Genomic DNA, 57,671 nt, shown 5'->3' on the forward strand with positions numbered 1-57,671 from the left:
CCTTTAACTTTCACTATCAGAGCAATGGTTATCATCCACTTGTCTGTTATGATGGAATGACCGGGGATCTGATAAAGATCCAGCTGCGTGATGGAACAAAGTATTCCTGCACCGGAGTAGTTGATTTTTTTGCAGCCGGTACTGGATGAATATCTGCATGACTATCCGGAAATCCCTATTCTGCTTCGTGGTGATAGTGGTTTTTCTACGCCTGATCTTTATAAGCAGTGCGAGGAAAACGGCACAAGCTATGTGATCCGGCTGAAGGAGAATGGCATTCTACGTGGAAAAGCATCCTATCTTGTGGATGAGCTTGATGAAATCACCAGGAATAACAAAGTGGATTATGCGGTAATTTATGGTGAATTCATGTACAAAGCAAAGTCATGGCCTTACGAACGACGTGTGGTATGCAAGGTTGAAAAGCCGGAAAACCAGATGGTTTACATGTACACCTTTGTTGTCACAAACATGGATTCCTCACCAGAGTATCTTATCAAATTTTACTGCAAGCGAGGGCTGATGGAAAACTTCATCAAAGAAAGCAAATCCGGTTTTGATTTTGATTCCGTAAGCAGTCATACCAGAATCGTAAATGCAAACAGGCTTCAGGTACACGCTCTTGCTTATAACATATTTAATTGGTTTAGACGATTGGCGTTATCAGCAAACATGCGCAAACAACGCATTGATACCGTCCGTTTAAAACTGATTACAGGCAAAAATATAATTTTTCCCTTTTTGTAATTGTGGGTAATCTACAATATGTATCTTTCTTGTTGTTCCGAGTTTGAGAAAAATGTGCCAGCTTTTATTTATTATTTTCCAAAACGCAATCCAGCTTTAGAAGTAAAATGCTCCACATCCGCATATTCATATTTCTTTAAGCCTGTTCTTTTCATATTTCCTCATTGTCTACTTTTTGTTTGTCTCACCAGTTTCTTTGCATACTACAAAGCCACTGCAATATCTAAGGTGTTTCAAAAAGTCTACAATTTGGAAGAATTTTCCTTATTTTTCTCTCCTTCTTTTAGATCCATACACCTTCGATAAAAAGTAGAATAACTCATCTGTAAGTCTGCCGCTGCTTTGCGTAAAGATATCTTGTCCTCACACCACAGTTGATCATACTTTTCAAAATTCTCCGGCACATTCTTTTTCTTACAACCGAACTGGATTCCTCTCCTTTGAGCCGCTGCGATCCCCTCTGCCTGTCTCTGTCTGATAAATGCCCTTTCCGTTTCTGCCACATATGCTAAGATCTGGAGCACCAGATCTGCAATGAATACCCCTGTCAGATCTTCATGCGCTGTGTTCGTATTCAACAGGGGCATATCTATCACCTGAATATCCGCTCCGATTTCTTTCGTGATTTTCCGCCATTGTTCCAGGATTTCTTCGTAGTTTCTCCCCAACCGGTCCATGCTTTTGATAATGACGATGTCACCTTTCTTTAACCGTTTCAATAGTTGCAAATACTGTGGCCGCACAAAACTTTTTACTGAAATTTTATCCAGATAAATATTCTTTTTCTTAATATGTTGTTCCTGCATTGCAAGAAATTGCCTTTCCGGATTCTGATCTTTTGCAGATACTCTGATATACCCATAACGTTCCATTTTGTCTGCCTCCTTATAATTGTGTTTCTCATTATAGATTGCAGACACATAAACACCCATCAAATTATATGTACTTAAAACAAGTCCACTTTTTGACATTATATCACATTCAGAACTTAAAATGTACTTATATTAAGTTCTGATAGGAGTCTTATTTTCTATGGAAAAAGAAAAACATTTAGGATTAAGAATTGATTTTGAAACGCATGAAGAATTAAAGAGCCTTGCAGAATATGAAGGTCGATCCATTAACGGAGAAGTCCTGTATTTAATCCGACAGGCTATTGCACAACACGAGCAGCAAAAAGGGGCTTTAAAATAATACATCACATGCTCTATTTTATCGTCCAAAGCAATCTCCTTATCAACCGTTCTGCATTGTTACTACCGTATGTAGAGGAGTCTGTGGCAGATTTTCTGGAAGGTATTACGAGCCTGTGAGGAAATCCCTTTCCAAGATAAAGAAAATGCGATTATTTGGGGTCATCGTTCTCCAGGATATGGGCTATTTCAGCAGCTTCCTTACGGATATCATGCAGATCATTCTGAATGGCCTGCTCTTCCTGCTTCAGTTCAGGGTGTTCGTCAATCTCTTCCCTGATGAACATCAGAGAGAAGCTTACAAGAAGTAGAAGACAGGATACCCAGATTGTCTTCATGCCAAATAACAGGATAAAGCGGCTGCCAAGTCCTGCGCCAAGGGCGAATAGAAGGATCACACCGAAATAGTGGAAGGATTTGAACAGGGTCTTCCTGTTATGAGTCTTATGATAGGCGCACAGGGATTCCATACCGCTGCGGATATTTCCGATACACATAGTGCTGGCAAAGGCATAGCTGTTGACCTTACGAAAAGCCTGTACCTGCATAGCGCAGGCAAAGGATACCATAGCATTTGCAATGAGGTTCCATGCCTCAGGCAGGAATCCCACAAGAAACAGAAGAAGGATCTCTATGATCAAAACCAGCTGCCGCCAGTGGATACGTCTGACAAGCTGGTATTTCTGGCGGATCAGCTCTGCAGCTGCAACGCCAAGGGCAAAGAACACAAGAGGAACCAGGTAGTGCATAACAGAGCGGAAATCCCCGTCACAGATATGCTGGCTTAGCAGGACGATATTGCCTGTCTGGGCATTGGCAAATACCTTTCCGCGTGAAATATAGGTATAGGCATCCTGAAGACCGCCGGATACAGAAAGAAAGGCAGCGGTCACAAGGGATTCGGACATTTGTCTGCGCGATGTATAATGATTTGAGAGTACAGGCATGATATTACCTCCAGATGGAAATTTCCTGATTGCATTTTACTACATTTTTTAGTTTTTGTGGAGGATTTGGATGAAATGTTGCAAAAATACAGGCAGCATGATAGTATAGATACCAGTTTCATAGGAAAGGTAATTGGTGCCGGCGTGAATATCATATGGATCTGATGCATGACTGCAGAAGGATCCGGTTCACGAGGGTTAAAAGGGAAACAGGTGTAAGTCCTGTGCGATCTCGTCACTGTGAGAAGGGAGTGCGGTCATCGAGAAAGATTGCCACTGATGTGAAAAGCATTGGGAAGGTGATGGCCGGATGAGGATCTTTGAGCCAGGAAACCTGCCAGTTATTGGTACAGGAAGAAATTCCGGATCACGAGGTATTGGTCGTACTGTCAGATGCTGTCTGTATTGTCAGAAGACAACTGCAGATGGATTTATTTGCGTACAATGACTCCGTCAGGATTTCCTGACGGATTTTTTATCCCATTATTTTCTATGAAAATAAAAATCATACAGGAGGAGAAAGAGTATGAAAAAGAAGACATTAGCCCTGCTTCTGGCAGGGGCAATGTGCATTTCTCTTTTTGCCGGATGCGGAAGCAGCAGCGAAACAGCAGAAGGTGCACAGGCAGAGGAGGCGGCAGCGACAGAAGAGCCTGCAGCAGAAGAAGCGGACGTGGCAGAGGAAGTAGATGATCAGGCAGCAGCAGATGCGGTAGCCGCACTGATCGATGCGATCTATGTCCAGGAGAGAACCGATGAAACAGATGCACAGTGTGAGGCAGCAAAGGCTGGCTGGGATGCACTGACAGATGCGCAGAAGGAGCTGGTAGAGGGTGAAAATGCAGATCCTGATTATTTCGGAAGGGATACCGGAGATGCATCCAAGGACGATCCACTGAATGAAGATGGCATCGGAGAGAATGAGCTTCTTGTTGTAAGCTTTGGTACTTCCTTTAATGACAGCAGAGCAGCTGATATTGGTGGTGTAGAAAAGGCATTGCAGGCAGCTTATCCTGACTGGTCAGTCAGAAGAGCATTTACAGCACAGATCATTATCAACCATGTACAGGCAAGAGATGGTGAGAAGATTGATAATATGGAGCAGGCACTTGAGCGTGCAGTAGACAATGGTGTTAAGAATCTGGTGATCCAGCCCACTCACTTAATGCATGGTGCTGAATATGATGAACTGACAGAAGCTGCAGAGAATTACAAAGACAAGTTTGAAAATCTTGTGATCGCAGAGCCTCTTCTTGGTGAGGTTGGAAGTGATGCATCTGTAGTAAATGAAGACAAGGCAAAGGTTGCTGAGGCCATTACGGCAGAAGCAGTTAAGACAGCAGGCTTTGATTCTCTGGAAGCAGCAAAGGAAGATGGAACAGCCTTTGTATTCATGGGACATGGTACTTCTCATACTGCAAAGGTAAGCTACAGCCAGATGGCTGCTCAGATGGCAGATCTTGGCTATGATAATGTATTTGTCGGAACCGTAGAAGGTGAACCGGAAGAGACAGCATGCGAAGCTGTCATTGAGAGTGTAAAGAATGCCGGATATACCAAGGTGGTATTAAGACCTCTTATGGTAGTTGCCGGTGACCATGCCAATAATGATATGGCAGGCGATGATGATGATTCTTGGAAGAGCATGTTTGAGGCTTCCGGAGCATTCGAAAAGATCGATACACAGATCGCAGGTCTTGGTGAGATTGAAGCAATTCAGCAGATCTATGTAGAGCATACCAAAGCAGCAATTGATTCACTTGGTGATGTAGTTACAGCAGAGGCTAAGGCCTCTGCTGCCTCTGTATCCGATGGCGACTATATGGCTGAGTTCAATACAGACAGCAGTATGTTCCATGCAAATGAAGCATATGACGGAAGAGGCCTTCTTACTGTAGAGAATGGAGAAATGACACTTCACGTCAGCATGCCATCCAAGAATATCGTAAATCTTTTTGTAGGCAAGGCAGAGGATGCAAAGAAGAGCGGAGCAAAGCTTCTTGAGCCTACGACAGATACTGTTACCTACAGTGATGGAACCACAGAAGAGGTTTACGGATTTGATGTACCGGTAACAAGTCTGGATAAGGAATTTGATCTGGCGCTGATCGGGAAAAAGGGTGTATGGTACGATCACAGGGTAAGCGTATCTGATCCGCAGCCGCTGGAGGATTAAGGAAGATATAGGTGAAAACCGACGGTATTTGCCGAAACAAATACAAAACGTGCCATATAATATACTATACCAGATCGAAAGAAAGGATAGTATATTATATGGCACGTTTTACGAATCAGGCGCAGATCCGTTATGGAGATGCAGTCAGCAATTCCAATATTGCAGTAGGAGAAATTCTGGAGGTACTGTCAGTGACCAAAACTGCAGTAAGGAATACCTATGGACAAAATGACAGTATGACATATATTGTCAGTATAGTAAATGCCGGCACGGTGCCCTTTACGGGGATTACTGTAACAGACAATCTGGGAGCATATACCTTTGGAGGGAATACACTGGTGCCTCTTACCTATATCGCCGGGACAGCCAAGTACTATGTGAATGGCGTGGTACAGGCAACACCTGCTGTTACGGCAGGACCTCCGCTTGTGGTAGCAGGTCTTACCATTCCGGCCAATGGAAATATCACTCTGATCTATGAAGCAGCTGTCAATCGCTATGCGCCGCTTTCTGTAGAGTCTTCCGTTGTGAATACCGTTACGGTTTCAGGAAATGGTATTACTGCTGTTCAGGCGGAGGAAACGATTCAGGCAGAAAGTGCTCCTGTATTGATGATCACCAAATCAGTGAGCCCGGTTCCGGTGACAGAGAACGGAACGCTGACCTATACCTTCCTGATCCAGAATATAGGTAATGTTGCGGCAGAAGAGGCAACCGGTGTGATTGTAACGGATCAGTTTGATCCGATTCTCAGTAATCTTGCTGTTTCCTTTAACGGAACAGCCTTCAGCAGTCCGGCAGGCTATACCTATAACGAAGCAACAGGAGCCTTTGCAACTGTAGCCGGTCAGGTTACTGTACCTGCGGCATCTTTTGTACAGGATGCAGAAACGGGAGTATGGAGTATCAGTCCGGGTGTATCTACACTGGTCATTACAGGAACAATTTAAGTATAAATTTCACAAAAAATACCGGAGAAAAAGAATTTCAGAAAGAAATAAGAGAACAAGAAGCGCAGGGGTTACAGACTCCTGCGTTTCAGATTTTCGGCGATCTGACAGTAAAATTCCCTTACATCAAAGCCGGAAATATTTTCCCGGTAAAGATCGATCATGTCTCCGTGGGAAACACCCCGTCTGCCGGCAGGCTCGATCAGAGTGAAATGACTGCCCCATCTGGCAGAATCTACAGAAACCAGACCGTCGTTAATTCCATCAAAATGTTTTACCAGCGGATAGCTCATATTTAAGGGGAACTTTCCGCTTTTTGCCTTTTTGCAATAAGACATGACACTTTCATAAAGAACATCCGGCATATCTGGTGTTTTCCGGTTAAAGGCTTCACAGGCAGAGGCAGTCAGGTCTGTTACGGCACACAGAAAATCGGGATCATGGTCGCCGAGCTTTTTCAGTGTGCTGTTGTAAGTTCTGGCTACCGTATTTCTTGTCTTTTCCGGAATACGGGAAAGAAGATAGTCTGCAAACAGACAGCCTCTGTGTGGTGTATTGATCGTCGTCAGTGAAGCGACATAAGGGGCTGCCCCAAAGTGTGTGATGGCACTGCGGCTGTCAAGACCGCCCTTGGAATGGGCGATAATATTTATCTTTTCACAGCCAGTTTCCTTGCAGACCTGCTGGATCCGTTCTGCAAGCTCACGGCCACATTCCTCCACAGAAGCAGCAGACTGCTGGTTGCCGAAATAAACACAGGCACCGTTCCGGATCAGTTCCGGAGCGATCCTGCCCCAGTAGTTCAGATACCGGAAATCCCGGAAGAAAACACCGTGTACCATAAGAATGGGATATTTGGTTTCACAGACTCTGCTTTCTTTTCTGGCCTGGTTCAGTTCCCATTTTTCTGTCTCCTGCTCAGCCTCCAGTGAAGTAATGTGTATCATTTTCGTCAGGTAGTAAATGTTCAGACCAGGGATCCAGGCACAGATCACAGACAGAATCCGCCGTTTGATGCCAAGCTGGGTCGAGGAAACAAAAATGCGGATCATGCCATTCCAGAAGAGGATTGTTTCTGCCAGAATGATATGGATCAGACTGATGATTCCCAATATGGCAGTGGTTTTGATATCTCTGGCAGACTGGTTTGCCCTGTACAGCCCGGGGAAAATACACAGGGTAAGAACAAGGGATGTACACAGGGAAGTCAGAAACAGGACAAGCTGGTGGCTGCCGCTGTACAGAAGATAAATGGTCTTCGTTGGGGTCTTCTTTGTTTTGATCCAGATATTAGCCAGCAGAAAGACTGCAAGCAGCAGGTTAAAAAGAAGACTGAAATCAAAGAGGACCATGCCGGATACGGCACCGGTACCCCGGACATGATAAAAAATCTCCAGATAAAGGGAGATGAAGTTGACGTACAGGATGATCAGAAAATTTAAAAGGATAAATGGTAGTTTTTTCATAGCTTCTATTTATTAAAAATGATTTTGCGTTTTATGTTGACAAAATACCGATAAATTGAAATAATAGATGACAGGAAAAGGTATTACACGATACGGCTGGCGGTTGCTCTCCAATCGAGAGAAAGGAGGGATGCGCTATGGTTACATATGATACGTTGATTCAGTTTGGATTACTTATTGTTGCGATCATAGGTCTTGTTTACAAGATAGCAAAAAAATAAACCGCCCTTCTCCCAAGTTGCGGTTTATTTTTTACCAACACAAGGGCAACCGTTACCGGTAATGCCTTTTCTATTATCAGAATATCCTAATTGAATCAGGAAATCAACGTTTTTTTTAGAAAAATACAGGAAATATATAAGCCATGCTCATTCATAGATGCTTCGCATCTATGAATGGACGGTTGTCGCCGTATAAAATGTAAAAAATAAACGTCCTTGCAAGTAAACTTGCAGGACGTTATTTTTGCATTTTGCATGGCTTACAGCTTAGCCAAAGTATCTCTTAAGAAGACCCTCAAATGCTTTTCCATGTCTTGCCTCGTCACGAGCCATCTCATGAACGGTATCATGGATAGCGTCAAGGTTCAGGGCTTTTGCACGCTTGGCAAGATCGAACTTACCAGCGGTAGCACCGTTCTCAGCCTCTACTCTCATTTCGAGATTCTTCTTGGTGGAATCGGTAACAACTTCTCCAAGGAGCTCAGCAAACTTAGATGCATGCTCAGCTTCCTCAAAAGCTGCCTTCTCCCAGTAAAGACCGATTTCAGGATAGCCTTCCCTGTGAGCTACTCTTGCCATGGCGAGATACATTCCAACTTCGGAGCACTCACCTTCAAAGTTAGCACGGAGATCCTTGATGATGTCTTCAGGGGCACCCTTGGCAACACCTACCACATGTTCTGCAGCCCATGTCTTCTCGTTTTCATTCACTACAGTAAACTTGGAAGCGGGAGCCTTACAGATCGGACATACCTCCGGAGCTGCTTCACCTTCATAAACATAACCACATACCTGACATACAAATTTCATAATTCTTTCTCCTTTTCTTGTATAAAATATTTGTTTGATAACTAACCATTTGCCTGTGCTTCACAACAGGCTCCGCATTTACCGTAAAAGTAAATGGTGTGTCCCTCGATCTGACCATCAAAGTGGGCAGAGGCTGCTTCATCTACAGAAGACAGGGGGGACAGTGTAAGATCTATGACAGCACCACATTCTTTACAGACGAAGTGATGATGGGGAGAAGTGTCTGCATCAAAATGATCTACACCGTCTCCTACACGGATCTTGGCAATCTGACCGATATCAGATAAGAGTGTAAGGTTCCGGTAAACGGTTCCAAGACTGATATTCGGAAAAGATTTGCGGACATTCATGTATACCACATCTGCTGTCGGATGATCTTTTCTTGTTTTCAGAAATTCCAGAATAGAATCTCTCTGACTACTGTGTTTCAGGGTCATATTTAGCTCTCTTTCTAAAAACAATAACTGTTACTGGTATTAATATATCACATTTTGAAAGAAAGTCAATAGATTTTTATAAATATTTTAGAGAATATCTTTATCTTTAATGATCATTTTTATGTATCTTATGATATACTTTTTACAGAATATTGGGAGAATGGCAATGAAATTTAAAACAAGACTTCTGATTACCTTTTTAACCATTATATTATTACCGATCATTCTTGCATTGACAGCATTTCTGATCATTGGGGGATATCTTTCCAAAGGGCAGGAGGATCTGGGACTGCGGGTAAATAATTATAATGTGTGGATCGATCCTGCCGAAACCTCGAGGCATCTGTCTGATGAGATATTTGTAGAGATCCGTGAGGGGCTTAAGCAGGATCCGCACCTCCTTGAAAAGACCGATATCCTTGATGCCATTAATGATGACATTGCAGATAAATCCTCCTATTTGATCGTACGGAAGGGGAACGAACTGTATTATACTGGTAATCAGCTCGCATCCGCACAGATCTTTGACAAGCTTCCAGAATTTAATGAGGAGGATATAGATTCTGAAACTGCACAGAGTATTTATTATGATGATATGAATAAGCTGGTGCGGCAGATGGATTTTTATTTTACTGATGGAAGTGAAGGAAGTCTGTTTGTCATTATGAAAGCTAATTCTACCATGTCAAGGAAGCTTTTTATAGACATGGCAGTGGCAATCACGTTGATTCTGGTGCTTACAAGTCTGTTCCTGACCAGGTGGATCAGCAGAAGTGTATTTGAACCGATCAATGAACTGAATGTGGCCATGCAGAATATTGCCGAGGGCAATCTGGAATATATACTGCCACATAAGGATGATGGCGAGATCGGGGATCTGTACCGGAATTATGAGGATATGAGGCTGCGGCTGAAGGAGTCTGCCGATGAGAAGATCCTGACGGAGAAACAGAATAAGGAGCTTGTCAGCAATATTTCCCATGACCTGAAAACACCGATCACTGCGATCAAGGGTTACGTGGAAGGAATCATGGATGGAGTGGCTGATACGCCGGAAAAGGTGAATAAGTATATTAAAACTATTTATAATAAAGCCTGTGACATGGACCGGCTGATCAATGAACTGACAGTTTATTCCGGTATTGATTCGAACCGGATCCCCTATCATTTCCACCGGATCAATGTGGCAGAGTATTTTGGTGACTGTGTGGAGGAAGTGGGTCTGGATCTGGAATCCAAGAATATTGAGCTGAATTATTCCAATCTGGTAGCGCCTGATACGCTGATCATAGCAGATCCGGAGCAGATGAAGCGTGTGATCAATAATATTATCGGAAACAGTATAAAATATATGGGTTCCAGGAAGGGTGAGATCGATATCCGTATCCTGGATGAAGTAGATTCTATCCGGGTAGAGATCGAGGATAACGGAAAAGGAATTCCATCCAAGGATCTCCCTAATATTTTTGAAAGATTTTTCCGTTCTGATGTTTCGAGGAACAGTGCACAGGGAGGAAGTGGCATCGGTCTTTCTATTGTGAAGAAGATCATAGAGGATCATGGAGGTTATATCTGGGCCACAAGCAAAGAGGGAGAAGGAACCTGTATGCATTTTGTGCTTCGGAAATATCAGGAAGCAAAGGAATAGAAGAATACCTAACATAGAACAGAAGAGCAGGAGGATATTTTAATGAGCAGGATCTTGATTATTGAAGATGAGGAAGCAATTGCTGATCTCGAGAAAGATTATCTGGAGCTGAGTGGATTTGAGGTAATTATTAAGAATACGGGAGATGAAGGGTTAAAGACAGCCCTGGAAGAAAATTTTGATCTGATCGTGCTGGATCTGATGCTGCCTGGTATTGACGGGTTTGAAATCTGTAAGAAGATCCGAGAAGTGAAAAATATACCGATCATCATGGTATCAGCCAAGAAGGATGATATTGATAAGATCAGAGGACTTGGACTTGGGGCAGATGATTATATGACAAAACCCTTCAGTCCCAGTGAACTGGTAGCCAGAGTTAAGGCACACATGGCAAGGTATGAGAGACTGGTCGGATCAGGACAGAAGCAGAATGATATCATTGAGATCCGGGGACTTCGGATCGACAAGACAGCAAGAAGAGTTACTGTAGATGGTGTGGAGAAGGCATTTACCGGTAAGGAATTTGATCTGCTCACATTCCTGGCAGAGCATCCGAATCATGTTTATACCAAAGAAGAACTGTTCCGTGAAATCTGGGATATGGATTCCATCGGAGATATTGCTACCGTTACAGTCCACATCAAGAAGATCCGTGAAAAGATTGAATATGATTCAGCAAAGCCCCAGTATATTGAGACGATCTGGGGAGTTGGATACCGCTTTAAAGTATAAAAATGAAAATAATATCCTAGGGCACAACACATATGAAAAAATATATTGTTTATGAGGACAGGGATATCCTGGTTGCTTACAAGCCTGCGGGGATTGCCACCCAGACAGCAAGGCTCGGGCAGCAGGATATGGTCAGTGAATTAAAGAATTATCTTTCCGGTCAGCCACAGTACAGGGGAAAGGGAGAGCCATACCTTGGCCTGGTACACAGACTGGATCAGCCGGTGGCGGGGATTCTTGTATTCGGTAAGACAAAAGAGGCAGCTGCTTCCTTAAGCCGGCAGATCGCAGAAGGAAAGCTGCATAAATATTATTATGCCGTGATTTACGGTAGACCGGAGAAGGAAAAGGGAACTCTCTGTGATTATCTGTACAAGGATGGAAAGACGAATATGTCCCGTATTGTGGCAGAGGATTTTCCACAGGCAAAAAAGGCAAGACTTTCCTATCGCTGTGTGAACACGCTGATGGCACTGGAGATGCAGGAAGAGATTTCGCTCATGGAGATCGAACTGTTTACCGGCAGGCATCATCAGATACGGGTACAGATGGCTCATGCCGGGATGCCGCTTCTTGGTGACAGCAAATATGGAAGCGAAGAAGATAAGGAGTTCAGCCGGCAGATCGGGGTGAAGAATGTTGCACTCTGTGCATTCCGTCTGCAGTTTATCCACCCTGCAACAGGAAAAAATATGAAATTTGAGCGAATGCCGGAGGAAGAGATTTTTCTTCCCTTTTTTGGAAGTGGAATTTAAATAATCATCTCATATTTTCATGGAAAACATCCACACTATCTGTAGAGAAAAAGAAAGTGTGGGTGTTTTTTGAAAAAGACGGATTTTACAGCGAAGCAGAAAAATTATATAATTTTTGTACTGATCACAGCAGGGGTTTATCTTTTTATGAGGTTTATCAGTCCTTTATTTTCTCCATTTCTGGCAGCCTTCTGTATTTCAGCTTTGATGCACAGGCTGGCAGGGAAACTGCCTTTCCGTATGAAGAAAAATATTCTGGCATCCTTTCTTCTGCTGGTTCTGATAGGCATCTTATTTCTGGTATTAATGGGGATCGGTTATTCTGTACTGGAATGCTGCTGTCGTTTCAGGGAGAACTTTACAGAGTTTGAGGATGAATACAGTAGGATTTTGCAGAATTGTTGTGTATATCTTGAAGAAAATCTTGAAAGATCATTGCCCTGGGTAAAGGGCGCTGCAGGGGTGGCCTCTTTTCTGGTAATTACCATGATCGCAGTCTTCTTGATTCTGAAGGATTATGAGCAGATGGTGGAGGGCTTAAGTAAGGTCAATGAATTGAAAGGACTTTTTACAGTAGCTGGAAAGGTGATCCGTTATCTGAAAACCTATGTAAGGGCACAGCTGATCATACTGCTTCTGATCGGCACTCTGTGTGTGGCAGTATTATCTGCAGTCGGTATGAAGAGCAGTATTTTTTATGGTGTACTGACAGGCTTTATGGATATGCTTCCTTTCATAGGAACAGGAATTATGCTGGTTCCGCTGGCAGTTATCCGTATCCTGCACGAAGAATATGTAAGTGCAGGGATCATTTTACTGCTGTATGCGGCTTGTGCGCTGCTCAGGGAATTCCTGGAACCCAGGCTGATCGGTGATAAGGTTGGAATCTGGCCGGTAGGGATTTTGTTTTCCGTATTTGCAGGGGTGAAATTATTCGGCGTATTTGGTATGATAAAGGGGCCAATAGGGCTTGTCATACTGTGCGAAAGCTGGAAGTACCTATTTGGAGAAAAGGACGGGGGAATTCCTGATGAAACAACAGGTGATGAAGGCAGGTAATCTGCTGGCGACAGCATATATGCTGATCATGTTTGTGCTGTATCCATTTTATATGAAAAATGGGTATGCAGATCTGGGAGAAGCCAAGTATCATTTTTTCTTTTACGTAACAACAGCAGCCGTGATCCTTTTGCTGGTTCTGGCAGGTGTCACACTGCTGATATGGATCAGGGAAAAGAAAAGTGGGGAACGGAGTTATCTTTTTTCATTTGAAAAGGTTTCAGGCGTTGACCTCCTGGTTCTGCTGTATCTTTCAGAAGCATTTGTATCATTTGCATTTTCAGACTACCGGAGAGAAGCTTTTTTCGGAACAGAAGGCTGGTATATGGGATTTGCCACGATCCTGCTTCTTTGCCTTATCTATTTCCTGATCGGGGGATTCTGGAAGGATACTATTAAAATATATGCAGCACCGGTGACAGCTTCCAGTCTGGTGTTTTTGCTTGGGATTTTAAACCGGTTTTCTGTATATCTGCCGTTTCAGGAGATGGCAGGAGGAGAATTTATTTCCACACTCGGTAACATTAACTGGTTTTGTGGTTATTTTTCTGTTATCGCCCCGATCGGCTTTGCCATGTATTTTCTTTGGAGTGCAAGGACAGAGGATTCCTGTTTTGACGTCAGGAAAGGGCTGATAGGAGAATTTTTGGCAATCTTACTGCTGTGTCTTGTTTTCACGGCAGCATTCAGTCAGGGAAGCAATAGTATCTTTCTGGTGATCGCAGCCGAATTCCTGTTTTTTACCATGGTGACATTGGAAAATAAAGTACATATGATGCAGATCCCCATTTTTCTCTTTACAATAGGGGCAGGCATGATCATAAGCGGTGAACTTCGTGAATGTCTGCCGGGGCGGTTCAATTATGAGCTGGATGAACTGAGCAGTAAGCTGCTGGATCCGGAAAATGGGATGTGGATCTGCCTGATTGCCGTGGCTATTGGTTTTTTCTGCCATATACGAAGCGGGAAGGAAAGCCGGACGGGCATAAACCTCTTAAAGGTGATTCTGCCTGGCAGCATCTGCTTTATGATACTTTTCTTTCCGGTGACTGTCATTATGTATATGTCAGGGAGACTGCAGGGGATCGATCAGGCAGGACTTGGAAGCCTCCTTACCTTTGATGAGAACTGGGGAAATGGACGAGGCGCTTCTATGATCACCGGGATCCGGATTTTTCAGGAACTGCCATTGTCACAGAAGCTTTTTGGAGCAGGGCCTGACTGTTTCAGTGCCTGTGCGTATTCAATCCCGGAGCTTACCGTTTATCTTTATGAAAATTTCGGAACGTCAAGACTGACCAATGCACATAATGAACTGATCACTACACTGGTAAATACAGGGATCATAGGAGTGATACTTTATTATACAATGATGGCAGTTTTTATCAGAAGGTGTATGAACAGGGCAAAGGAAGATTCTGCTTTTTATATTCCGGCAGCCTGTGTGACCGGATACCTGGTCCACAATCTGATCAGTTTTTCACAGGTACTCAGCTTTCCGTATGTTTTCCTGCTTATGGGGATGGAACGTGCCATGGAGCGCAGGCTTGACAAAAATAAAAAATTTTCCTAAAATCAAAGCAACTGAATAAAAGCGGCGATGAAGAGGACTAGTAAGGATAGGCGCCTTTCAGAGAGAAGATCCCCGGTGGAAGAAGCGGGTGCTGAAAGATCTTTATGAGCAAGAATCCCGAACCTGCCTTGGAGCTCTGTATGAAAATACAGCGTAGCACCGGCGATAACGGTATGAAAAGAGAATGTTACAGCATTAAGTAGGGTGGTACCGCCGGATTCCGGTCCCTGATCGGGGTGGAAGAAGGTGTACCACCCTTTTTTGACAAAGTAAGCGGAAAGGCGCTACAGGCAGCCTGCCAGAGCAGAAAACACAGAGAAAAGGAGAAAAAAATGGCTGAGAAGAAGTTAGTCGAAGCGATTACATCCATGAGTGAGGATTTCGCCCAGTGGTATACGGATGTAGTCAAGAAAGCGGAGCTGATCGATTATTCCAATGTAAAGGGATGCATGGTGATCAAGCCTGCAGGTTATGCAATCTGGGAAAATATCCAGAGACAGCTTGATGAAAGATTCAAGGCAACCGGAGTAGAGAATGTTTATATGCCCATGTTTATTCCGGAGAGCCTGTTAAATAAGGAAAAGGATCATGTGGAAGGGTTTGCTCCAGAGGTTGCCTGGGTTACCCATGGCGGGCTGGCTCCTTTGCAGGAGAGAATGTGTGTCAGACCTACTTCCGAAACACTATTCTGCGATTTTTATAAGGGAGACATCCATTCCTACAGAGATCTTCCCAAGGTTTATAACCAGTGGTGCAGTGTGGTGCGCTGGGAAAAGGAGACAAGACCTTTCCTGCGTTCCAGAGAATTTCTCTGGCAGGAAGGCCATACTGCTCATGCGACAGCAGAAGAAGCAGAAGCAAGAACCGAGCAGATGCTGAATGTATATGCTGATTTCTGTGAGGAGGTTCTGGCAATCCCGGTTGTTAAGGGCCGTAAGACAGAGAAGGAGAAATTTGCAGGTGCAGAGGCTACCTATACCATTGAGGCACTGATGCATGATGGTAAGGCGCTGCAGTCAGGAACCAGTCACAATTTTGGGGACGGCTTCGCAAAGGCTTTTGGCATCCAGTTTACAGATAAAGATAACAAGCTGAAATATGTTTACCAGACATCATGGGGAATGTCTACCAGAATTATCGGAGCGATCATCATGGTACACGGAGATGATTCCGGTCTGGTGCTGCCTCCGAGGATCGCACCGACACAGGTTATGATCATTCCGATCCAGCAGAAAAAGGAAGGCGTTCTTGACAAGGCTTATGAACTGAGAGACAGATTAAAGGGCTTCAAGGTAAAGGTAGATGACTCTGACAAGAGTCCCGGATGGAAGTTCTCCGAGCAGGAGATGCGTGGTATTCCGCTCCGTGTGGAGATCGGACCGAAGGATATCGAGGCCGGTAAGTGCGTGATCTGCCGTCGTGATAATGGCGAGAAGATCGAAGTGACACTGGATGAGCTGGAGAGCAAAGTAGGTGAGCTTCTTGATCAGGTACAGGCAGATATGCTTGCAAAGGCAAGAAAGCATCTGGAAAGCCATACCTATGTAGCTACAAACAGAGAAGAATTTGAAAAGCTATTTGCTGAAAAATCAGGATTTGTAAAGGCTATGTGGTGTGGAGAGAGAGCCTGCGAGGAAGAGATCAAGGAAAAGATGAGCGTTTCCAGCAGATGTATGCCGTTCCATCAGGAATGCCTCTCCGATAAATGTGCTTATTGTGGAAAGCCTGCCAAAAAGATGGTTTACTGGGGCAGGGCTTACTAAAAGAAGGAAGGAATCATGCAGAATACAACCATGATCGAATTGCCTGAAAGGGTGAAAGAGATACTGGATACGATTATGGAAGCCGGCTACGAAGCTTATGCTGTAGGCGGCTGTATTCGTGATTCGATACTTGGAAGAAAACCAAATGACTGGGATATCACTACATCTGCGTCTCCTTATGAGATCAAGGAGCTGTTCCGGCGGACGGTAGATACCGGGATCCAGCATGGAACAGTGACCGTTATGATGGATAAGGAAGGGTTTGAAGTCACCACCTACCGGATCGACGGAGACTATAAGGATGGAAGACATCCCAGTGAAGTGACTTTTACAGCAAGCCTGAAGGAAGATCTGCGGCGCAGAGATTTTACAATCAATGCCATGGCCTATAATGAGCAGAACGGGCTCGTGGATATTTTCGGCGGAATGCAGGATATTGCAGACGGTGTGATACGTTGTGTCGGAGAACCCAGAGAGCGCTTTTCAGAGGATGCTCTGCGGATCATGCGGGCAGTACGGTTTTCTGCGCAGCTTGGCTACCAGATCGAAGAAAAGACGAAAGCTGCGATCGAGGAGCTTGCTCTGGCTCTTAAGAAGATCAGTGCAGAGAGGATTCAGGTGGAGCTTGTGAAGCTTGTTACCTCCAAGCATCCAGAAGAGCTTCTGACAGCTTATGAAACCGGGATCACATCAGTGATCCTGCCAGAGTTTGATCTTTGCATGGAAACAGAGCAGCATAATCCCCATCATCTTTACAACGTAGGGATGCACACGATCCATGCCATGGAAGTCATTCCGGCAGATAAGGTGCTTCGTCTTGCCATGCTGTTTCACGATATGGGGAAGCCGGTCTGCAGGGAGACGGATGAACGGGGCATTGACCACTTCCATGGTCATCCGCAGGTTTCTGAGGAGATTACGGGGAAGGTGCTCCGGAGACTTAAGTTTGATAATGATACTGTTTATATGGTGAAAAAACTTGTCAGATGCCACGATCAGTATATTCCGGCAGATGAAAGAGGAGTACGCCGTGCCATGTGGCGCGTGGGGGAGGATGCCTTTCCGCTGCTCCTCCAGGTAAAAAAAGCAGATATGGAGGCGCAGAGCACCTTTTTAATAGAAGAAAAAGAAAAAAATCTGCAGGAGGTAGGACGGATCTATCAGGAAATTCTGGAAAAAAAGCAGTGTGTCTCACTGAAAACGCTGGCAGTAAACGGAAAGGATCTGATGGATGAGGCCGGATATGTACCTGGCAAAGAGCTTGGCACTATCCTTCAGGAACTGCTCCAGCTTGTGATAGAGGAACCGGAGCTGAATGATAAAAGGACGCTTCTGAAAGAAGCCAGACAGAGACGAAACCGGTAATACTTTACAGATTACCCTCATAAGATAGGATATGACTTACGTCAGGGGGTAATCATTGTGAATGACAGATGTGTCAGTTTGCTGGAAAAGTATGAATTGGAGTTGCTTCGTACCTGTAAGGGGCGTGGTGCCATTCTGTGTGAAACAGATATAGGAACCCTGATTTTGAAAGAATATGCAGGTTACAGAGAGAAATGTGTATATCAGGATGCTCTGCTGCATGCTCTTGCAGATAAGGGTTTTTCTTATAAAGAAAGCATTATCAGGAATAAGGAAGGGGAACTTCTGACAGAGGATGTGGATGGAACCTTTTATATCCTGAAAACCTGGTTTGAAGGCCGGGAATGTAATGTAAGGGACCGGGAGGACTGTGCCCTTGCCATGCAGACACTGGCATCTTATCATAAGGTCAGTGCACTCTGTCAGGAACTGACAGAGTATAGATCCCTGTCTGATGTGGAAGCAGAGTTTGAAAAACATAACAGGGAGCTGAAAAAGATATGGCGGTTCCTGAAAACAAGAGGACAGAAGAGCGATTTTGAGATTGCACTGATGCAGAGCTATGCCGGTTTTTTTGAAAAGGCACTGGCAGTCACAGAAGAATGGAAGAGCTGTAAGGGACAGGAGAAATCTGTACAGGTTGTCTGCCATGGGGATTATCAGCATCATAATCTGATTCTGTCCGGAAGCAGGTTTCATCTGGTCAATTTTGAAAAGTGCGTTCCGGGCAGTCCGGTGAGAGATATTTATCTGTTTATGAGAAAGCTTCTGGAAAAGAGCGACTGGTCTTTTAGTACCGGCTCAGAGCTGCTTCTTTCCTATGAAAAAGAGAGACATCTGGAAAAGGAAGATTACAGGATGCTCTATTACCGGCTGGCATATCCTGAAAAATTCTGGAAAATTGCCAATTTTTATTATAATTCAGGTAAAGCATGGATCCCGGAGAAGTATCAGGAGAAGCTTTTAAAGGTAAACAGACAGGAACAGGAAAAAAAAGAATTTCTGAAAAAATTCCGGGAAAAGTATGGTATACTTACATCGTAACAAAACAGAAGATTTGATTGAAACAGGGATTACAGAATGAAAGAAAACAGAGAGAACAAACCGGTCTTAAAATATCTGGCAGTTTTGCTGAGCCTGGTATTGACGGGCTGTGGAACCATTGGTCTTGCCCAGGAGTCCACATTTGAAAGTGCCTATGAAAACGGAAAGGAAGAAGAACCGGCAGCACCGGCATATACATCAGCCAGCAGAGGTGTCCTTATTTCCATAAATACAGAAGATAGGAGCTTTGTCATCCACAGGACAGCGGAAGGTGATGATATAGTCCTTAACTATACCGGTGCTACAGTAGTACAGGATCAATATGAAAGTCCCCTGACCATGGAGCAGCTTTCTGCAGGAGAGATCCTGGATGTGACTTATGACAGCGAATCGGGCAGAGCGGGAGATATTGCCATATCCGGAGATGCCTTCTGCTATGAGGGACTTTCAAGGTGCCGCATAGATGAAGGTAAGGGAACACTGGAGACAGGAAGCGAGACACTGCATATCAGTAATCAGACCAGAGTCTTTTCTGAGGGACGGGAGATCGGGATAAATGAGATCCTGAATCTGGATACTGTGACGGTCAGGGGTATAGGACATGATGTCAGCAGTATCGTGATAGAAAAGGGGCATGGATATCTGAGCCTTAAGGATGCAGATGCACTGCTTGGCGGATGGATCGAGGTAGGACAGGCCGTGATCAGCCAGATCACGCAGGAGATGCTCCTCACTGTGCCGGAAGGAAGCTATCAGGTAAGACTGACAGCAGGAGATGTGGATGAAACAAGAGAGGTAACTATAAAGAGGAATGAAGAAAATGTCCTTGATCTTGGGGATATTGAACTGAAGGTGCCGGTAAACGGGCAGGTCAGCCTTGTGATATCTCCTTCTACAGCTACAGTCAGGATTGATGATGTGACCGTCAATGCAGCCTATGCGGTACGCCTTCCCTTTGGCATCCATCAGATCACAGCAAGTGCTGATGGATATGATACCGTTTCGGAATACTTCGAAGTGACAGGGGAAAATACCAGAGTAAAGCTGACGCTTGGCAGGGCGGCAGAGGAAGATACAGTTTCCGGCAATTCTACAAAGGAAGAGGAAACGCCAGCTCATACAGTTACGATCAAGGCACCTGAAGATGTGGAAGTATATCAGGACAACCTGTATATGGGTATTTCACCTGTTACCTATGATAAAACCGTTGGAACGCATACGATTTCCCTGAGGAAGAGTGGTTACCAGACGAAGAGCTATCAGATCGAGGTGACGGATGATGACAGGGATCTTGTATATTCCTTCCCTGATCTGGAAAAGAATATAAATGAGAATACAGATGCATCAAATACCGTGAGTGGAAACAGTGTCAAAAACCAGACAGGCAGCACTGTCAGCGGCAATACAAATACCGTCAGCGGCAATGAAACGACTGCCAGACAGGGCACTGCCTGAAACCGCAGAAAAGTGAGGAAATACGGGGCTGAAAAGCCAAAAATTTCTTGACAAACAGTAGTAAAAAAGATATATATAGATATAGACGTTTCATTCAAGTGGAAGAAACAAGAAAATAAATAAACACTCATAATAAGAGGAGGAGTTCGAAATGAACAAAACAGAATTAGTAGCAGCAATCGCTGATGAAGCTGGATTATCTAAGAAGGATGCTGAGAAGGCATTAAAGGCTTTCACAGATGTTGTAACAGAAGAATTAAAGAAGGGTGAGAAGGTTCAGCTTGTTGGCTTTGGTACATTTGAAGTATCTGAGAGAGCAGCAAGAGAAGGAAGAAATCCCCAGACTGGCGCAGCAATGAAGATTGCAGCTTCTAAGGCTCCTAAGTTCAAGGCTGGTAAGGCATTAAAGGATTTAATCAACGCATAAGTGAGATACGTGAGGGACCTGCTGTGGCAGGTCCTTTTTTCGTTGAAAGGGATCATAGCGGAAAGGAATAAGCAGGTATGAGATTAGACAAATATTTAAAGGTATCCAGACTGATCAAACGCAGAACTGTAGCCAATGAGGCATGCGATGCAGGCCGCGTCATGATCAATGACAGACCGGCAAAAGCATCAGCAGATGTCAAGGCAGGGGATAAGATCACAATTTCCTTCGGTAACAAGGATGTGAGTGTGGAAGTACTCAGTGTACAGGAAACTGTCAGAAAAGAAGAAGCCAAAGAGATGTTTCGGTATTTATAAAACGCCGGAATATCCGGAAGTGTTCTCCAATATAATCTTTTATAGAAAGAGAAAAGGAGAACGGGATGGAGGATTTAAACAGTATTAACAAGAGACCTCATAAGGTGACACTTCTTGGAAGAAGGACATGTAATCTTACCGGGGTGAATGATGTGCTTTCCTTTGACGAAAGAGAAGTGATCCTGGAAACAGAACAGGGTATGCTGATGATGAAGGGAAGCGGACTTCATGTGAACAGACTGACTCTGGATAAGGGTGAGGTAGATGTGGAAGGAAAGATAGACAGCTTCACTTATTCCGAACAGGCATCCATGACGGCAAAAAGTGAATCTCTTCTGACCCGGTTATTTAAATAATGTGGCTCAGTCAGGATATTACCAGAGAGATGGTCTTTTTGTTCCATTCCTTTCTGCTTGGAGTTGTGATCACTTCTGCTTATGATGGTTTTCTGATCATACGGAGACTGATCCGTCATTCCGGCATCATGGTGTCACTGGAAGACCTTGTTTTCTGGATTGTGTGTGCACTGGAGGTATTCAGGGTTCTCTGCAGGGAAAATAATGGAATGCTCAGATGGTTTGCAGTAGCCGGAGCCTTTGGTGGAATGCTGGTGTACAAGAAAACGGTCAGCAGATTCATAATCAGGACAATATGTCAGGTGATCACATTTTTTGGCGGAATACTGATGAAGATCGTGAGATTTCTGGCAAAGCCGGTAAAGAAGCTTGTAAGGCAAGGGGAAAAAGGGGGTAAGGTACTGGCTGGCAGGCTGTCATGGCTCTTCCGGTGCCTGAAAAAGAAGTTGACGTTATTTTTGAAAATGCTTAAAATAGTACTTAGTAAGAAATGAAAAGAGGATGCGGGATGGCAAGAAGAGCAGCTTACCGGAAAAGACGGCAGAATAAGTTCGGTATGTTTCTTGTATTCATCGTTGTGGTCATGCTTACCGTTGTAGTAGCTGTCAGAGGAATTGAGATGAAAGCGAAGCTGGCTGATAACAGGCAGAGGGAAGCTGAACTGGAGGCACAGATCGCAGCTGAAGAGGAGCGTACGCAGGAAATAGAAGAAATGGAAAAATATTCGGAAACCCTTGGATATACAGAAGAGGTAGCCAAGGAGAAGCTGGGTCTTGTCAATGAAGGTGAGATCATATTCCGGGATGAAAGTCATTAAAGATACTGTCCAGATGAAAAATGGGCAGTATTTTTTTGCGATGAGTTATGAAGGGGCAGGAACTGCTTCGACAAACAATGCACAGGCTTTCTGTTAAGATAGATAACTGCTACAGAGAGAAAGAAAGGGGCGTTATCATATGAAAAACAGGGAAGCGGATGACAGAGATGACTTTGAAAGCATATTACCGGAGTATGGAAGGCGGAAGCTCCTGACCTGTGCAGAATCCATACGGGAGCTGGCAGAAAGCTTTCAGGAAACAAGAGAAAACAGAGAGATCCTGCCGGAAGAAAACCGTAATGATTTCCTGTGTCAGAGGCGTCTTTTTGAAAATAAAAACCTGATGGCGGAGCATCTGCAGGAAATGGCACAGATCATGACAGATGTAGCACAGGAAACGAAAAGCTGCAGACCATTAAGCGTCAGAAGAGTGAAACAGATTGCCCATGCTATGAAAGAGGTCGGAGTGCAGATGAAGAATCTGTACCTGATCGAAAATGAAGAAGGGAAGAGCGAGGTTACGATCTGCCTCAGGAATGAAAAAAGGAATACGCTGTCAGCAGAGGAAATGGGAGACCTGCTTTCTGTTCTGTTGAATATCAGGCTGGTCTGTACCGGAGACAATCCCTTTTTTGTAACAGAAGAATGGAAGACCTTTTATTATGTGGAAGAGGCCGGATATCATGTGCTGACCGGAGTGGCCACTGCTGTTAAGGAGACAGAAAAGGTTTCAGGGGATAATTATTCCTTTTTTGAAATGAAGCCGGGCAATCAGACAGCGATCCTTTCAGATGGAATGGGCTCAGGGGAGAAAGCGTGTCAGGACAGTACCCTTGTTGTAGAACTGATGCAGAAGTTTCTGGAGGCGGGATTCCCGGCAGAAACAGCGATTTCCATGATCAACAGTGCACTGGTATGCCGTGAGGAAAGCGCAAATATGTCTACTCTGGATCTCTGCAGTATTGATCTATACGGAGGGGAATGTCGTTTTATCAAGGTGGGAAGTGCCTGCTCGTATATTAAAAGGGGACAGCTCGTGGAACGGATATCATCCGGTAATCTTCCCATGGGGATCTTTCAGAAACCGGATGTGGATATGGTCTGCCGGGAACTGGAGGATGGAGATTATGTGATCCTGTTTTCTGATGGAGTTACGGATGCACTTTCCCAGGGGATGGGGGAGGAGATACTTCCGGAGGTGATCGGGAGCTGCCAGCTCAGCAATCCTGGAGAAATAGCAGGCTCTCTCCTGAATTTCTGTATTCACCAGTGCAAAGGACGTATCCGTGATGATATGACGATTCTGGTGATCGGGATCTGGAAAAAAGAAGAGGAATAAGTCTTTTCTTTTATATATATATCAGCTATAGTAAATATATGGTCAATAAAGTTCTGGATTATTGTGAACAATATCATATGATAGCTTCTGGCGATGTGGTTGTAACAGGGGTTTCAGGGGGCGCAGATTCTGTCTGCCTCCTTTTTATGCTGCTTGCTATCCGGGAGAAGGTGCCGTTTCATCTGGCAGTTGCCCATGTAAATCATGGACTGCGGAAGGAAGCTGCCATGGAGGCAGCCTACGTGCATGAATTATGTGAAAACAGGGGGATCCCATTCTATCTGAAAGAGGCAGATATGGCAGGCTACGCAAGGGAAGCATCCCTTTCTGAGGAGGAAGCAGGCAGGCAGATCCGGTATGCTTTTTTCAGGGAGATACTTATACTGGAGGGCACAAGGCACCAGACGGAGGAGGCAAAGTGGAAGATCGCAGTTGCCCATAACCGGAATGACAGAGCCGAAACCATGCTGTTCCATCTTTTCCGGGGAACAGGATTGGCGGGACTCTGCGGGATCCCGGCGGTAAACGGGAGGATCATACGGCCGCTTCTCTGCCTTGACAGGCAGGAGATTGAGGCTTATCTGAAAAATGAGAAGATCCGTTACTACACGGACAGTACCAATCAGGAGGATCACTACGCAAGAAACAGGATCCGCCATCATATTCTGCCCTATGCGGAAGATGAGATCTGCAGAAGTGCTGTGGCACATATGAACCAGACGGCAGAGAATCTCCGCCTGGCAGAGATTTATCTGGGGAAACAGACGGAAGAAGCGGCAGAGAGATGTGTGCTGCCTGCCGGAAACGTGGCAGCAGAATGCCAGGAGAAAGAACCGGCTGGCAGTGAGAAGCAGATCCGTCTGGATCTGGATGCTTTCATAAAAGAAGATCCATATCTGAGAGGCCGTATCCTGCATCTGTTTGTGGAGAGACTGGCCGGTCAGAGAAAAGACATTACGGCGGCACACCTGGAGGGCATAGAACGACTTTTCCTTTCAGAAAAAAACGGTGAATTGAATCTTCCATATGAAATTACGGTTTATAAAAATTACAGGATGGGTATGCTTGTAAGAGGTAAACAGAAGAAGCAGAGAAAGAAGCCTGTAGTGATCAAGGGGGATGGGATTTATCAGGCAGATGGTCCTTTAGAGGTGGAAGTTACAGTGTTTTCCTGTGAAAAAACTGGAAATATTCCGGAAAAGAGATATACGAAATGGTTTGATTATGATAAAATAACAACATCTGTTCTGCTGCGGGTAAGGGAGCGTGGGGATTATCTTACGATCAACAGCAGCATGGCGCACAAGTCCCTTCAGGATTATTTCGTTAATGAAAAAATCCCAAGACAGGAAAGGGATTCTTTTTATGTACTTGCAGATGGCGCCCATATCATGTGGGTTCCCGGATATCGGATCAGCGAATATTATAAGGTGACAGAGAAAACCCGGAATATTATGCAGATCAGCATAAAGAAGACGGAAGCGTAAGAAAGGAGTCAGGAAATGGCTGAACATGTAAAGGTACTATTATCAGAAAAGGAAGTGGATGACAGGATCCAGGCGATCGGAGAGCAGATCAGCAGGGATTATGCAGGAAAGCAGGTACATCTTATCTGTGTATTAAAGGGAGGAAGCTTTTTCCTGTGTGAGCTGGCAAAGAGGATCACTGTACCGGTTTCCCTTGATTTCATGTCTGTATCCAGCTATGGAAGTGAGACTAAGTCAAGTGGTGTGGTCAAGATCATCAAGGATCTGGATGAGCCGATCAAGGGGAAGGATGTTCTTGTGATTGAGGATATTGTAGATTCTGGAAGAACCTTAAGCTATCTTATGGAAATGCTGAAGGACAGAGGACCTGCAAGCTTAAAGCTCTGTACACTTCTTGACAAGCCGGACAGAAGAGTCATTGATGTGCCGGTAGATTATACAGGATTTGAAATTCCGGATGAGTTTGTAGTTGGCTACGGTCTTGATTATGATCAGAGATATCGTAATCTTCCCTACATCGGAGTGATCAGCTTCGATTGAGAAGAGTGCTTTAAAAGAAATAATGCAGTAAATGACAGAATAGGAAAGTAAGACAGTTATGAAAAACCGAGGTATCAGAATTTATTTTGTACTCGTGATCGGACTTCTGCTCCTGGTTCTCTGGACCAGCATGCTGAATGTGAAGCAAAGCGAGTATACCAAAGGGGAACTGGTAACCAGCCTGAAGGCAGATGAAGTAATTTCGGCAACAATCCTGCCAAACCGTGAAACACCGACAGGTGAAGTAGAGATCGTACTGGCAAACGGTGAACAGAGAACCCTTTATGTAACAGATGTAAATGAGATCGAAGCTCTGCTGGAATCATATAAGATTGATCCGGCTGTAGAAAAGGTGCGGGAAGAAAACTGGTTCCTGAACAGTGTATTCCCGGTGCTCCTTGCCGTGATCGTTATGGTGTTCTTCTTTGTGATGATGAATAATCAGAATGCAGGCGGCGGAAACAGCAAGATGATGAATTTCGGAAAGAGCCGGGCCAGACTTTCTCTTGGTGACAATAAGACGACCCTGCAGGATGTGGCGGGTCTGAAGGAAGAGAAGGAGGATCTGGAGGAGATCATAGAGTTTTTGAAGAATCCGGGTAAGTTTACCAGGGTTGGTGCCAGGATCCCCAAGGGTGTACTGCTTGAAGGAGCACCCGGTACAGGTAAGACCCTGCTTGCCAAAGCAATTGCGGGAGAAGCAGGAGTTCCCTTTTTCAGCATATCGGGATCTGATTTTGTGGAAATGTTTGTTGGTGTTGGTGCATCCAGAGTCCGTGATTTGTTTGAAGAAGCTAAGAGGCACGCTCCCTGTATTATTTTTATCGATGAGATCGATGCGGTTGCAAGACGCCGTGGAACTGGTATGGGTGGCGGTCATGATGAAAGAGAACAGACATTGAATCAGCTGCTTGTAGAGATGGATGGCTTTGGTGTGAATGAAGGGATCATTGTGCTGGCAGCAACCAACCGTGTAGATATCCTGGATCCTGCCATTTTAAGACCGGGGCGTTTTGACCGGAAGATCAGTGTGAACAGACCGGATGTCGGAGGCAGGGAAGAGATCCTGATGGTACATGCCAAGAACAGACCTCTTGCAGAGGATGTAGACCTGAAGCAGGTGGCACAGACGACAGCCGGATTTACCGGTGCGGATCTGGAGAATCTTCTGAATGAGGCGTCCATTATGGCAGCCAAGGAAGAAAGGGCTTTTATCATCCAGGATGATATTAAACGGGCTTTCATTAAAGTAGGAATTGGCGCAGAGAAGAAGAGCCGGGTGATTTCAGACAAGGAAAAGAAGATCACTGCTTATCATGAGGCAGGTCATGCGATCCTGTTTCATGTACTGCCGGATGTGGGACCTGTCTATACGGTTTCTATCATTCCAACCGGTAATGGTGCAGCGGGTTATACCATGCCGCTGCCGGAGAAGGATGAGATGTTTATCACAAAGGGGCAGCTTCTGCAGGATATTATGGTGTCTCTTGGAGGACGTATTGCAGAGGAGATTATTTTCGGTGATATTACTACAGGCGCTTCCAGTGATATCAAGAAGGCAACCTCTGCAGCCAGAGATATGGTGACCAGGTATGGTATGTCTGAGAATATTGGCGTGATCAATTATAACAGCGATGATGATGAGGTATTCATCGGAAGAGATCTGGCTCATGCAAAGAATCACAGTGAACTGATCTCGGGAGAAATTGACAGAGAAGTAAAGGCCATTATTGATGACTGCTATAAGAAGGCAAAGGATATTATATTGGCACACATGGATGTACTGCATCACTGTGCAGAACTGTTGATCGTTAAGGAAAAGATTGGCAGGGAAGAGTTTGAGGCATTGTTTGACCAGAAGGAGAATGATCCGGAAAGCTTTTTCGAAAACCATGAAATTGGTGAAAGTGCACAAAAATGATGGTGCGAATTTGTAATATTTGTGAATTGTAGGAATTTACACAAAATGGGGGCTATGCTATTATACTACTTGTAACCCCCCCAATACATTATATAGTTTTTGCTATACCCCATAAGAAAGAAATACCTTCTCTAAAAAGAACAGTACACGTACTGTTCTTTTTACTTTATATTGATAAAAGAGGCTATTTCGGATAAAATAAGAAGTGGATTTTGAAGGGAGCAGCCAGGTATGTTTTTGGATATAAACCGCCTGAGAAAGGCGGAGTATGAAACGCAGTATATTAATGGGATGAGACCTGTTTTCAACAAGAAGGCACTGTTCAGCGATACGACGGAAGATTATGTGACTCCGGCAGAACCGGAGCCATATTCATATGTAATGATCCGTTTCCGGACAGCGGTAAATAATGTAGACCGAATCTTTCTTGTACATGGAGAAGCAAGGCATCTGATGATGCGGGAATCCAAGGATGAATATTTTGAATACTTTTCCTGTGAAATGGAACTGGAGAATACAGAGTTTTCTTATTATTTCATTGTAGAAGCCGGCAAGCTGAACTGCTTTTATGATACGAGAGGTGTAGTGAAGGAAGTGCGGCCAGAGTATCAGTTCCGTATCATTCCCGGGTTTAAGACACCGGAGTGGGCCAAGGGTGCTGTTATCTATCAGATCTATGTAGACCGGTTTTATAACGGAGATCCTGCCAATGATGTACTCACCGGGGAATATCAGTATATCGGTGACAAGACAGTGAAGGTGGATGACTGGGAGAAATATCCGGCAGCCATGGGCGTCCGTGAATTTTATGGCGGTGATCTGCAGGGTGTTCTTGACAAGATGGATTATCTGCAGGATCTGGGTATTGATGTTATTTATTTCAATCCCCTGTTTGTGTCCCCGTCCAACCACAAATACGATATTCAGGATTATGACTATATTGATCCCCATTTTGGCAGGATCGTCAGTGACGAGGGAGAGCTTCTTTCCCACGATCAGAGGGAGAACCGTTTCGCATCCCGTTATATTGACCGGGTGACGAATAAGGCTAATCTGGAAGCAAGTAATGCCCTGTTTGCAGAGCTGGTGGCAGAAGCACATAAGCGCGGCATAAGGGTTATTCTGGATGGTGTGTTCAATCATTGCGGTTCCTTTAATAAATGGATGGATAGAGAGCGCATTTACGAGAATGCCGAAGGTTATGAAAAGGGTGCCTATATTGAAAAGGAAAGTCCCTATCATAGTTACTTCAAATTCCATAATGACAATGCATGGCCCTATAATGGCAGCTATGACGGCTGGTGGGGGCATGACACACTGCCAAAGCTGAATTATGAGGATTCCAGGGAGTTATATGCTTACATTCTCCGTATTGCGGCCAAGTGGGTAGCACCTCCTTACAACGCAGATGGATGGAGGCTGGATGTGGCAGCAGATCTTGGCTACAGTCCGGAAACCAATCACAGGTTCTGGAAGGACTTCCGCAGGGCGGTAAGAGAGGCCAATCCTGAGGCAATCGTACTGGCAGAGCATTACGGAAGTCCGAGGGCATGGCTGAATGGCAAGGAATGGGATACGGTTATGAACTATGATGCCTTTATGGAGCCCGTGACCTGGTTCCTTACGGGAATGCAGAAGCACAGTGATGATTTCCGCGGAGATATGCTGGGAAATGCGGATAATTTTATCGGGGCCATGAAGCATCATATGTCTGATTTCACGACGCCATCTCTGCAGATTGCCATGAATGAGCTGTCAAACCATGATCATTCACGTTTTCTGACAAGAACAAACAGGAGAGTAGGACGTACCAATAATCTGGGACCGCAGGCAGCGAATGAAGGAATCAATAAGGCTGTTATGCGGGAAGCTGTTGTCATGCAGATGACATGGCCTGGTGCGCCTACAATTTATTATGGAGATGAAGCCGGTGTCTGTGGCTTTACCGATCCTGACAACAGAAGAACCTATCCCTGGGGGAAAGAAGATCAGGAAATGATCCGGTTTCATAAGGAAATGATCAGGATTCATAAGGCATACCGGGAGCTGCTGACAGGTTCCTTGAAGATTATGAGCGGAGATTATAACCTGATCTCCTATGGACGTTTCAACAGACAGGCACAGACCATCGTGGTGGTGAATAATAATGATCATGAGGTGTCCAAAGATCTGACTGTATGGTATCTTGGCATTCCAAAGGAAAGTACCATGAAGTGTCTGATGCTTACGGAGAAAGATGGTTTTAGTACAGAAGAGGTGGAATATACGGTATCCGGTGGCAAGGTATATCTGGTAATGCCACCGATATCGGCTATCGTACTCAGACATGAAAATCTGGTACCTTTGCAGAAAAAGAAAAAATTCTTTTCTTTTGAGGAGTAGAATGAAATTATCGGAAAAACCCGGAAATACGGCAAATGGCCGATCCTGTGATGCCGATAGAAGAAAAATATAAAAGTAGTAAAATAGTACTTGTTTTTTTAAAAGCAGGTGCTATCATTAGAGTAGAAGAAGTATCAAAGTATGGATTCTCCCCGTTTTGCCGGGAGGATCGGGGAAGGAAGTGTATCTTATGAAATCGGCAAAACTTAAAAAAGTATTACTCTGTTTTGCACTGGTGCTTGTCCTTGGCGGCGGCAGTATTGCTTACTACAATGTAGCTGGCAGAACTGATGGCGCATTAACAGATCAGGCAGCGACAAGAGACGCAGGAGTTCCCGCTGACGGAATTGTTTACATTGAACCTGAGATGGTCAGTCTTGCAGATGCCCTCACAGGGACAGCTGATTCCCAGGCCGCAGCAAAGGCAGCCTTCGATATCGTAAATGCGAAGAGACAGGAAGCCGGACTTTCCGCACTTACATGGAACAGTGGTCTTGAGCAGGCATCCTCAGTCAGAGCTGTAGAAGCATCCCAGTCATTCTCACACACCAGACCTGATGGTTCCGACTGGTGGACCGTTAACAGCAATCTGATGTATGGTGAGAATCTCGCAAAGGGATATGCAAGTGCAGATTCTGCAGTTACAGCATGGATGAATTCTCCTACCCATAAAGCTAATATTATGGATGCAGAGTTCACGTCAGGTGCGATTGCTATTCATGTAAATAGCAATGGACAGTGGTTCTGGGCACAGGAATTCGGATTCTAAACGTACATAAGAAGGGCCTCCGGAGTTAAAGCTTCGGGGGCTCTTTTTGTGTACATAATAGACAAAAATAGGTGAAATGAAATGTAAAAAATGTAGAAAATGTAAAAATCTATTGTAACATCAGAGGAATGATGTTAACATGAAAACAACTTAATTCGGAGTCAGAAATAATAAATTCGATATTCGAATTAATAGACTGAAAGGTAATGAAAAATGCAGAAGCGTGGATTAAAGGATATTAAGAGACGAAACAGGCATGTGATATTACAGACTGTTCTGGATAATAAAAAACTATCCCGTGTCGAGATTGCACAGAAAACAGAGCTGGCACCCAGTACGGTATCTACTTTAGTGGCAGAAATGATAGAACAGGGGTATCTGATAGAAAGTGGAAGCCAGATCACAGCAGGGCGAAGCCGCACAGAGCTGACACTGAATCCTGATTACGGAACAATAGCAGTTCTGGAGGTTAATCGTAAAGGTGTTGAGCTGAGTGTCTATGATATGGCACTGCAGGTGATAGAAAGAAAGAAATTGTCGGAACAGTGCCTTACAGGAAATGAACTGTTTGATGAAATCACAAATGCGGTTGATGTCTATTATAAAAAGGAACGGCCGCTGGCAGGGATCGGACTGCTGTTCCAGCAGGATATGAGGGAAAGTGATTTCCGTATCATGTATTCTACAGGAGCTGCAGCAGCAAGCATTACTTTGAAGGAAGCACTGGTTTCCAGATACAAGATTTTTGTGACAGAAGATTATGGAGAGGTTTATAACGTTTCCAGGGCATTGTCAGAGCAGAAAAAGGGTGAGGTGCGAAACAGCGCACATATCAGTCTTGGTGAAAGGGTAGTCATCAATGTAACACAGGAAAACATGATTGTACCGATTCGAAGTGATTTCTTCGAAACAGCAACCAGCTTCCTGGAAGACCTTGTTCCTGAAACAGAGGGAAAGAAGACAGGTTCTGACAGAATGAAGAATCTTGTGATGATCATGCAGCTTCTGTGTATGATATTTCCGCTGAACATTATTTTTCTGTCGGGAACAGATATTTCAGACAAAGAGGATGAGAAAACGATCCGGAGGCAGCTTGCAGAAAAGCTTCCGGAAAAGCTGATCCCACAGATCCGGTTTTTATTTCAGAAATCGACAGAGCAATGTGCAAACAGTTATGCGCAGCGTCTGAGATCAGATATTCTATTTAATCATTAACAGGAGGTAGCTTATGAAATTCAAGGAGCTTATTGAAGGTAACAAATTCAGTCTGGTTGTGAGTCTGCCGTCCAACAATCTGGAGCTGGCAAAAGCAGCTCTTGACGGGGGCGCACAGGCAGTCAAGGTTCACTGCAATGTATGGCATAGAGCAAGTGGCCATACCTTTGGAACCTATGCGGAGAACAGAGAGTTTCTGCAGCAGCTGATCACACTTTGCAAGGATGTGCCGGTTGGACTGGTTCCAGGTGGTGAAGATGCATTTATCACACCGGAGGAAAGACTGGAACTGGAAAATATGGGACTTGGATTTTTCAGCTCCTACAGTCAGCATTTACCCTGCCATATGATGGAGAGCAAGGTGCTGACGAAAATGGTAGCTATTGATTATACTTATACAGAGAATACACTGGATGCAGTTCGGAGCTCAGGTATTGATGTGCTGGAATGTTCAGTCCAGCCTGGTGAAAACTACGGAACAGATTTAAACTATGCAGATATTTTGCGGTACAGTGATATCGTAACAAAATCCGGAAAGCCATGTCTGATCCCCACGCAGAGGAAGATCAAACCATGCGAGGTGAAGCATCTGTATGAAGCGGGCTGCAAGGCAGTCATGATAGGTGCTATCGTGATGGGAAAAGAGCCTGATGCGAAACAGCTTCAGGCAGTAACATCAGCATTCAGGGAAGCTATAGATGCCCTGTAATCGAGAAACTCAACTCGCCAATGAGTGAGTGAAAATAAAAAAGAAAAAGGAGAGATCATTATGTTGCAAGGTTTCCTGATCATTCTGATTTTTGTCATCATCGCAGCACTCATGATGACGAAAAAAATTCCTACCCTTCTGGCTTTGCCTCTTATGGCAGTTATTATCTGTATTATTGCAGGTGTTCCTGCAGTCGGGGTTGACGCAGAAGGCGTAGAGATCGGCTGGCTTCAGACAGTACTGGAAGCAGGTACCGTCCGTATGGGCAGTGCGATCATGGCAGTTATTTTCGGAGCATGGCTTGGACAGCTTATGAACAAGACCGGTGTTACTGAAAACATCATTAAAAAGAGTGCAGAGCTCGGAGGGGACAGACCTCTGGTTGTTACTCTGATCATGGTTGTTGCCTGTGCAGTCCTGTTCACTACACTGAGCGGACTGGGTTCTATCATCATGGTTGGATCTATCGTATTACCGATCCTCATTTCTGTCGGCGTTCCGGCAATGAGTGCAGCCTGCATTTTCCTGATGGCATTTACATGCGGCCTTACCTTTAATATTGCGAACTGGAAGACATTCTCCAGTATCTTCGGACTGGAAATTGACCAAATCAAGGGCTTCGAGGTGTACATGCTGATCGCAACAGCAATCGCAACCATTATTCTTGTCCTGGTTGAGTTCAAGCGTAACGGCGTGAAGTTTGCTTTTTCTGCACCTGTTGAAGAAAGCAAGCCGGCAAAGCAGTTAACAGGTATCAGAGGCGGGCTGGCAATGATCACACCACTGATCCCCATTGTACTTGTAGCTGCGTTTAAGGTTCCTGTATGTCCTGCATTTATGGTAGGTATTGCATGGATCCTGATCTTCACCTCAAAGAGCTTTTCAAAGGCAATGAATATGCTGGTAAAGACCTGCTATGATGGCATTACAGATGGTGGTCCGGCTATTATCCTGATGATCGGTATTGGTATTCTTTATCTGGCAGTGACACACTCTATGGTAAAGGAAGTACTGAATCCGTTCCTGTTGGCAGTAGTTCCGTCTAACAAGGTTGCTTATATTATCTTCTTCTCATTACTGGCACCCTTATCACTGTACCGTGGTCCCATGAACCTGTTTGGACTTGGTTCCGGTATTGCGGCACTGGTAATCGGACTTGGAACTCTTTCTCCTTTGGCAGTTATGGGTGCATTCCTGGCAGCAGAAAGAATCCAGGGCTGTGGAGATCCTACCAATACACAGAATGTATGGACTGCTAACTTTGCAGAAGTAGATGTAAATGGTATTACCAAAAAGTTACTGCCTTACTTATGGGCAATCGCCATTGTTGGTGTTGTTGTCAGTGCAGTAAAGTATTTCTAAGAGAGATTTAGATAAAGAGGATCTGAGGACAAATGAGATGAGGGTGTCATATTCTGGCACCCTCTGATTGAAAAAAGACCTCAGCTAATGTGAATACAGGGATACATCGGTTGAGGTCTTTAGTCAATCTACAGATTATAAAACAGGAGGAAATTTGTGAATGAAGGTCAGAATTGGTATTGATGTCGGGGGAACTTTTACAGATGCTGTTGCCATTAATAATGAGACTTATGAGCTGATCGGTTCAGTGAAAGCGCCGACAACCCATACGGCAAAGGAAGGTGTTGCTGCAGGTATTGTAGAAGTATTGCATAAGGTAATGGAGCAGTATAGCATCAAACCGGAGGACGTGACATTTATTGCACATGGAACAACGCAGGCTACCAATGCCCTGCTGGAAGGAGATGTGGCAAGGGTTGGTGTTGTTACACTGGGACAGGGTATCCAGGGAGCAAAGAGCCGCAGTGATACTACAATAGGAAATATTGAACTGGCACCGGGGAAGTTCCTGAATTCAGAAAATAATTATGTAGATACATCCTCACAGAATGTAGACCAGGCAATCAGGACAGCGTTGGAAACATTGAAAAATCAGGGATGTACAAGTTTTGTGGCAGCAGAGGCTTTCAGTGTGGATGACCCGGCAAGAGAGAACCGGACAGTAGAATTATGTAAAGAAATGGGGCTGCCGGGAACAGCTACCAATGATATATCAAAGCTGTATGGATTAAAGATCCGGACAAGAACTGCAGTTGTAAATGCAAGTATCATGCCGAAGATGCTGGAAGCAGCAACTATGACGGATGCAAGCATCAAATCGGCAGGAATTGAAAGTCCTCTGATGGTTATGCGCTGTGATGGCGGTGTCATGACTGTTGATGAAGTGAGGAACCGTCCGATCCTTACTATTCTGTCAGGACCGGCGGCAGGTGTTGCAGGGGCACTTATGTATGAAAAGCTGACAGATGGACTGTTTTTCGAGGTAGGAGGAACCTCTACGGATATTTCCTGTGTCAAGGATGGAAAGGTTATGATCCGTTATGCAGAGGTTGGCGGGCATAAAACCTATCTGAACAGTCTGGATGTACGTACCGTCGGAATCGGCGGCGGAAGTATGGTGGAGATTAAAAACGGAAAGGCCGTTGATATGGGACCAAGAAGTGCCCATATTGCAGGACTGGAATATGAGGTTTATACGCCAGCAGAAAAGATCGTGGATCCGAAGCTTGTAGCAGTACGGCCGATGGAGACAGATCCGGAGTATGCCTGCATAGAATGCGCAAATGGGGTAAAGGTTGCGCTGACTATGGCTGGAGCAGCCAATCTGGCGGGTTATGTAAGAGAAGAGGATTATGCCTTCGGTAATGTGGAAGCAGCCAGAAAGGCATGGAAGCCGTTAGCAGACAATATGGGATGCAGCGTAGAGGAAGCAGCAAGGAAAGCACTGGCTTTTGCAGCAGCGAAGAATGGTAAGGTTGCCAGAGAGCTTATGAAGGATTATGGCATGGATCCCCAGCATACCGTTTTTGTAGGTGGTGGCGGCGGTGCAGCTACGGTAGTGCCACACCTGGCGGAAACTATGGGACATAAATTCCGAATTGCACAGAATGCACCGGTTATTTCAACGATCGGTGTGGCACTTGCCATGGTTCGTGATATGGTGGAAAGAAGTGTTGCCAATCCGACCGATGCAGATATTATCAGTGTACGCCGGGAAGCAGAACAGAAAGCGATCCAGAACGGTGCAGCCCCCGGAACGGTGGAAGTCAGTGTGGAAGTAGATACACAGAAAAATATCATCAGGGCGATCGCAGTGGGTGCTACAGAGCTGCGGAGCAAGGACAGAATGAAAAAAGAGATGTCCGAGGATGAGCGCCTTGGAGTCGTGGCAGAAAATCTGGGAGTAGGTAAGGAAAAGCTGCAGATAGAGGCCAGGAATGGCGCCATGATGGCAGTCCAGTACGATAGAATACAGAAAAAGCTTTTTGGTCTGATCAAAAAGGTAACGAAGCCGCTGCGTCTGATCGATGAGGAAGGTGTGATCAGACTTCAGAAAAATAATGCACTGGTAAGGCAGACTACGGTAGGTGGCTGGCAGCAGGATCTGAAATGGATCCTGGAGGAGCTGACAGAATATAATGATGGCGGTACCAATCTTCCTAATGTATATGTTGTGCTTGGCAAGAGGATTATCGATCTGTCCGGCATGCAGACAGGTGAACAGATCATAAGTCTTGGTAATGTGGAACTGGCAGGATATGAGGATATGGAGCCGCTGATTCTGGCGGCAACCAGACGAGTGGATGCGTGAGGAAGAATGAATGGAGCAGTTTGATTTTCCTTTTCCTGGAAGAGAGCTGGCAGATCAGGAATTAACCTATGACATGTGTTATGCAAAAATACAGGAAGAGGATCGGGCAGTAATCGTAGAATCGGCATGGCAGAAGGGCTGCAGGGCGGCAGAAAAGGTTTTTGCTGAAGAAAACGGAAATATGGATTTTGCGGAAATCGTCCGGAAAAGCGGTCTTAAGCTGGTAGAAAAGGATATAGATTATGTGGTCGGTGGACAGAGATATTTCAGTGACTATATTTCCGGGAAAAAGTGTATCAACCTGTATGTCCGTTCAGTAAAAAAGTGGGCAGAGCAGAATAAGCTGACTTATAAACAGGCTGTTAATTTGATCCTCAGCCACGAGTATTTTCATTTTCTGGAGGTTACAAAGCTTGGTCTGACCAGCAGGGAATATCAGGTGCCTATGGTCAGGTTTGGGAAAATAGTAATTGGAAAAACAGGGATTCATGCATTGTCTGAAATAGGAGCCCACGGTTTTGCGAGGACTTATTATGATCTGTGGTATCAGCAGGAGAAAGGAAGAAGCATAGATGAAGGAGAATCTGAATTATGATGTTGTGATCATTGGCGGGGGACCGGCAGGTGCTGTGGCAGCTGTTGCAGCAGCGAGGCAGGGAATGAAGACACTGCTTGTGGAACAGAATGGCTATCTTGGCGGATCACTGACAGGCTGTGGGGTCGGACCTCAGATGACATTCCATGCAGGGACAACGCAGGTTATAAAAGGCATTCCGGAAGAAATTGTAGAAAGGCTGCAGGAACTTAGAATGTCTCAGGGGCATATGGAAGATTTCGTCGGGTATGCCAGCAGCATTACACCCTTTGATGCAGAAGGAATGAAACTGGTACTGGAAACCATTGTGCAGGAAGCAGGGGCAGAGCTGCTATATCATACCACATACACCGGATGTACAGTAGAGGACGGAGAGATCACGGAGGTACAGCTATATGCAAAGAATGGCTTTTTCTCTGTAAAGGGAAGGGTATTTCTGGACTGCAGTGCGGATGCAGATCTGGCAACACATGCAGGGATCAGCAGTGTATATGGACGGGAAGCGGATCATCTGGCGCAGCCTATGACAATGAATATCAAAGTAGCGAATGTAGACCGGGAAAGGGTCATGGAATTTGTAAAGAATCATCGGGATGATATGCTTTCTACGATTCCCTTTGACAGACTGGAGGAAATTCCAAGAACGGGAATTCAGGGCGCTTATTCTCTGATAAAAGCAGCCAAAAGCAAAGGGGAGTTTCATGTGGACAGGGACATGGTACTCTGTTTTGAAACGAACAACAGAGGTGAGTTTATTCTGAATATGTCGCGTATTATCAGAAAATCAGCCATTGATCCTTTCGAACTGACAGAGGCTGAGATCGAAGGAAGAAAACAGGCGCAGGAAATCGTAGCCTTCATGCGGAGATATATTCCGGGCTTTGAAAACTGCAGACTGGAATGCACCGGTCCGAGTATCGGGATCCGTGAGAGCCGTAAAATTGATGGCATCTACAAGCTGAAGGCAGAGGATCTGGTGGAAAATAAGATGTTTCCTGATGCCATTGCCATGGGAGGATATCCGATAGATATCCATTCACCTGACGGAGCAACCATGAAGCACCGGTTTCTGAAGCCGGGGAGCTGGTATTCGATACCATACAGATCTCTGGTAACAGAGAAGATAAAGAATCTGATCGTGGCCGGCAGGTGCTTAAGCGCAACCCACGAAGCCTGTGCGGCAGTGAGAGTAACACCGATCGTCATGGCAATGGGACAGGCTGCAGGTACAGCAGCCGCTCAGAGTGTCCGTGAGGGCGAGGCGGCTAACGGTCTGGATACGGAGAAGCTCCGGAAAGCCCTTAAGGAAAATGGAGCTTTTCTTCAGGATTATACAGGATAAAGAAGGACAGGAAATAAGTATTTGCCGTGTTTTGTGCAAATACTTATTTTTGTTTTGCAGGGAGGAGAAAAGTTCCACTGCAGAAACACTCGGGTTTTTGCTATAATACGGACAGGAAGAGGGAGCAGCTATGAAAGAAAAAACAAATGTCCGGGAAGCTCTGGTGCCGTTACTGATCCTGTTTGCTTCTTTTATCGGGGTAACACTGTGCTCTATGATCTTTATGGCCAAGGACAATAATTATGACAATATGATCAATCAGTATTTCAACATCAGCAAGGAGCTGTATGGAAAGCTGATTTATCTGCATATATCAAAAGGGGCACTGGTCAATGGCATGAACCTGTGCAGCCTTGCATTTCTGTTTGGAAATTTCATGCTTATCTGGCAGATCAGTTCCGCAAAGGAGAAAAAGAGAAGAAGAGGGCTTCTGGTCGCAGCCAGTGTTTATCTACTCCTGCAGGCAGTTGTCTATAATACGGTATTCCAGCGCTTACTCTATTTCGGGGAAATGGGATTTCTGCCGGATCCCCGGATCTTCCGGAAAATTTACGGTGGATTTCATTATGCTACTGTGATCGGAAATTTCCTGATGCTGATTATGGGATGTGGTTTTATTTTTCTGTCTGATCTCCGTAAGAAACAGATACCGGAACTTCTCAGGGTAAAGCGTGCCATTTTCCTGACACAGATCAGTCTGGTGGGGCTGTATTTCTATATGTTCTTTTCCCTGCCGGATTCCTTCCTGTGGATGTCCAGATCAACAGGCTATATTTCCTATCACTCCCTGAAAATGGCACCATATGTGGGTGGTATGAGAGCGGTGATTTGGCTGATCCTGTTATTCTTGATCATCCTGTTTTACAATATGTACCGGTATCAACTGATGTGGGAGAGAGTATCCAAGGAGGAATATGTTTTTTCCAGTATTATTGCTTCATCAGAAATTTCCACCAGGGCATTCAGCCATTATGTGAAGAATGAACTGCTTGGGATCATGGCAGAGGCAGAGGCTCTTTTGGCAAAGGAGAAGGAACCTGCCAAAGAGCTTGAAAATATCCAAAAATCCTGTCAGGAGGTATATGACAGACTGAATGAGCTGCAGAAGAACAGTAACCGGATCGTATTGAATCAGTCTAGACAGAATTTGGCAGAAGTGATCCAAAGCGCAGTGGAAGAAAACAAAGCAATGATGGAGAAGGCGGGTTGTCAGATCTTGTACGAAAAACCATCGAAAAAGGCGGAAGCCTTTCTGGATCCAGGTTATATGAAGGAGGTTTTTCGGAATATTTTCTGCAATGCCATGGAGGCGATGGAGGAAAGTCTTGGTGAAAAGAAGGTTTTCGTGGAGCTTAAGGTTTATGATGAGGAAGTGGAGATCATCATAAAGGATACAGGTCCCGGGCTTTCAGAAAGTATCAGTAACCGGTTGTTTAATCCTTTTGTATCCACGAAATCAACGAAACAGAACTGGGGAATCGGACTGTCCTTCTGCAGAAGGATCATTATCAGCCACAGAGGAAGAATTACGGCAGAAAATGGGGAACTGGGAGCAGAGTTCCATATTTATCTGCCTTTGATAGGAGAAGTGTCAGATGGAAAATAAAAAGATAAGAGTAATGATTGTAGATGATATGGAGTCACTTTGCAGGAAATATGAGACAGTTCTTTCACAGTCAGAGGAAATTGAGGTAGTGGCGACTGCACATGACGGGTATCAGGCGATCATGAAAAGTGCCATGTTGCAGCCGGATGTGATCCTGATGGATATTGAAATGGAAAGCAAGTACGCCGGGATCACAGCGACCAGCCAGATCCTGCGGGAGTTTCCGAAGATCAAGATCGTAATTCTGACGGTTTATGAGGATGATGAGATGATTTATGCGGCTTTTCAGGCAGGAGCCTGTGATTATGTGCTGAAGACAGCTACACCGGCAGCCATGGTTTCCTGCGTAAAGGATGCTTACTATGAGAAATCGGTGATCCGTCCGCAGGTAGCAAAGAAGCTGCGGAAAGAGTTTAAACGGATCAAGAATAATGAGGACAGTCTGATCTATACGATCTATCTGGTACAGCTTCTGACGGATACAGAGAGAAATATCCTGGAGGCACTGCATGAGGGTAAGGATCAGAAGGAAATCTGCCGGGAACGTTTTATTGAGCCGGTGACGATGAAGACACATATCCGCAACATTGTGAAAAAGATGAAACAGAAAAATATAGAGGACGTTTTGTCACAGGTAGAGCAGAGCGGATATTTCTATTATATGGACAAGATCAAAAGCAGACAGGATGAAAGCTGATGTACCATGTCTGTAAATGGATGATCAAACAGATTATCCGGCTGATGAAAACCGCTTCTGCAGAGCATGCAGAGGCGGTTTGTGCATTCTGACGGAAAAAAATTAGATTCTCTAATCTTTTCGCAGAAGACGGTAAAAAGGTAAGAATGATAGACTTTCGAGGGAAGGGTTACCCTGATAGAATGGGGTCATCTGATAAACAAAGAGAAGGAAAGGCAAAAAAGGAGGACATTACATGAAAAAGAAAATAATCTCTTGTATTCTGGCATGCACCATGGGACTTGGTCTGCTGGCAGGCTGTGGCTCATCGGACAATGGAGGTACCACAGCAGAAGACACTGCTACACAGGATTCATCAGCAGCAGAAACAGACACTGTAGCAGAAACCGCAGAAGCAGACACTGCAGGCGGACAGGACAAGGTAGAGATTCACTATTATTCTTGGAGTGAAGGTGACTATCTGCAGCAGATGGTAGATGCATTCAATGCATCCAGTGAAAATGTAACGGTAAAGATGACACAGGTAAGCAGTGATGAGTACGATGATAAGCTTATGACTATGCTGGCTGGAGATAATGATATTGATGTGTTCAATATGAGATCCACTTCCCTGTTAAGTAATTTGGCAAAGAGTGGAAATCTGACAGATATTTCCCAGATGATCAATGACAGTGGCATGGATATTTCCATTTATGGAACCGGATTTGCAGACACCAAAGTAGATGACAAATTTTACGGACTTCCTTACAGAGCATCTGCTTATGGACTTTTCTATAACAAGAAAATGTTTGATGCAAAAGGAGTTGCTTATCCTGATAACCTGACATGGGATGAATATGCAGATCTGGCAGCAGAGTTATCGGAAGGCACAGGCGCTGATAGAATCTATGGCGGTTATATTCCTGACTGGAATAACTGTGCTTATATTACACTTCAGGAAGGCTCCAACTTTGCAGATGATGACTTGAGCGCGCTTCAGGACTGGTGGGAGCTGGAAAACAGGATGTATAACACAGACAATTCCCATATGAGCTATTCTGATATGGTGAGCAGCGGTACCGATGGAATCAACTTTTTCTGTTCCGGCAAGTGCTATATGTATCCCGGCGGAGAATGGTCTATCAGTGATGTACTGACCATGTTAAAGAACGATCCTACAATTGCAGACAATTTTGAACTTGGTATTGCAACTGTTCCCCAGCCTGCAAAGACAGACGATCCGGTTACTATCGGTGGGGTAAGTACCTTCATCGGTATCAATGCATCTTCTGAAAAGCAGGAAGCAGCCTTTGAATTTATTTCCTATATGGCTGGAAAAGAAGCAGCAAAATATATCGCAGCAGCAGGAGCAATCCCTGCTTATATTGATGATGATATTACAGCAGTATTTGAAGAAGCAATCGGTGTATCCGGAGCAGCTAATATCCTGAATCCGTCCAAGATTTCCGAAACACTGATGATCCCTGAATATACAGAGCTTCAGACTATTGAAAAGGAAGAAAGAGAACTGTACCTGCTCGGTGAGCAGTCTCTGGAAGACGGATTAAAGAACTTCGAAGAGAGAAGAGCAGAAGTGATGAACTAAAGATAAGGAGGGAAGCCATATGGCAAAGCAAGCTGTCAAAAAGAGCAGACGCAGGCTGAAACAGAATCTGGTTGGCTGGGGATTTATCCTTCCAAGCCTGATCGTGTTCTTCCTGTTTATGTTTCTGCCTATTGTGCTTGGATTCTGGTACAGCCTGACAGATTATACAGGGCTGTCGAAAGATTACCAGTTCATCGGACTGCAGAATTACATCAAGATGTTCTCAGACCGGTATTTTAAAGTATCTGTTAAAAATAACTGCATTTACGCCGTATGGTTTTCTGTCCTGACGATGCTGGTATCTCTGATACTGGCGAGCTTATTAAACAGACTAATGCGATTCCGGAAGTTTTTCCGGATTGCATTTTTCCTGCCATACATTTCATCAATGGTGTCCGTAGCGGTCATCTGGAAGATGATCTTTAATCCACAGGGAGGCCCTTTAAATACTGTACTGGGGCAGCTTGGCATCAGTAATCCTCCCCAGTGGCTGGCATCTACTACGTGGGCACTGTATGCTGTGATCATCGTATCTGTCTGGAAAAACTGTGGCTACTATATGATGATTTTTCTGGCAGGACTGCAGAATGTGCCGGATTCCCTGTATGAAGCGGCGGCGCTTGACGGAGCCGGTAAGCTGCAGCAGTATTTCAGGATCACACTTCCGTTGATCAGTCCGACCATATTCCTGAATCTGATCCTGGTTACGATCAACTCTTTCCAGGTATTTGATCTGGTCAGTGTCATGACGGACGGAGGCCCCGGTATGAGTACGAATGTGCTGGCATACAGGATTTACTATGAAGGCTTCAAGAGTATGCATATGGGATATGCGTCTGCAATCTCTTATTTCCTGTTTGCAGTGATCCTTGTGATCACTATCATCCAGTTTGTTGCGCAGAAGCACTGGGTAAATTATGACTAAGGAGGAGAGAATACGATGAAAAAAGCAAAAAATGTAATATTTTATGCATTAATGTTCCTTCTGTCCTTTGCCATGATCTTTCCGTTTCTGTGGATGATATCGACTTCATTCAAATTCGACAGTCAGGTGTTTACAACACCGATCGAATGGATCCCGGATCCTGTAAATTTCAGTAATTATGTGAAGGTGTGGACAGAAGAGCCATTTCTGACCTTTTACAAAAATACAGCTTTTGTTGCGGTATTTGCTACGGCGGGTCAGGTTATTATCAGTGCAATGGCAGCTTATGCCTTTGCAAAGATGAAATTTACCGGAAGGAATATAGTATTTGGGCTTTATCTGGCAACTATGATGGTGCCATGGAATACGATCATGATTCCACAGTATCAGATCATCAGTAAGCTGCATCTGACAGATACTCATCTGGCGCTGATCCTGGGACAGCTTGCCAGCGCTTTCGGTATTTTCCTGCTCCGGCAGTTTTTTATGACAGTACCGGATGAGCTGGTGGAGGCAGCGAGGATCGATGGAGCCAGTGAGGGAAGGACCTTCGCACAGATCATGCTGCCACAGGCAAAACCGGCGCTGGCAACATTGATCATATTTACGTTTATACAGGTATGGAATGACTATATGGCACCGCTGATCTATCTGAATACAAAAGAGAAATATACGATTCAGCTTGGCCTTAAATTTTTCCAGTCAGAGCATACTATGCAGTATACCGTTATAATGGCAGGAACAGTGTGTGCGTTGATCCCAATCCTGATCATATTTCTGGTATTTGAAAAGCAGATCACAAACGGAATGGTTCACAGCGGACTGAAAGGCTAAGAAGGAAAGGATTTTTTATGGAAGCGATCAGATTAGATCAGAATGGAATTTATATTAATGGAAAATATCAGACATTACTGGCATCCTCCCTGTTTTATTTCCGGATCCCGAGGGAGCGGTGGAATGACAGGATGAAGCTGCTGAAAACAGCAGGTTATCAAGCTATTGATGTGTACTTTCCCTGGAATTATCATGAAACAGCACCAGATGTCTGGGATTTTGAAGGAAATAAGGATGTAGAGAGCTTTCTAAAGCTGGCAGCAGAAAATGAGCTGTTTGTTATCGCACGCCCAGGACCATATATCTGCTCCGAATGGGATGGCGGTGCAATTCCTGCGTGGCTTTCGGAGAAAAAGGTTGCAGTCAGACAGGATGATCCAGGATTTCTATCTGAAATGCGAAACTGGTATGCGCATATCCTGCCAGTGCTTTCAAAGTACCAGATCGGACAGCAGGGAACGATCATCTGTATGCAGATCGAAAATGAACTGGATTTTTATTGCTGCACAAGTCCTGTCAGTTATATGGAAAAGCTGAAAAAGATGGCAGAAGAATTTGGCATGACTGTACCACTTTTCTATTGTTGCGGACAGAATGATCTGCTCCGCGGAGGTGGTCTGACACCAGACCTCTATACGGCATATAATGTATATTCTGATGGGAAAAATCCGGATCTTGAGGAAAGGGCAATTCATCTGTATCATGCCGTACAGGAAAGAAGTATGCCATTCCTGGTGACGGAAACTAACAGAGAGCATAGTTATCTGAAGCGGCTTCTGGCATGTGGGGCAAAGCTCTTAAGCCCTTATAACCAGACTGCCGGATCAACCATGGATTTTTATAATGGAATTACTAACTGGGGGACAGAAGAAAATCCGGTAGCCTTGATGGCTTCTGATTATGATTTCCGTTCCATGATCGGTTCAGCAGGGGAATGCAATGAGCAGATCTATCAGGCCCGTCTTCTGGCAGGACTTATCAGAAGTCTTGGAGAGTCTCTTGCCACAGCGAAGCCAGGATTTCATTCGGAGGTTTCTGTGCAGTCGGAAGGACAGATAAACAGGAAGGTACCTTTTCTGAAGCTGAAGGAAGGGGAATTGATGGAGCTTTCTGATCTGGAGCGGAAGCAGATGATTACCGTTCAGACAGAAAAAGACAGCTTTATGGTAGATATGAAGCCTCTTGAAACAAGACTTCTTCCCTGGAATTTTCACATTGGCGAGGAATGTGTGATCCGACACAGCAATTATGAGATCGGATGGATCAGCCAGCAGAAGGATCGTATAAAGGTATGTCTTTATGGAGAAGGTCTTTTGGACTGTCTTCTTGACGGAGCAGAGGGAAGTTGTCGGATCCAGAAAGAGATGGGAAAAGAGGAGATTGTTTTTTCCTATGGAGCTGTTGATTTTGTGGCAGGTTCCGGGGAACATATGGGAGCTGCAAGGATTCCGGGACTTCCGGATCTCGCCTGTCTGCCGGAAGAACAGAGGGATGACGGAGAAGAAGTTACCTTGTATGTTGGAGAGGCACAGCTTACTAAAGAGAATAGCAGAAAAGCAGAAATTGCGCCTATGGAAAGCCTTGGGCAGTATCGGGGTATTGGATGCTATGATGTGACACTCGCTGCAGATGGTGAATACCTGATTGCAGGAGCTGCAGATCTGCTGACGATCCGCAATCAGGAAAGCTGTGAAACCCTGTATTCTAATGGAAACTGTCTGCGCAGTTTTTTAAAAAAAGGAGAGGTGCAGCTACAGACAGAAATCTGGGGACACAGTAATTTTGATGATATCCGGTGTAAGAGTCTGCAGATGGGCTCTTTAAAGGGAATTTCAAAACTGATGAGGATTACCAGAAGGGAAGATATTAGTGAAAGCTGGCTGTTTGACCTGGATGATGGAGCATTTTCAGAAACTTGCTTTTTCAGACATTCCCCGTATAATACAATTATGGGGATCGATGGCTATATCCGTGCAGTATCTCCGCTGAAAACCATTTACTCAAGATTTGTTGTTTCAGATAAGGACGAGGATGCTCTGTTCTTGCATTTTGAGAAGGCAGATTGCTTGATCGCTGTTTATGTCAATAATTTTCTGGTTTCTATGGTGCAGAAGGATGACCCGTATGTGGATTTAAGCGCTTTTGCCGGAAGCGGGCGGATAGAGCTGACGATCAGGATCCTTCGTAGATACTATACAGATCTGGCAGGCAGAGTGACACTTTTGGGAGGCAGAACGATTAAAGAGTGTACCTATAGTGAGCTTTTGCCTCAGGCTGCGAAGGTCTTCAGGAATGTCGAGCTTCCACTCAGGCTGCAGAAGGGGGAAAATCGTTTCCTGAAGCTGCAGATGCAGACAGACAAGAAAGAAGTAAAGCTGTTCTTTAAGGGAAAGGATCTGAAACTGACGGTATATGCAGGTGGACACGTAGCAGGAAGGATCCTGCTGCAGGAGGAAAATATGCCTGTGGTTGCCGGTGGAAACCGGGATGTGGTTTATCTGTGTGGTGAATGGTGCGGTGATGTGACCATATGGTGCCAGGCTACCGGGGAAAGACCGGTGTTAGAGGATCTCCGGATGGCAGAATACAACAGTCTGCAGAAGGACTGACAGGCAGTTTCGAGAGGAGAAGAGGATGGCAAAGCTGGTTATTAACGAAACAAAGAAGCTTGGAAAGATCAATGCTGAGCTCTACGGACATTTTTCAGAGCATCTGGGAAGGTGCATCTATGAAGGGATCTATGTGGGAGAAAATTCTGAGATTCCGAATAAAAACGGAATGCGGACAGATGTGGTGGAAGCTCTGAAAGAAATGAAGATTCCGGTACTCCGCTGGCCGGGAGGCTGCTTTGCGGATGAATACCACTGGAAGGACGGTATTGGTCCCAAAGAGAGCCGCAAGAAAATGATCAATACGAACTGGGGTGGCGTGCTGGAGGATAACAGCTTTGGTACTCATGAGTTTATGGAGCTTTGTGAACAGCTTGGCTGTAAGACCTATATCAATGGAAATGTGGGAAGCGGCACCGTGCAGGAAATGTCAGAGTGGTTTGAGTATATGACCTTTGACGGTGTATCACCTATGGCAGACCTCCGGAGGGAAAACGGCCGGGAGAAGCCCTGGAAGGTAGATTATTTCGGCGTAGGCAATGAGAACTGGGGTTGTGGCGGCAATATGACACCGCAGTATTACGGCAATCTTTACCGCAGATACCAGACCTTCCTTAGGGACTATTCGGGAAAGGGTGAGACAGGGAAGATCTGCTGCGGAGCAAATGCAGCTGATTACCACTGGACAAAGGAAGTGCTGGAAACAGCCTTTGACCATACACCGCCGCATCTTCACGGCTATATGGATGGCCTTTCCCTACATTATTATACAGTGCCGGGATCAGACTGGGATCATAAGGGAAGTGCCACAGAATTTACCACGGGGGAGTGGTATAAGACACTAGCCAAGGCAGAGAAGATGGAAGAGCTGATCAAAAAGCATGGCGATATCATGGACTGCTATGATCCGGAGAAAAAGGTCGGCATGATGATCGATGAATGGGGATGTTGGTTTGATGTGGAGCCGGGAACCAATCCGGGTTTCCTTTATCAGCAGAATACCATGAGGGATGCACTGGTAGCCTGCCTTTCCCTGAACATTTTCAACAAGCACTGTGATCGTGTGAAGATGGCCAACATTGCACAGCTTGTCAATGTACTGCAGTCAGTGATCCTGACAGAGGGCGCCAAGATGGTACTGACTCCGACCTACTATGTATTCCATATGTTCCGTGGTCATCAGGAGAGCGAGCTTCTGGACAGTACCCTGACTACAGAAATGGTCGGAGAAGGAGAGGATAAGGTGCCTCATATCAGCGAATCCGTTTCCATGGATGCAGAGGGCAATATCCTGATCACGCTTGGAAACCTTTCCTCAGAGGAAGCCGATACAGTAACAGTGCAGTTCATGGATAAGAAGATCTCACAGATAAAGGCGAGAATCCTGACAGGAGCCATGACAGCGCATAATACCTTCGATGAGCCGGACTGCGTGAAGGAAGAGGACTTTACAGGTTATCGGATCACGGAGGAAGGAGACCTTACAGTAGAGCTTCCGGCATGCAGTGTGGTACAGATTGAGATCAGAGCATAATGGAACAGAGAATATGCAGGAGGTGTCTGGCAAAGGATATGCCGGACGCCTCCTATTTTGACAATATGTATGAATATATCAGACAGCTTGATCCGGAGATCAAAGCGGAAGATTCTCTTTATGAAGAGAGGCTTTCCTTCTGTAAAGAGTGTGACCACCTGCTGAACGGTATGTGCCGGATCTGTGGGTGCTTTGTGGAAATGCGGGCAGCCATCAGGAAGAACCATTGCCCGGATATCCATGGGAAGTGGTGAGAAAATCCAGGAAGAGCAGTAGACGGGGCATAGGAAGAGAAAAAAGGCAGGGATGCCCCGTCAGGAAGGAAAAACCTCAAGAAAAAGTCAGGGAAGAGCAGTAGACGGGGCATAGGAAGAGAAAAAAGTCTTGGGATGCCCCGCCAGCACTGACATTGACTTTCCATATCGGCGTAGTGTAAAATATTGACTACAGGGAATCCGGTATTGTGAAAGGGGAAATGGAAAGTGAAAAACAAATTATGGCTGATCGTGCTGATTGTTTCATTGGCAGCAGTAGTGGTATCGGGAATCAATGTATTCCGGCTGTCAAGAGAGTACCAGAAGGGCATCAATGAGTATCAGCAGCTGGAAAGCTATGCCTCTGTCAAAGAGGAAGCGCCGGTACAGGAAGAAAGCACAGAGGCAGAGGAAACAGAGGAAGAAAGTCTGATCTCGGTATCTGTTGACATCCAGTATGATGAACTGAAGAAGATCAATGAAGATTTTGCTGGCTGGCTGTATTATGAACCACTGGACATCAGCTATCCGATCGTCCGTGGGAATGACAATGATTATTACACCCATTATACTTTCGAAGGGGAGAAGAATAGTTCCGGTGCGATCTTCATGGACTTTCTGAACAAGACGGATTGCAGCGATTACAATACGATCGTATATGGACATAATATGAGAAATGGAACCATGTTTGGTTCCCTCAAGAAGATGCTCAATGATTCTTCCATACAGGAAGAAAATCCGAACTTCTATGTGTTTACAGAAGATAAGGCTTATATGTATGAGATCTTTGCAGTGTATTTGACACAGGCAGATTCCAGAACCTATGACCTGATCCGGAATGAGGAGGAGCAGCAGGGCTTTCTGGATTATGTGGATGAGACAGCAACCTGGAGATCAGATAAGGCTGTCAGTGCATCTGATAAGGTGATGACATTGTCTACCTGCCATGGACTTCACAGCAATAACAGAACTATCATCCTTGGTGTATTAGTTGCCAGTGAAGACCGGTAGAGAATCATCCAGGGAAAGATCTGAAACGGTTTCCACCTCGAAACGGGTGATCCGGTACAAAGGATCAGAAGAAGCAGCGGGATACAGCGGATCCAGAGAAACAACAAGTGCCTGTGTATCACTTATGGAATAAGAAAAAGTAAGAGAGTCCTGAAAAGACTCTTTTATTTTTTGCCTGTAATCCGCTTCAGAGGAACTTTCTTCATAAGCAGCAAGCAGTTCCTGATTCATGCGTGCCATTTCCAGGTTCGCCTTGCTGACTGCTTCGTAGTAGGCGGTGGTACGGGCAGAGAGCTTTTCACTGAGTCTGTAATCAGCAAGGGCACTGACTGCGGAAAGTCCGGCAAAGCACACCAGACAGAGGATCACAATGATGATCAACAGGGAAGAAGCACCAATATTCATACCATAAGTTTTTTTCTTTTTCATGGGCGGCTCCTTTGAAACAATGTAGTATCCAGAGAATAAATCACATCTCCAGAGGAAAACTCCGAGATCACGATATGGCAGGTGATAAGAGCCGGATCGGAGTCAGCGTAGAGCGAGATCGTCTGCTGGAAGACAGCGGAAGCAGCCTCAGCCGGATCCAGGCAATCAAATTTATCTGTATAAAACAGAGTCAGCGTAGAGGCATTGTCACTGTCAGCGACGGCTGCTGTACCGGAGGATTCTCCGCATCCAAGGAGAGATGCCATTTTTTCGGGATCTCCGTTCGTGGCATAAAAAATCTCGGCAGTATTCTGTGCCAGAAGGATGCTGTGGTTCAGGGCAATGCTGCGTTCACTGATCATATGTGATTTCACAAAGAGCTGGATGCAGATTGCGGCCGCCAGCGAAAAGAAAAGAATGGCAATGATCAGTTCCATAAGGAAGAGGCCGGTTTTTCTGGCATTATTGTTCATTCGCAGCACCTCCTTCCTCGTTTTCCGCAGGAGAAACATACGGATCCGCTTTCAGGCTTACAGAAAGGCTGCAGTCGTCACCATCTGCTGTGTGGATCGTGATCTGCAGGAGATTATCCTGAATCCGGGAAACAGAAAAATCACTGACCGGAAGGATTTCCTGACCTGCAGAGAGGGAAAGAGGGGTATCTTCTCTTACCATGAGCTCTTTCAGATAGCCTTCATCCTCGTACAGCCAGGTGATATAGGCGGTATCCTGTACCGTCTTTTGAAGCTTCAGGGCAGACCTTCCTTCCAGTGTGGAAGCTGTGATGGCACCGCTTCTGTCAGCCTGACGGATCTTTTCCGTCACATAGGCGAAGGAGGTTCTGTCATTGAAGTTGATTTCAGTGTTGGAGACTGTTTTGCCGTAAATATCGGCACCAATGGAGATCAGAAAAATGGTGGACAGGGCAAAAATACAGAACAGACCAATGACAAACAGAATATCAATGATATGTCGTTCTTCCTGTTTTCTCATGAGTTGTCCTTTCTTGCGATAATCGTTACATTTGGGCGGATATTGGAGCCGACGGGCTGGTAATCTACAAAAAACAGGTCTTTGTCATAGGTAAGGCCGTAATGCTCTTCAATATAGGAAAGGCTTGGTGGATAATAACCCTCTACAGCATAGCAGTGAGTGATGTCCCGCTCCAGTGCTGTCTCCAGACTTTCCTGCTGCTTCTGCAGGGCAGAGTCCTGAATGGAGGACAGGGCAAGCAGAAAGACGATCAGAATGGCAGGGAAGAGCAGATGTGGAATCCGCAGAAAGGACAGGGATATTCTTTTTTTCTGTGCAAACCGGTTGTTTGACATAAGCAGATCCTCTCTTTATACATCAGCCGATGCTTGACATAATTCCCATCAGAGGCAGCAGGACGGACATCAGGATCAGACCGACTACCAGAGAAAGCAGGATGACAAGGGTCGGTTCGATGATAGAAATAATATGGTCGAGCTGCTTCTGGGTTTCTTCATCGTACTTTTCGGATATTTTTTTCAGGACGAGATCTACAGAACCGGAGCGGAAGCCAACAGCGATCATACGGGAGTAAAGGCTTGAGAAGATCTGTGCGCTGGCAAGAGCCTCAGGCAGATTGGCATCCTTTTCAATCTCTTCCTTGCAAAGTTCTATTTTCTTTGACATTTCTTCGTTTTCCACAAGGTCAGCTACCATATCCAGTCCCTTATAAGTATCCATACCGCTGGTGAAGGCCAGATACATGCCACTGGCAAAGCGCCCGGCAGCAACCTTTTCGTAGAAGCCGCTGGTCAGAGGAAATCCTGTCAGAAAGCGCTGGATCTGGGTACGGCCGGCAGGACTTTTGTACATGAAGACGAAAACCGTAACGATCACCAGAAAGACCAGAGTAAGGATGAGGGAGTAACGGCTCAGGGTATTTCCTGCGGCAAGCAGGGAGGTGGCAAAAGGACTCATCTGCGTACCAAGCTGCTCAAATACCTGTGCAAAGATCGGAAGTACCTTTACGATCAGAACCACGATCACGAGAAACATCATGGCTATCATAATAAAGGGATAGGTGACAGCACTTTTGATACTGTCTGCAATGGTCTGCTCCCGTTCATAATATTCGGAAAGGGAAGTCAGGACATCGTCTGTATTTCCAGATTCTTCACCAAGGGCGATCAGCTTGATCACATAATCAGGGAAAAGACCGGTTTCCAGAAGTGCCTCGTGGAAGCTGGAGCCTCTTCTGCAGGAATCGCTGATCCGGGAAAGCAGTTCCTGACCCTTCGGATCGTGGGTGTCCTGTTTTAAGATCTCCATGCCCTCTGCAGGACCGATACCGGCCTTGATGATCAGGGCTGTCTGTCCACAGAAGGAAGCGATTTCTTCATTGGAAAGGAGTTGCTTTTTGCTCATTGGAAGGTGTTCTCCTTGTAAAGTGTAGTGATTAGTAAATATATTTGGTGACGTAGTTCTTACCGTCTCCGATAAAGCTTTTTAATTCCTTTTCTCCTGCATTGGCAGCAAAGGTTGGATCCATAATGGACCAGTTCTTGCCGTCAAAGTGGATCATGCCGTTGACCCAGCCTTGATCCTCTACATAGGTACTGATCCAGGCATGGTAGGCATCTCCGGCATAACCGACCTCAAGGCGGGTCGGGATCTGCTGGGAACGCAGCATACCTGCCATGACACTGGCATAGTCAAGACAGATCCCTCTGCCAAGGGCAAGGATTTCGTCAGGGTTTGGGACATAGCCGCTTTTGACATTTTCGGCCTTGTCATAATCGTAGGTAATATTGGCAATGACGTAATCATAAATGCAGATAATGGCTTCCAGATCATCATGGGCGCCGGCAACCAGCGTCTGTGCCTCCCTGACGATCTGACTGTCTTTTGTAAAGGCTATATACTGATTCGGATAGAGATAAGGTCCCATTTTGTTTGTAATGGTAACTGTAAGATCGGTGGAAAAGACAGTGGCATATTGACTGCCCTCCACATTTTCATAAATGCCGACCTGATAAGCACCGTCCCCTGCGGAAAGTGGAAAAGTGGTGTATCCGCCGGATGGAAGATCATAGGTATAGGTCATATAATCTGGTCCGGTAATCTGCAGCTTCACGGGTTTATCTTCTCCGTGCCAGGCTGCCATCACATAGCCATCCTCTGTATGGGAGGCATCCAGTGAGGCGAGATCGTTGCCATACACAGTGATGCCATCAGCTGCTGGGACAAGACAGACCGGGGTGTTATCCCGGATTGTAGTGGAGGCAGAAACATATTCCTTATGGGAGGAGCATCCTCCAAGTAAGAAGGCTGCCAGCAGAAGCAGGAAATATATGATTTTAGACCGTTTCTTTTGTAGTAATTTCATGCTCTGATTATAATACATTCCAGATTCTTTTGCCATAAAAAGAAATACAGTGCGGACGATGGATCCGTTTCGTAATGAAATGACATGAAGCCGGGATCAGAAGACCCCGGCTTTGATATCTGCGTATTGTTCTGTGCTATATACTTTTTAATTGCTGGTTCACCTTTTTTACATCAAGCTGGGCTGACACCCTTTGCATATCGGAAGAATACCAGCCGAAAGGGAACCTAAGGGGTGCTATCGACATCCTGTCTTGCACCAAGAACCAGGATGCAGCTGTGCTTATGCTTTTCATAACCCTCTGATGTTTTGCAATGATTGCAGTAGTAGCATATCTGATAACCATTTCCGTCAGAAGTTTTGGTAATGGCATAAAAGCCTGCCTTCAGTTTTACAGTCCGCCCGCTGGGATAGTGGATTTCAGTCTGATTCCAGTGGCTGGGTACATCCAGATCCGTCTCTATGTTTGAATCATGCTCCCCTGTATAGGTAAAATCGGCCTGTATCTCAGAATAATAGGCTCTGAGATTTGACCAATCAGCAGCAACCCTCGCCTTATGGATATAAGAAAGAAGTGAAGGAGCCAGTATTCCTGTGAGAACTGCCATAATTGCGATCACGATGATCAGCTCGATCAGGCTGAAGCCCCTGTTATATAGATTTTTTTTATTTGTCTGTATAACAGACCTGTTATTTAAATATATCATTTTTACTATCTCCAGTCATAATTAAGTAAATCATAGATGATAGAAAATTGTGAGTCAATTAAAAAAGTATAAAAGAATTATAAAATTATGGCTCTATTTGTCTGCCTCCCGGAATAGGATAAAAGGAGATGGATATGGGAGAATGAAAAATGCTGAATATGCTCTGGGCACTGATGATCCTAGTAGGGATCGTGTATGGTGCTTTAAATGGAACAATGAAGGAAATTACGGAGGCTATGCTGGAGAGTGCTGGTGAGGCAGTGTCGCTCTGCATAGCGACAGGCGGAGTGATGGCATTCTGGACAGGTATGATGGAGGTGGCAGAGAGCGCCGGCCTGATCAGGAGCCTGACGAAGAAAATGGATCCCTTTATCCGGTTCCTTTTTCCTGCAATTCCGAAAGAGCATGAGGCCAGGAAGTATATTTCCCTGAATATTATTGCCAATATACTGGGACTTGGCTGGGCCTGCACACCGGCGGGATTGAAAGCCATGGAAGCACTGGCAGCCATGGAAAAGCAGAGATCCGGACCGGACTATGAGGAGAACAGGGCAAGTAATGAGATGTGTACCTTCCTGATCCTGAATATCTCATCTCTTCAGCTGATCCCGGTCAATATGATCGCTTACAGGCAGCAGTACGGAAGCCCGCAGCCTGCCGGGATCATTGCACCGGCGATCCTGGCGACGCTGATCAGTACGGCGGTGGCGGTTATTTATTGCAAAGTGAAGGATCAGAAAAGCAGCTTCCGGAGCGGTGTAAAATCATTCTGAAATACGAAGCCCTGCATGCCAAGACTGACAGCAGCTTTTACATTTTCCGGGCGGTCATCGATAAAGAAGCATTCTTCCGGATACAGTGAAAAGGTCTGAAGGAGATGTCTGTAAATCGCAGGCTCCGGTTTGATCATATGGACATCACTGGAAACAATGACTCCATCGAACCAGGATTCCTGTGCAAATCTTTGGAAATAATCATGGAAGGTATTGTCTGCATTGGAAAGCACGTAAATATGGTATCCTTTATCCTTACAGGCCTGACAGAAGGAAAGGGCACCGGGGACGGGCTTCATGCAGATGTCCCAGTGGCTCACGCAGTCAGCAAGCTCCTTGTGATAAACGGAAGGGATTCTGTGACTGACAGGCTCATAGCGCTCATCATTACGGAGGATGCCCTGATCACCCATGATCCACTCCGGTCCCTGAAACAGCTCCTTACGGATCAGATCCTTTGCTTCTTCTGAATGACAGAACCGGGCAAGGGGAACCTCAGGATCAAAGGTTAAAAGTACATTTCCCATATCAAAAATAATATTCTGAAGCATTGCTATACTCTCCCTTCTTTAAACTGCAGGATCATTTCTCTTGTCAGGCTTAAATAGTCATCCTCCAGGGTGATCTCATCTCTGGTATACCAGCCGGCCTGAGACAGCTCATTGGTGTCAAGGCGGATCGTGTCATCCCCGTCCAGCTCGCAGAAATAACCAAAGAGAAGACTGTCTGTGAAGCCCCAGGGCTGGCTCTTATAGTAACGTATATTTTTGACCTTAAGTCCCACCTCTTCCATGACTTCTCTTTGGACAGTCTGCTCAGCGGACTCGCCGATCTCAATAAAGCCGGCGATCAGGGCATAGCTTCTATAGGAACGGCCTGCATATTTACTCATCAGGAGCTTATCGCCGTTCAGGATCCCTACGATCACGGCAGGAGAGATCCTTGGATAGACCATGTTCTGGCAGGCGGGACATTTCAGCATACGCTCGAGATGGTCAGGCATCATTTTGTGACCACACTGGCCGCAGAACTGGTTTACACGGTACCAGTCGAAAAGGTGATGCGCCGTGATGCCGGCGAAGGCATTGTGGCGGGAAATGGCAGTACGGAAGATGCGCACATCCTCATATCCGTAACCGGGCAGGGTGATCGTTTCCTCGGTATAGGCCAGGAAATACCGGTATTCATCAATCGAAAACAGATAAAGGAAGGAGCAGGAAAAGGCAGACAGCTCCTGCTTTACCGGATAGCGCAGATGATCCCTTTCGTAGCGGACAAGCACTCTGTTTTTGTCAAAAACAAGGATAAAGTCATAGTCGGACGGAACGAGCTCTTTATATTCATTGTGATAGATCTTTGGATAAATGTCCTGTATCATAAATGGATAACCTCCTTTTTCATATGGAAACCGGGCTCTTTTTATGATAATATGGAACTGTTCTATGGTCAATGGAAACTGGAAAGGAAGCAAAACCATGAAGTGGATGAAATTCAGAATAAAAACCATTACAGAAGCAGAAGATGTTATTGTCAGCACGTTATATGATATAGGACTGGAGGGTGCCCAGATCGAGGACAAGGTTCCTCTTACCACGGCAGAAAAGGAGCAGATGTTTGTAGATATCCTGCCTGACGGACCGGCAGATGACGGGATTGCATACCTCAGCTTTTTCGTAGAGGAAAAGGAGAACGGTCTCCTGGAGGTGGCAGGAGAGGATAAGACGAGTGAGCAGCTCCTTACAGAGATCAGGGAAGAGCTGTCAGGGCTGCAGGAGTTTATGGATATCGGAGAAGGAACCGTCAGCGTGGACGAAACTGAGGATATCGACTGGATTAACAACTGGAAGCAGTATTTCCACCAGTTTACCATAGATGATATTCTGGTCATTCCTTCCTGGGAAGAGGCAGAGCCAGAGAATGAGGGCAGGCTGGTGCTCCACATTGACCCAGGCACCGCCTTTGGTACGGGAATGCATGATACCACACAGCTCTGTATCCGGGCACTACGGAAATATATTACGAAGGATACTGTGCTCCTGGATGTAGGAACCGGCAGCGGTATCCTGGCTATCCTTTCTCTTATGTTCGGGGCAAAAAAAGCGATCGGAACCGATCTGGATATCTGTGCGGTAGACGCAGTCAGAGAAAATAAAGAGGCCAATGGAATTGCGGAGGACAGCTTTGAACTTCTTATCGGCAATATCATTACTGATAAGGAAGTGCAGGATCAGGTAGGCTATGAGTGTTATGATATCGTGGTAGCGAATATTCTGGCAGAGGTGCTGGTACCTCTGACACCCGTGATCGTGCATCAGCTGAAAAAGGGAGGTATTTACATCACCTCCGGTATTATTGATGACAAGGAAGAAACGGTTGCAGCGGCTGTCCGGGCAGCAGGGCTTACGGTGCTGGATATACAGCATCAGGGTGAATGGGTATCTGTTGTTGCCAGAAAGGAATAAGGAGGCAGCAGGTGTATCAGTTCTTCATTGAAACGTCCCAGATCGCAGAAGATCAGATCCGGATACTGGGAAAAGATGTCAATCATATGAAAAATGTCCTCCGCATGAAGCCGGGAGAAGAGATCAGGGTAACAGACAGTGAAACGTCTAGAAGCTACCGCTGTGAGGTGGCAGAGCTGTATGAGGAAACGGTAGTCTGTCATATTCTCGCAGAGGAAGAGGAGGGAAGTGAGCTGCCGGTCCGGATCTACTTGTTCCAGGGTCTGCCAAAGGCAGACAAGATGGAGCTGATCATCCAGAAGGCGGTAGAGCTTGGAGTGTATCAGATCATTCCCACAGCCTGCAGACGGTGTGTGGTGAAGCTGGATCCGAAGAAGGAAAAGACGAAGCTTGCCAGATGGCAGCAGATCGCCGAGGCAGCAGCCAAGCAGAGTAAACGGAGCCTGATCCCGGAAATCATGCCAGTGATATCCCTGAGGGAGGCCTTTGCAAGGAGCCAGAGGATGCAGGTGCGCCTGATCCCCTATGAAAGGGCAGAGGGTATGGAAAAGACAAGAGAGATCCTGAAGGGCATACGGCCCGGAGATGAGGTGGCAGTATTTATCGGCCCGGAGGGCGGATTCGAGGAAACAGAGATCGAAGAGGCCATGAAGGCAC

The 57,671-nt window shown here is 45.3% G+C and carries 56 protein-coding genes, 2 pseudogenes and 1 riboswitch (1 of these 59 running past the window's edge); of the genes and pseudogenes, 44 read left to right on the forward strand and 14 right to left on the reverse strand.

Annotated features, from left to right (window positions below; all coding sequences use genetic code 11):
• Positions 1–714, forward strand: a pseudogene (locus WJQ40_RS13345) (IS1380 family transposase); the annotation flags it as partial.
• A gap of 275 nt (positions 715–989) precedes the next feature.
• Here the strand turns inward: WJQ40_RS13345 and WJQ40_RS13350 are convergent.
• Positions 990–1,619 carry a recombinase family protein gene (locus tag WJQ40_RS13350; protein WP_337540813.1) on the reverse strand — a complete coding sequence of 210 codons (630 nt, stop codon included), beginning with the start codon at positions 1,617–1,619 and terminating at the stop codon, positions 990–992.
• 160 nt (positions 1,620–1,779) lie between these two features.
• On the opposite strand from WJQ40_RS13350, the gene WJQ40_RS13355 reads away from it, so the two are divergent.
• On the forward strand, positions 1,780–1,941 hold the full coding sequence (locus WJQ40_RS13355) for an Arc family DNA-binding protein (protein ID WP_337540815.1): 162 nt from the start codon (positions 1,780–1,782) through the stop codon (positions 1,939–1,941).
• A 151-nt stretch (positions 1,942–2,092) separates the two neighbouring features.
• Here WJQ40_RS13355 and WJQ40_RS13360 read toward each other — a convergent pair whose 3' ends face one another.
• The gene (locus tag WJQ40_RS13360) at positions 2,093–2,887 is read right to left on the reverse strand and encodes a YoaK family protein (protein ID WP_337540817.1); all 795 of its coding nucleotides are present in this window, start codon (positions 2,885–2,887) and stop codon (positions 2,093–2,095) included.
• Positions 2,888–3,055: 168 nt separating this feature from the next.
• Positions 3,056–3,244, forward strand: a riboswitch (cobalamin riboswitch).
• Between WJQ40_RS13360 and WJQ40_RS13365 the strand changes: the two genes are divergently transcribed.
• The 3 genes and pseudogenes from WJQ40_RS13365 (at position 3,208) to WJQ40_RS13375 (ending at position 6,013) form a co-directional block, all read left to right on the forward strand.
• Positions 3,208–3,354, forward strand: a complete 147-nt coding sequence (locus WJQ40_RS13365) for a hypothetical protein (protein ID WP_262574398.1) — start codon at positions 3,208–3,210, stop codon at positions 3,352–3,354. It overlaps the preceding riboswitch by 37 nt.
• Positions 3,355–3,413: 59 nt before the next feature.
• Positions 3,414–4,646, forward strand: a pseudogene (locus tag WJQ40_RS13370) (sirohydrochlorin cobaltochelatase); the annotation flags it as partial.
• Between the two features lie 515 nt (positions 4,647–5,161).
• The gene (locus WJQ40_RS13375) at positions 5,162–6,013 is read left to right on the forward strand and encodes a hypothetical protein (protein WP_337540820.1); all 852 of its coding nucleotides are present in this window, start codon (positions 5,162–5,164) and stop codon (positions 6,011–6,013) included.
• 71 nt (positions 6,014–6,084) lie between these two features.
• Here the strand turns inward: WJQ40_RS13375 and WJQ40_RS13380 are convergent, their stop codons facing one another.
• Complete coding sequence (locus WJQ40_RS13380) at positions 6,085–7,479, reverse strand: triacylglycerol lipase (RefSeq protein ID WP_337540821.1); 1,395 nt, start codon at positions 7,477–7,479, stop codon at positions 6,085–6,087.
• Between the two features lie 137 nt (positions 7,480–7,616).
• On the opposite strand from WJQ40_RS13380, the gene WJQ40_RS13385 reads away from it, so the two are divergent.
• The gene (locus WJQ40_RS13385; RefSeq protein WP_262574494.1) at positions 7,617–7,700 is read left to right on the forward strand and encodes a putative holin-like toxin; all 84 of its coding nucleotides are present in this window, start codon (positions 7,617–7,619) and stop codon (positions 7,698–7,700) included.
• Between the two features lie 267 nt (positions 7,701–7,967).
• Here the strand turns inward: WJQ40_RS13385 and WJQ40_RS13390 are convergent, their stop codons facing one another.
• Positions 7,968–8,513, reverse strand: coding sequence for an NADH peroxidase (locus WJQ40_RS13390; RefSeq protein ID WP_118798553.1), 546 nt, complete (start codon positions 8,511–8,513; stop codon positions 7,968–7,970).
• A 38-nt stretch (positions 8,514–8,551) separates the two neighbouring features.
• Positions 8,552–8,947 (reverse strand): transcriptional repressor, encoded by a 396-nt coding sequence (locus WJQ40_RS13395; RefSeq protein ID WP_262574402.1) that lies wholly within the window; start codon positions 8,945–8,947, stop codon positions 8,552–8,554.
• Between the two features lie 166 nt (positions 8,948–9,113).
• On the opposite strand from WJQ40_RS13395, the gene WJQ40_RS13400 reads away from it, so the two are divergent.
• The 35 genes from WJQ40_RS13400 to srtB all read left to right on the forward strand — a co-directional run bounded on the left by WJQ40_RS13400 (position 9,114) and on the right by srtB (position 49,285).
• The gene (locus WJQ40_RS13400; protein ID WP_118798607.1) at positions 9,114–10,595 is read left to right on the forward strand and encodes a HAMP domain-containing sensor histidine kinase; all 1,482 of its coding nucleotides are present in this window, start codon (positions 9,114–9,116) and stop codon (positions 10,593–10,595) included.
• A gap of 42 nt (positions 10,596–10,637) precedes the next feature.
• Positions 10,638–11,327 (forward strand): response regulator transcription factor, encoded by a 690-nt coding sequence (locus WJQ40_RS13405; protein ID WP_262574406.1) that lies wholly within the window; start codon positions 10,638–10,640, stop codon positions 11,325–11,327.
• Positions 11,328–11,359: 32 nt separating this feature from the next.
• Positions 11,360–12,082, forward strand: coding sequence for an RluA family pseudouridine synthase (locus WJQ40_RS13410; RefSeq protein WP_337403278.1), 723 nt, complete (start codon positions 11,360–11,362; stop codon positions 12,080–12,082).
• Between the two features lie 69 nt (positions 12,083–12,151).
• Complete coding sequence (locus tag WJQ40_RS13415) at positions 12,152–13,141, forward strand: AI-2E family transporter (RefSeq protein WP_337540822.1); 990 nt, start codon at positions 12,152–12,154, stop codon at positions 13,139–13,141.
• Positions 13,113–14,714 (forward strand): O-antigen ligase family protein, encoded by a 1,602-nt coding sequence (locus tag WJQ40_RS13420; RefSeq protein ID WP_337540824.1) that lies wholly within the window; start codon positions 13,113–13,115, stop codon positions 14,712–14,714. The genes WJQ40_RS13415 and WJQ40_RS13420 overlap by 29 nt, the downstream gene beginning before the upstream one ends.
• 332 nt (positions 14,715–15,046) lie before the next feature.
• Positions 15,047–16,477: a proline--tRNA ligase gene (gene proS, locus WJQ40_RS13425; protein ID WP_337540826.1), complete on the forward strand. Its 1,431-nt coding sequence runs from the start codon at positions 15,047–15,049 to the stop codon at positions 16,475–16,477.
• A gap of 15 nt (positions 16,478–16,492) precedes the next feature.
• Positions 16,493–17,842, forward strand: coding sequence for a CCA tRNA nucleotidyltransferase (locus tag WJQ40_RS13430; RefSeq protein ID WP_337540827.1), 1,350 nt, complete (start codon positions 16,493–16,495; stop codon positions 17,840–17,842).
• A gap of 57 nt (positions 17,843–17,899) precedes the next feature.
• Positions 17,900–18,886 (forward strand): CotS family spore coat protein, encoded by a 987-nt coding sequence (locus WJQ40_RS13435; RefSeq protein ID WP_337540829.1) that lies wholly within the window; start codon positions 17,900–17,902, stop codon positions 18,884–18,886.
• Between the two features lie 36 nt (positions 18,887–18,922).
• Entirely contained in the window at positions 18,923–20,341 is a 1,419-nt protein-coding gene (locus WJQ40_RS13440; RefSeq protein WP_262574416.1) for a PEGA domain-containing protein, read from the forward strand.
• A 151-nt stretch (positions 20,342–20,492) separates the two neighbouring features.
• Positions 20,493–20,768, forward strand: a complete 276-nt coding sequence (locus tag WJQ40_RS13445; RefSeq protein WP_118798562.1) for an HU family DNA-binding protein — start codon at positions 20,493–20,495, stop codon at positions 20,766–20,768.
• A gap of 77 nt (positions 20,769–20,845) precedes the next feature.
• Complete coding sequence (locus WJQ40_RS13450; protein ID WP_262574418.1) at positions 20,846–21,085, forward strand: RNA-binding S4 domain-containing protein; 240 nt, start codon at positions 20,846–20,848, stop codon at positions 21,083–21,085.
• A gap of 65 nt (positions 21,086–21,150) precedes the next feature.
• Positions 21,151–21,441 (forward strand): sporulation protein YabP, encoded by a 291-nt coding sequence (gene yabP / locus WJQ40_RS13455; protein ID WP_118798564.1) that lies wholly within the window; start codon positions 21,151–21,153, stop codon positions 21,439–21,441.
• Positions 21,441–21,935 carry a spore cortex biosynthesis protein YabQ gene (yabQ, locus tag WJQ40_RS13460; protein ID WP_337540830.1) on the forward strand — a complete coding sequence of 165 codons (495 nt, stop codon included), beginning with the start codon at positions 21,441–21,443 and terminating at the stop codon, positions 21,933–21,935. The genes yabP and yabQ overlap by 1 nt, the downstream gene beginning before the upstream one ends.
• A 14-nt stretch (positions 21,936–21,949) precedes the next feature.
• Positions 21,950–22,258, forward strand: coding sequence for a septum formation initiator family protein (locus tag WJQ40_RS13465; RefSeq protein ID WP_118798566.1), 309 nt, complete (start codon positions 21,950–21,952; stop codon positions 22,256–22,258).
• A gap of 139 nt (positions 22,259–22,397) precedes the next feature.
• The gene (locus WJQ40_RS13470; RefSeq protein ID WP_118798567.1) at positions 22,398–23,597 is read left to right on the forward strand and encodes a SpoIIE family protein phosphatase; all 1,200 of its coding nucleotides are present in this window, start codon (positions 22,398–22,400) and stop codon (positions 23,595–23,597) included.
• Between the two features lie 38 nt (positions 23,598–23,635).
• Positions 23,636–25,084, forward strand: coding sequence for a tRNA lysidine(34) synthetase TilS (gene tilS / locus WJQ40_RS13475; RefSeq protein WP_337540832.1), 1,449 nt, complete (start codon positions 23,636–23,638; stop codon positions 25,082–25,084).
• 15 nt (positions 25,085–25,099) lie between these two features.
• Positions 25,100–25,624: a hypoxanthine phosphoribosyltransferase gene (hpt, locus tag WJQ40_RS13480; RefSeq protein ID WP_118798569.1), complete on the forward strand. Its 525-nt coding sequence runs from the start codon at positions 25,100–25,102 to the stop codon at positions 25,622–25,624.
• 58 nt (positions 25,625–25,682) lie between these two features.
• The gene (gene ftsH / locus WJQ40_RS13485; RefSeq protein ID WP_262574427.1) at positions 25,683–27,545 is read left to right on the forward strand and encodes an ATP-dependent zinc metalloprotease FtsH; all 1,863 of its coding nucleotides are present in this window, start codon (positions 25,683–25,685) and stop codon (positions 27,543–27,545) included.
• A gap of 231 nt (positions 27,546–27,776) precedes the next feature.
• Entirely contained in the window at positions 27,777–29,927 is a 2,151-nt protein-coding gene (locus WJQ40_RS13490) for a glycoside hydrolase family 13 protein (RefSeq protein WP_337540834.1), read from the forward strand.
• A 190-nt stretch (positions 29,928–30,117) separates the two neighbouring features.
• Positions 30,118–30,696, forward strand: coding sequence for a CAP domain-containing protein (locus WJQ40_RS13495; RefSeq protein ID WP_262574432.1), 579 nt, complete (start codon positions 30,118–30,120; stop codon positions 30,694–30,696).
• Between the two features lie 213 nt (positions 30,697–30,909).
• Positions 30,910–31,911 (forward strand): helix-turn-helix domain-containing protein, encoded by a 1,002-nt coding sequence (locus WJQ40_RS13500; protein WP_337540836.1) that lies wholly within the window; start codon positions 30,910–30,912, stop codon positions 31,909–31,911.
• A 13-nt stretch (positions 31,912–31,924) separates the two neighbouring features.
• Positions 31,925–32,620 carry a hypothetical protein gene (locus tag WJQ40_RS13505; RefSeq protein WP_337540839.1) on the forward strand — a complete coding sequence of 232 codons (696 nt, stop codon included), beginning with the start codon at positions 31,925–31,927 and terminating at the stop codon, positions 32,618–32,620.
• A 60-nt stretch (positions 32,621–32,680) separates the two neighbouring features.
• On the forward strand, positions 32,681–33,982 hold the full coding sequence (locus tag WJQ40_RS13510) for a C4-dicarboxylate ABC transporter (RefSeq protein WP_337404797.1): 1,302 nt from the start codon (positions 32,681–32,683) through the stop codon (positions 33,980–33,982).
• Between the two features lie 160 nt (positions 33,983–34,142).
• On the forward strand, positions 34,143–36,293 hold the full coding sequence (locus WJQ40_RS13515) for a hydantoinase/oxoprolinase family protein (RefSeq protein ID WP_262574436.1): 2,151 nt from the start codon (positions 34,143–34,145) through the stop codon (positions 36,291–36,293).
• A 10-nt stretch (positions 36,294–36,303) separates the two neighbouring features.
• Positions 36,304–36,888, forward strand: a complete 585-nt coding sequence (locus WJQ40_RS13520) for a hypothetical protein (RefSeq protein WP_337404793.1) — start codon at positions 36,304–36,306, stop codon at positions 36,886–36,888.
• Positions 36,866–38,230 carry an FAD-dependent oxidoreductase gene (locus WJQ40_RS13525; RefSeq protein WP_337404791.1) on the forward strand — a complete coding sequence of 455 codons (1,365 nt, stop codon included), beginning with the start codon at positions 36,866–36,868 and terminating at the stop codon, positions 38,228–38,230. The genes WJQ40_RS13520 and WJQ40_RS13525 overlap by 23 nt, the downstream gene beginning before the upstream one ends.
• Positions 38,231–38,360: 130 nt before the next feature.
• Positions 38,361–39,836, forward strand: a complete 1,476-nt coding sequence (locus WJQ40_RS13530) for a HAMP domain-containing sensor histidine kinase (protein WP_337540841.1) — start codon at positions 38,361–38,363, stop codon at positions 39,834–39,836.
• Positions 39,826–40,533, forward strand: coding sequence for a response regulator transcription factor (locus tag WJQ40_RS13535; protein WP_337404788.1), 708 nt, complete (start codon positions 39,826–39,828; stop codon positions 40,531–40,533). The genes WJQ40_RS13530 and WJQ40_RS13535 overlap by 11 nt, the downstream gene beginning before the upstream one ends.
• Positions 40,534–40,768: 235 nt before the next feature.
• A complete protein-coding gene (locus WJQ40_RS13540) occupies positions 40,769–42,118 on the forward strand; it encodes a sugar ABC transporter substrate-binding protein (RefSeq protein ID WP_337404787.1) in 1,350 nt (449 codons plus the stop codon).
• Between the two features lie 19 nt (positions 42,119–42,137).
• Positions 42,138–43,043 (forward strand): sugar ABC transporter permease, encoded by a 906-nt coding sequence (locus WJQ40_RS13545; protein ID WP_337404785.1) that lies wholly within the window; start codon positions 42,138–42,140, stop codon positions 43,041–43,043.
• Between the two features lie 15 nt (positions 43,044–43,058).
• Positions 43,059–43,877, forward strand: a complete 819-nt coding sequence (locus tag WJQ40_RS13550; protein WP_337540842.1) for a carbohydrate ABC transporter permease — start codon at positions 43,059–43,061, stop codon at positions 43,875–43,877.
• Between the two features lie 17 nt (positions 43,878–43,894).
• Complete coding sequence (locus tag WJQ40_RS13555) at positions 43,895–46,486, forward strand: beta-galactosidase (RefSeq protein WP_337404783.1); 2,592 nt, start codon at positions 43,895–43,897, stop codon at positions 46,484–46,486.
• 25 nt (positions 46,487–46,511) lie between these two features.
• Positions 46,512–48,020, forward strand: a complete 1,509-nt coding sequence (locus WJQ40_RS13560; RefSeq protein WP_337540844.1) for an alpha-L-arabinofuranosidase C-terminal domain-containing protein — start codon at positions 46,512–46,514, stop codon at positions 48,018–48,020.
• Complete coding sequence (locus tag WJQ40_RS13565; protein WP_262574450.1) at positions 48,020–48,274, forward strand: DUF6171 family protein; 255 nt, start codon at positions 48,020–48,022, stop codon at positions 48,272–48,274. Before WJQ40_RS13560 ends, WJQ40_RS13565 begins: the two co-directional genes overlap by 1 nt.
• Positions 48,275–48,502: 228 nt before the next feature.
• Positions 48,503–49,285, forward strand: a complete 783-nt coding sequence (srtB, locus tag WJQ40_RS13570; RefSeq protein ID WP_337540845.1) for a class B sortase — start codon at positions 48,503–48,505, stop codon at positions 49,283–49,285.
• Here the strand turns inward: srtB and WJQ40_RS13575 are convergent.
• The 7 genes from WJQ40_RS13575 to WJQ40_RS13605 all read right to left on the reverse strand — a co-directional run bounded on the left by WJQ40_RS13575 (position 49,262) and on the right by WJQ40_RS13605 (position 53,779).
• Positions 49,262–49,714 carry a hypothetical protein gene (locus tag WJQ40_RS13575; protein WP_337540846.1) on the reverse strand — a complete coding sequence of 151 codons (453 nt, stop codon included), beginning with the start codon at positions 49,712–49,714 and terminating at the stop codon, positions 49,262–49,264. The genes srtB and WJQ40_RS13575 overlap by 24 nt on opposite strands.
• On the reverse strand, positions 49,711–50,187 hold the full coding sequence (locus tag WJQ40_RS13580) for a hypothetical protein (RefSeq protein WP_337540847.1): 477 nt from the start codon (positions 50,185–50,187) through the stop codon (positions 49,711–49,713). The genes WJQ40_RS13575 and WJQ40_RS13580 overlap by 4 nt, the downstream gene beginning before the upstream one ends.
• Positions 50,177–50,707, reverse strand: a complete 531-nt coding sequence (locus tag WJQ40_RS13585) for a DUF4860 domain-containing protein (protein WP_262574455.1) — start codon at positions 50,705–50,707, stop codon at positions 50,177–50,179. The genes WJQ40_RS13580 and WJQ40_RS13585 overlap by 11 nt, the downstream gene beginning before the upstream one ends.
• Complete coding sequence (locus tag WJQ40_RS13590; protein ID WP_337540849.1) at positions 50,704–51,042, reverse strand: hypothetical protein; 339 nt, start codon at positions 51,040–51,042, stop codon at positions 50,704–50,706. Before WJQ40_RS13590 ends, WJQ40_RS13585 begins: the two co-directional genes overlap by 4 nt.
• Before the next feature lie 22 nt (positions 51,043–51,064).
• Positions 51,065–52,111, reverse strand: a complete 1,047-nt coding sequence (locus WJQ40_RS13595; protein WP_337540851.1) for a type II secretion system F family protein — start codon at positions 52,109–52,111, stop codon at positions 51,065–51,067.
• A gap of 31 nt (positions 52,112–52,142) precedes the next feature.
• A complete protein-coding gene (locus WJQ40_RS13600; protein WP_337540853.1) occupies positions 52,143–53,090 on the reverse strand; it encodes a transglutaminase-like domain-containing protein in 948 nt (315 codons plus the stop codon).
• A gap of 209 nt (positions 53,091–53,299) precedes the next feature.
• Positions 53,300–53,779, reverse strand: a complete 480-nt coding sequence (locus WJQ40_RS13605) for a type II secretion system protein (RefSeq protein WP_337540855.1) — start codon at positions 53,777–53,779, stop codon at positions 53,300–53,302.
• Between the two features lie 149 nt (positions 53,780–53,928).
• Between WJQ40_RS13605 and WJQ40_RS13610 the strand changes: the two genes are divergently transcribed.
• Positions 53,929–54,552: a nucleoside recognition protein gene (locus WJQ40_RS13610; protein WP_118799017.1), complete on the forward strand. Its 624-nt coding sequence runs from the start codon at positions 53,929–53,931 to the stop codon at positions 54,550–54,552.
• Here the strand turns inward: WJQ40_RS13610 and WJQ40_RS13615 are convergent.
• Entirely contained in the window at positions 54,513–55,103 is a 591-nt protein-coding gene (locus WJQ40_RS13615) for an HAD family phosphatase (protein ID WP_337540857.1), read from the reverse strand. The two genes, WJQ40_RS13610 and WJQ40_RS13615, sit on opposite strands and share 40 nt — an antisense overlap.
• A 2-nt stretch (positions 55,104–55,105) precedes the next feature.
• A complete protein-coding gene (gene nudC, locus WJQ40_RS13620) occupies positions 55,106–55,930 on the reverse strand; it encodes an NAD(+) diphosphatase (protein WP_262574462.1) in 825 nt (274 codons plus the stop codon).
• A 97-nt stretch (positions 55,931–56,027) separates the two neighbouring features.
• Here nudC and prmA point away from each other — a divergent pair, with 97 nt between their 5' ends.
• On the forward strand, positions 56,028–57,014 hold the full coding sequence (prmA, locus tag WJQ40_RS13625) for a 50S ribosomal protein L11 methyltransferase (protein ID WP_337540860.1): 987 nt from the start codon (positions 56,028–56,030) through the stop codon (positions 57,012–57,014).
• A gap of 11 nt (positions 57,015–57,025) precedes the next feature.
• Positions 57,026–57,671, forward strand: partial view of a 16S rRNA (uracil(1498)-N(3))-methyltransferase gene (locus WJQ40_RS13630; protein WP_337540862.1) — the 5' portion only. The gene runs 95 nt beyond the window's last position; the window shows 646 of its 741 coding nt (coding positions 1–646); the start codon lies at positions 57,026–57,028; its stop codon lies off the right edge, out of view.

This window comes from Suilimivivens sp. (genome assembly GCF_037359455.1).
GTDB classification, from domain to species: Bacteria; Bacillota; Clostridia; order Lachnospirales; family Lachnospiraceae; genus Suilimivivens; species Suilimivivens aceti.

Bases quoted from the DNA above. Each gene is read 5' to 3' on its own strand.
- WJQ40_RS13350 (WP_337540813.1), bottom strand. From the start codon at position 1,619: ATGGAACGTTATGGGTATATCAGAGTATCTGCAAAAGATCAGAATCCG.
- WJQ40_RS13355 (WP_337540815.1), top strand. From the start codon at position 1,780: ATGGAAAAAGAAAAACATTTAGGATTAAGAATTGATTTTGAAACGCAT.
- WJQ40_RS13360 (WP_337540817.1), bottom strand. From the start codon at position 2,887: ATGCCTGTACTCTCAAATCATTATACATCGCGCAGACAAATGTCCGAA.
- WJQ40_RS13375 (WP_337540820.1), top strand. From the start codon at position 5,162: ATGGCACGTTTTACGAATCAGGCGCAGATCCGTTATGGAGATGCAGTC.
- WJQ40_RS13380 (WP_337540821.1), bottom strand. From the start codon at position 7,479: ATGAAAAAACTACCATTTATCCTTTTAAATTTTCTGATCATCCTGTAC.
- WJQ40_RS13385 (WP_262574494.1), top strand. From the start codon at position 7,617: ATGGTTACATATGATACGTTGATTCAGTTTGGATTACTTATTGTTGCG.
- WJQ40_RS13395 (WP_262574402.1), bottom strand. From the start codon at position 8,947: ATGACCCTGAAACACAGTAGTCAGAGAGATTCTATTCTGGAATTTCTG.
- WJQ40_RS13400 (WP_118798607.1), top strand. From the start codon at position 9,114: ATGAAATTTAAAACAAGACTTCTGATTACCTTTTTAACCATTATATTA.
- WJQ40_RS13405 (WP_262574406.1), top strand. From the start codon at position 10,638: ATGAGCAGGATCTTGATTATTGAAGATGAGGAAGCAATTGCTGATCTC.
- WJQ40_RS13410 (WP_337403278.1), top strand. From the start codon at position 11,360: ATGAAAAAATATATTGTTTATGAGGACAGGGATATCCTGGTTGCTTAC.
- WJQ40_RS13420 (WP_337540824.1), top strand. From the start codon at position 13,113: ATGAAACAACAGGTGATGAAGGCAGGTAATCTGCTGGCGACAGCATAT.
- proS (WP_337540826.1), top strand. From the start codon at position 15,047: ATGGCTGAGAAGAAGTTAGTCGAAGCGATTACATCCATGAGTGAGGAT.
- WJQ40_RS13430 (WP_337540827.1), top strand. From the start codon at position 16,493: ATGCAGAATACAACCATGATCGAATTGCCTGAAAGGGTGAAAGAGATA.
- WJQ40_RS13440 (WP_262574416.1), top strand. From the start codon at position 18,923: ATGAAAGAAAACAGAGAGAACAAACCGGTCTTAAAATATCTGGCAGTT.
- WJQ40_RS13445 (WP_118798562.1), top strand. From the start codon at position 20,493: ATGAACAAAACAGAATTAGTAGCAGCAATCGCTGATGAAGCTGGATTA.
- WJQ40_RS13450 (WP_262574418.1), top strand. From the start codon at position 20,846: ATGAGATTAGACAAATATTTAAAGGTATCCAGACTGATCAAACGCAGA.
- yabP (WP_118798564.1), top strand. From the start codon at position 21,151: ATGGAGGATTTAAACAGTATTAACAAGAGACCTCATAAGGTGACACTT.
- yabQ (WP_337540830.1), top strand. From the start codon at position 21,441: ATGTGGCTCAGTCAGGATATTACCAGAGAGATGGTCTTTTTGTTCCAT.
- WJQ40_RS13465 (WP_118798566.1), top strand. From the start codon at position 21,950: ATGGCAAGAAGAGCAGCTTACCGGAAAAGACGGCAGAATAAGTTCGGT.
- WJQ40_RS13470 (WP_118798567.1), top strand. From the start codon at position 22,398: ATGAAAAACAGGGAAGCGGATGACAGAGATGACTTTGAAAGCATATTA.
- tilS (WP_337540832.1), top strand. From the start codon at position 23,636: ATGGTCAATAAAGTTCTGGATTATTGTGAACAATATCATATGATAGCT.
- hpt (WP_118798569.1), top strand. From the start codon at position 25,100: ATGGCTGAACATGTAAAGGTACTATTATCAGAAAAGGAAGTGGATGAC.
- ftsH (WP_262574427.1), top strand. From the start codon at position 25,683: ATGAAAAACCGAGGTATCAGAATTTATTTTGTACTCGTGATCGGACTT.
- WJQ40_RS13490 (WP_337540834.1), top strand. From the start codon at position 27,777: ATGTTTTTGGATATAAACCGCCTGAGAAAGGCGGAGTATGAAACGCAG.
- WJQ40_RS13495 (WP_262574432.1), top strand. From the start codon at position 30,118: ATGAAATCGGCAAAACTTAAAAAAGTATTACTCTGTTTTGCACTGGTG.
- WJQ40_RS13500 (WP_337540836.1), top strand. From the start codon at position 30,910: ATGCAGAAGCGTGGATTAAAGGATATTAAGAGACGAAACAGGCATGTG.
- WJQ40_RS13505 (WP_337540839.1), top strand. From the start codon at position 31,925: ATGAAATTCAAGGAGCTTATTGAAGGTAACAAATTCAGTCTGGTTGTG.
- WJQ40_RS13510 (WP_337404797.1), top strand. From the start codon at position 32,681: ATGTTGCAAGGTTTCCTGATCATTCTGATTTTTGTCATCATCGCAGCA.
- WJQ40_RS13515 (WP_262574436.1), top strand. From the start codon at position 34,143: ATGAAGGTCAGAATTGGTATTGATGTCGGGGGAACTTTTACAGATGCT.
- WJQ40_RS13520 (WP_337404793.1), top strand. From the start codon at position 36,304: ATGGAGCAGTTTGATTTTCCTTTTCCTGGAAGAGAGCTGGCAGATCAG.
- WJQ40_RS13525 (WP_337404791.1), top strand. From the start codon at position 36,866: ATGAAGGAGAATCTGAATTATGATGTTGTGATCATTGGCGGGGGACCG.
- WJQ40_RS13530 (WP_337540841.1), top strand. From the start codon at position 38,361: ATGAAAGAAAAAACAAATGTCCGGGAAGCTCTGGTGCCGTTACTGATC.
- WJQ40_RS13535 (WP_337404788.1), top strand. From the start codon at position 39,826: ATGGAAAATAAAAAGATAAGAGTAATGATTGTAGATGATATGGAGTCA.
- WJQ40_RS13540 (WP_337404787.1), top strand. From the start codon at position 40,769: ATGAAAAAGAAAATAATCTCTTGTATTCTGGCATGCACCATGGGACTT.
- WJQ40_RS13545 (WP_337404785.1), top strand. From the start codon at position 42,138: ATGGCAAAGCAAGCTGTCAAAAAGAGCAGACGCAGGCTGAAACAGAAT.
- WJQ40_RS13550 (WP_337540842.1), top strand. From the start codon at position 43,059: ATGAAAAAAGCAAAAAATGTAATATTTTATGCATTAATGTTCCTTCTG.
- WJQ40_RS13555 (WP_337404783.1), top strand. From the start codon at position 43,895: ATGGAAGCGATCAGATTAGATCAGAATGGAATTTATATTAATGGAAAA.
- WJQ40_RS13560 (WP_337540844.1), top strand. From the start codon at position 46,512: ATGGCAAAGCTGGTTATTAACGAAACAAAGAAGCTTGGAAAGATCAAT.
- WJQ40_RS13565 (WP_262574450.1), top strand. From the start codon at position 48,020: ATGGAACAGAGAATATGCAGGAGGTGTCTGGCAAAGGATATGCCGGAC.
- WJQ40_RS13575 (WP_337540846.1), bottom strand. From the start codon at position 49,714: ATGAAAAAGAAAAAAACTTATGGTATGAATATTGGTGCTTCTTCCCTG.
- WJQ40_RS13580 (WP_337540847.1), bottom strand. From the start codon at position 50,187: ATGAACAATAATGCCAGAAAAACCGGCCTCTTCCTTATGGAACTGATC.
- WJQ40_RS13585 (WP_262574455.1), bottom strand. From the start codon at position 50,707: ATGAGAAAACAGGAAGAACGACATATCATTGATATTCTGTTTGTCATT.
- WJQ40_RS13590 (WP_337540849.1), bottom strand. From the start codon at position 51,042: ATGTCAAACAACCGGTTTGCACAGAAAAAAAGAATATCCCTGTCCTTT.
- WJQ40_RS13595 (WP_337540851.1), bottom strand. From the start codon at position 52,111: ATGAGCAAAAAGCAACTCCTTTCCAATGAAGAAATCGCTTCCTTCTGT.
- WJQ40_RS13600 (WP_337540853.1), bottom strand. From the start codon at position 53,090: ATGTATTATAATCAGAGCATGAAATTACTACAAAAGAAACGGTCTAAA.
- WJQ40_RS13605 (WP_337540855.1), bottom strand. From the start codon at position 53,779: ATGATATATTTAAATAACAGGTCTGTTATACAGACAAATAAAAAAAAT.
- WJQ40_RS13610 (WP_118799017.1), top strand. From the start codon at position 53,929: ATGCTGAATATGCTCTGGGCACTGATGATCCTAGTAGGGATCGTGTAT.
- WJQ40_RS13615 (WP_337540857.1), bottom strand. From the start codon at position 55,103: ATGCTTCAGAATATTATTTTTGATATGGGAAATGTACTTTTAACCTTT.
- nudC (WP_262574462.1), bottom strand. From the start codon at position 55,930: ATGATACAGGACATTTATCCAAAGATCTATCACAATGAATATAAAGAG.
- prmA (WP_337540860.1), top strand. From the start codon at position 56,028: ATGAAGTGGATGAAATTCAGAATAAAAACCATTACAGAAGCAGAAGAT.